The organism is Sporosarcina sp. G11-34, from assembly GCF_026931025.1.
Window position 1 is genome coordinate 1 of record NZ_JAHNZW010000009.1, and the last position, 57,671, is coordinate 57,671.

Genomic DNA, 57,671 nt, shown 5'->3' on the forward strand with positions numbered 1-57,671 from the left:
CCCATAATTTTGAGCTAACAGCTCATATCCTAGAGGTCCTTCAAGATATTCTTTAACTATCATTAATTTAAATTCATCACTATATTTCGCCATATAAAAACACCCCAAGAGTTAGATTTTTAGCTCTAACTTTTGGGGTGCAGCACCTAGCACCGATGCTTTCTATTTTTAAAACAAATTGAAATTTTTAGCGCTACTTTGCTGCTCTCCCACTATACAATATCAGTATAATTGTATTTAATATAATCGTAACAATGAGAAGCATCGCTGAGGCAAACGCCACACCTCCCATTGTGTCCATAAGAGCAGACCAATCCTCAATCTTTACCAAATGATAGTGATAGAAGATCTGGAAAATTAGCGAAATCGCACAAGCACTGAAGCTCATAAAGGTAAGGACGACCAATTTCCTTTGATCCTGCCTAACATATCTCATGAGACTAATAATAGGAAGTATCCAAGCAATTAGCCCAAGTGCGAGACTACCAAGATTTAGCCAACCACTCATATTTAATCCCCTTTGTGTTTATTTCAGTTCATCCAATCAAACTATTAATCGTATGAAACGTCGGTTGTTGTTTATCAAACGTAGCGATGTGTTTAAAGCCGATAGACTGTAGTAGTTCAAGTGATTCACGGAACTGGAAAGCTATTTCAGTAACGCGGTGTGCGTCCGAGCCAAGCGTAATAATTTCCCCGCCACATGCCTTATAAAGTTTTAACACGTCGTTACTAGGGAGGCCTGAAGGTAATCCATAGCGAACGCCAGATGTATTGAGTTCGATGCCTTTACCAGCCGGAATGATTTCATTGAAAATCGCTTTGAATTCATCATGGAAATTATATGCAGGCTGTACTTTTGAATAGCGTTTAACGAGATCAACATGGCCAAGCACATTAAATTGCTTAAAGTTTTTCACGCAGTATAACAACTCATCATAATAAGCTTTATGTGCTTCTTCAATTGTTTTACCAATAAATAGGTCCCCGTAATGCAAGCCCTTCAACTCGGTCGTATGCATGGAACAAATAATGAAATCAAAGTCTTGTTCATTTATCAATTCGTCATATCGCGCCAATAAATGTGGCTGAACACCAATCTCGATTCCTTTTTTAAGTAAAATTTGTCCTTCGTACTTTTTCTGTAATTGTTTTATTGTTTTATCGTATTCGTTTAAATCAAAGTCAAAAACAATCGTTTCATCAGGATAGTCATAATCAATATGTTCGGTAAAACAAATTTCTTTCATTCCTTTATTAATTGAACCAACAATCATATCTTCCATAGAAACAGAACAATCTGCCGAAAAGTGACTATGCATATGGTAATCGAACATACAACTCTCTCCTTAGTTATCTAGTATTCAGACGATTTTATCTATTCTCGTTGACAACTACATTCTCATCCCCTATAGTAATAAATAACTTCACCCTAGTAAAGCGATAAAGTTTTTAATCGGAAGGCGGGAAAATTAATAGTGTATACTGATTATAGAGTCAGCGACAAGAATGTCAAAGACTATCAAAAATATGAGCGAACGGTAAAAACGATTCAAAAAAGGTTTAAAACGTATGGATATGAAAGAATCAAAACTTCCACGTTTGAACAATATGATTTGTACTCAAAAGTAACGAGTTCAATCAATCAAAAAGAAATGCTTAAACTTATAGATCGTTCAGGAGACGTATTGGTATTACGCCCGGACGTAACAATTCCAATTACAAAAGAACTAGCCGATAATTTAACCAAATTACCAAATGAACTCCGCTACTATTATGTACAAGACGTCTTTAGACAAACTCCATTGGATGAAGAGGGGATTGAAAGTACACAAGCTGGTGTTGAATACTTTTGTGAAAGTTCGGCTAGGGCCGATGCAGAAGTAATAGCTCTTGCTTGTCACACATTGAAAGATTTAGGTTTCGATGACGTTAAAATAGAGGTTGGGCATGCGGGATTTTTTAAAGAATTGATTCAACTAATAAGTTTGAAGAATCGTGATATAGACAGATTGAAGACTTTGATTCAAGCAAAAAACATCGTTGAGATAGAAGAGTTCCTTCGCGATATTGGAATCGAAGAGGAAATCAGGGAAGCCATTGCAAAACTTCCATTTTTATACGGTGATCCTACTCAGGTAAGTGAAAGAGCTAGGGGAATCGTGCAGACGTCAAAAATGGATGAAACGCTTAACTATCTAACAGAGGTTTATGAAATCCTGAAATTATATGGATTAGAAAATAATATCGTAATGGATTTGGGACTCATTAATCATATGGGCTATTATTCAGACATCATTTTTCAAGGATTTGTAGGGAAGTTTGGAAAGCCTGTTTTAATGGGGGGCCGATACAATGAGTTAGGAAATGAGTTTGGTGCAGAGTTGCCTGCCATTGGGTTTGCATGCGAGGTTGAATCACTCATCAAAGCTGCAAATGGTGACGCTGTATCTAAAAGAGTTCCTATTGATATCAAAATCCAATATGAAAAGGCCTATCTAGCAGAAGCAATAGGCGTCGCAAATGAATTGAGAGAGCGTAATTACACCGTACTTTCTTATCCGATAGCCGAAGAGCAATTAAATGTGCAAACAAGCATTTATCAAATCAAAGTCGCCAATGAAAAGACCTTTAACTATAGAGATGAAAGCACTCCTTTCTCTTCTATTCAAGAGTTACTTAAGTTGATGATCGGATCGAAAGGGGTTAGGTAAGTGGAATATTTAACATTAGCTATTGCAACAGGTCGCACATCAAAAAAAGCGATGGCACTTTTAGAGGAAAGTGGCATTTCCTTTCCAGACTATCATAAAAAAACGAGAAAGTTAGTTATTTACGACGAAACAAAAACGGTTAAATTAATCTTTGTGAAAACAGCAGATTTAACTACCTATGTGGAAAAGGGTGCAGCAGACATTGGTATTATTGGGAAAGATACGATTATGGAAGAGCAACCAGACGTCTATGAACTACTGGATCTTAACCTAGGGAAATGCCAACTAGTAGTAGCAGGTTTCCCGAATCAGAAAATGCAAAGCGAAGCCCCATTAATCGTAGCAACCAAGTATCCCTTAATTACAAAGTCCTTCTTCGATGAAAAAGGAATCCGAATTGAAACGATAAAACTTAACGGATCAATTGAATTAGCCCCGCTTATCGGATTGTCTAATGTAATTGTCGACATCGTTGAAACAGGAACAACATTAAATGAAAATGGCTTAGTCCAGTTAGATAAAATCATTGATATTAGTGCAAGGCTTATTGTCAATAAAGCAAGTTTTGCTACCAAAACGGAACAAATCGGTCAATTTATTACGAAGTTAAAAGCTATATTGGAGTGATATAGGATGAGGATTCTTACTGGTGAACAGTATAAAGAGGAAATTCGTAGTAAGGTGACGAATGAGCAAACGGCCCAAAAACTTGATCAAGATGTGTTGAAAATTATTGAACAGGTTCGGGAAAGAGGCGACGAAGCACTTGTCGAATATACCGAGAAGTTCGATAAGCTAACACTTGAAAGTATTCGTGTATCAGAAGTGGAGTTTGCTGAAGCAAAAACATTGGTAGCACCGGATTTTATCAGAGCGATTCAGAAAGCGCATCAAAACATTAAAGAATTTCATGAACAACAAAATGAAAAATCCTGGTTTACAACGAAAGAGAACGGCATATTACTTGGACAGAAAGTGACGCCACTCGATAGTGTAGGCATTTATGTACCAGGTGGTAAAGCGGCCTACCCATCAACGGTCTTGATGAATGCGATACCTGCGAAAATTGCCGGCGTAAGAAACATAGCGATGACAACACCGCCACAACAAGACGGCAAGGTTAATCCGCATGTTCTTGTTGCGGCAGCTGAAGTTGGCGTCGATGTGGTTTATAAGGTTGGAGGCGCTCAAGCGATTGCTGCGCTTGCGTACGGAACAGAATCCATACAGAAGGTAGTAAAAATCGTAGGGCCAGGTAACGCTTATGTGGCGCGTGCGAAAAAGTGGGTTTTCGGAGACGTGGCAATTGATATGATTGCAGGACCTAGTGAAATTTGTGTTGTTGCCGACGAAAGTGCTGTTGCGGGCTATGTCGCATCAGATTTACTTTCCCAAGCGGAACATGATGAACAGGCGACAGCAATCTGTATTACGACGAGTAGTGCATTTGCTGAGGCTTTACAGGATGAGGTCAAGATACAAATGGATGTATTGGACCGGAAATTGATTATTGAAAAGTCAATTACAGATAATGGCCGTATTATACTGGTGGATACCTTAGCTGAAGCGTTTGATCTTGTAAATGAACATGCGCCTGAGCATCTGCAGTTGATGATTGAAAATCCAATGGAAAAGATGCAGTACATTCAAAATGCTGGGGCGATATTCTTAGGCAATCACTCACCAGAGGCTTTAGGGGATTATATTGCGGGTCCAAATCATACATTGCCAACAAGCGGCACATCAACATTTTCTTCACCATTAGGTGTTTATGATTTCTTGAAGAAAACGAGCATCATTCACTATTCTAAAGAAGCGTTGCAAGACGTTGCAGATGACATTATTACATTAGCGAATGCGGAAGGCTTATCGGCTCATGCAAATTCAATCGCAATTAGAAAGGCGGACAATTAATAATGCGTAATAAACAAATCTCGAGGGCAACTGCTGAAACCTCGATAAACTTAGATTTTTCAATTGATGGTAGTGGAGAGACGGATATTCAGACTGGTGTTGGATTTTTTGACCATATGCTTACGTTGTTTACGAAACATGGACTATTCGACTTAAGTGTTAAGTGTGAAGGCGATATTGAAGTGGACCAACATCATACGGTTGAAGATATCGGGATTGTTCTTGGACAGGCATTTTATGAAAGCATCGGGACGAAAGAAGGAATTGACCGCTATGCGACAGTATCGATTCCAATGGACGAAGCGTTATCGACGGTGTCGATTGACATAAGTGGCCGACCGTTTTTTGTTTATAATGTGGATGGTCTAAAAGACAAAGTTGGCGAGTTTGATACTGAATTGGTAGAAGAATTCTTCCAGGCATTTGTTAGCCATGCGAAAGTAACGTTACATATTAATTTGCAATACGGGAAAAACAGTCACCATATCATCGAATCGATTTTTAAAGCGTTCGGACGTTCTTTACGTGCAGCAAGCAAGATTAATCCAGAGGTTAAAGGAATTCCATCGACAAAAGGAATGTTGTAAGTATAGTAGATAGTTTAAGATGCCCTAATTTATATATATGTTGGAAATTGGTTGTTCACTAAATACGAAAATCGTTGAAACGGCTCGCTTTCCGCGGGCATCGCGATAGTGCGGAAAGATAAAGTTCAATCTTTCCCACCTCCTCGCTACGCTGTGGGGTCTTCGGCTGATGCTATTCCCGCAGGAGTGTCGCCTTATTCAACGATTTTCAATGGTATTGAAGTTCGATGCACTTTTTAAACTGGGAGCACTGAATAACTAGCTTTTTATAGTGAAACCTAGTTGATTGAAGTGGAGGGTGGCGACTCCTGCGGGAAAAGCGAGAAAGTCGAGACCCCACAGGAACGTAGTGACGAGGAGACTCGGCCTCGCCCGCGGAAAGCGTCCGCCCGGAACGGAAATCAACGGAAGTGGCACAGTACTTGATAAAGTTATAATTTTTTGGCTTATTCACTAGTTCAAGCTAATTTAAAACAGTTTTTAATATTAATAGAAAGAGGCGAGAAATAGATGATTCTTTTTCCGGCAATTGATATTCGAGATGGGAAATGTGTTCGACTTATACAAGGCGATTATAATAAGGAAATAGTGTACGGTGATTCACCGACTGAAATGGCGCTTTTATGGGAAAAGCAAGGCGCTGAATATATACATATTGTCGATCTTGATGGAGCGAAGACGGGCGATTCTTCCAACCGATTAGCAATCCAGGCGGTTGCCAAAGCTGTTTCAATTCCTATACAAGTTGGTGGTGGGATCCGCTCTATGGAGATTATCGACGAACACATTGCGAGTGGTGTTAGCCGAATCATTATTGGAACTGCCGCCATTACAAATCGTGCTTTTTTGGAAGAGGCAGTTGCGAAGTATGGTGATAAAATTGCCGTATCGATAGATGCTCGTAACGGATTAGTTGCGACGGATGGTTGGACAGAGATGAGCGATATTAAAGCGATAGATCTCCTACAAGAATTAGAGAACATTGGCGTGAAAACGGTCGTCTATACCGATATATTTAAAGACGGGATGATGCAAGGACCCAATTTCGAAGAGTTATTAGCTGTGAACAATGCAACATCTATAGATGTTATTGCGTCAGGTGGCGTTTCTACAAAAGAAAATATCGAACAACTAGGGAAAATGGATTTGTACGGTGCGATTATTGGCAAAGCACTTTATGATGGCGCGTTATCTTTAGAAGAATTAATGGGGGGCAACAACCGTGGAGAATAAAAGAATTATACCATGCTTAGATGTCGACAAAGGTCGAGTTGTGAAGGGCCGAAAGTTTGAAAATGTAGAAGACGTTGCAGATCCACTTGAACTCGCCAAAAAGTATGTTCTAGATGGTGCAGATGAACTTGTTTTTTATGACATAACTGCATCAACTGAAAACCGAACCGTTTTCACAGGGATCATTGAACAAATTGCTAAGGAAGTACCGATTCCATTCACGGTAGGTGGAGGAATCCGAACCCTAGAAGACATTCAAAATATACTCGACGCAGGTGCAGATAAAGTATCGATTAACAGCGCTGCAATTACAAACAGGTCCTTTATTGAAGAGGCGGCAAAACGATTTGGATCTGAACGAATTATCTTATCCATCGATGTGAAACAGGTTGGTCCTTCAAAATGGTCGATTTTTGAAAGAGGCGGCCAAAAGGATACTGGGATTGATGCAATTGAATGGGCGATTAAAGGTGAAGCGCAAGGCGCGGGAGAACTTGTTGTCAACAGCATTGATGGTGACGGTGAGAAAGATGGCTATAGCCTTGAGTTGACGCGAAGAATCGCTGAAGCCGTAAGTATACCTGTAATCGCGAGTGGCGGTGCCGGGACGATGGCGCATTTTGAGACGATATTAACAGAAGGGAAAGCTGACGCAGCCCTTGCTGCATCCGTTTTTCATTATGAAGAAATTAATATTGTTGAGCTAAAAGACTATTTACAAGCACGAAAAATATAGCACCGGGGAATGATATAAATGACGTTAGAAATCGATAAGATTAAATTTGATGACAAAGGCTTAATTCCGGCGATTGTTCAGGATAATCAAACGGGTAACGTATTAATGTTGGCCTACATGAACGAAGATTCATTACAAAAAACATTGGAAACAAAAGAAACATGGTTTTTCAGCCGCTCTAGGCAAGAATTATGGAATAAAGGGGCAACATCTGGAAATCGCCAAATCCTGAAGGGGCTATCACTAGACTGCGACAATGATACATTATTAATTCAGGTTGAACCGCAAGGACCGGCCTGTCATACGGGCAAGGAAACTTGTTTTAACAATGTGACCTTTGAAGCCGAAGAACCAAACCGTCAAATCGTCCATGAAATTGTGGCGGAAATTAAAAAGCGCCGAAAAAATCCTGTGGAAGGATCCTACACGTCATATCTTTTCCGTGAAGGAATTGATAAGGTCCTGAAAAAGATAGGCGAAGAGTCGAGTGAAGTAATTATTGGAGCGAAAAATGAGGATAAGCAAGAGTTGACAAGTGAGTTGGCAGATCTAATTTATCATTCTCTAGTGTTAATGGAGATTTCAGAAGTTAGTCTATCGGATGTCAAAAATGAGTTACTGAAAAGACGCACGAGTTCGGAAGTATAATTAAAACAGTGAAAGAAATAGGACATATATGCATTATTCCCTTCAAAACTGGAAGCTTGAAGGGATAGTCATATATGTCCTTATTTTGCGTAGCTAAATAATTTGCACCACTAATATATGAAGGAAAGAGATAAATCGTTGAAGTTATTCCAGTATTTTGTTTTTTAAGTTAATTCGGGATTTTCTATGTTACAATTAATGGAGACTTGCTATATAAAACTATCTTGTCACCATTCCTATACTTGAATATCCCAAAAATCACGAACGGGGAACTTTCGGCTCTGATGAACAAACTGAGTATCAAAGTTCAAACGAGGAGCCTTCTGCTACTAGCTTCAACGTAGTTACTATTTGTTAGGCTCGAGGAATAAGGATAGAAAAGAACAAAGGGGATGATCACATGTTGCAAAATGATGAGAACAGACATGTATTCATGGCAATTGCGATTGTTATACTGGTGACTTCACCTGTATTTATTTTACTGTTTCCACCTTTCATAGCAAATACGTTGTATCATACAGGCGCAGATTGGCACATATTGGTTCCAGGAGTTGCTTATCTTTTTTATGGAATTGCTTTTCTATTTTTAGCTTTAACGCCAGGGATTATTTTTATATTGGATATGACGAAAAAATCAATTGTACTCGGTGTGATTTTCCTACTTTTAAGCGGTATTTCCTTTTTTATTGCATCCGTACCATATATATCATTAACAAATGACGGGATTTCTTACCGAACAATATTCTCAACGGAAAAACATACCCATCTATGGGATGATATAGATAAAGCGAATTATTATGAAGTCCCTTCGGAAGAAGGATTCTCTAAATATGAATTTTTCTTTAAGGACGGCACAAGTATAGAGTTACCTGAAAATGGTCATATATCATTACTTCGCGGACAGATTCGTTTAAAGGTCCCAGTAAAATAAGGAACAGTTAACTGAAATTAATCCAAACTAAAATGCATTTCACTAGTTTAAAAGTGAAATGCATTTTGAATTCAATGAACCAATCTCCGGAATAGAGGGGGGGTGGAATCATTAATTTAATAATAGCAGGTCTATTTTAATTCAGTTGCAAACGCCTTCAAAATGAAGTCGTTTCATGTTTATGAGAAGAGCTGTCGTTAAATTCTATGTGAATGCCTTTAGCTGCCAACTCAGATAGGAACGGATTGAAGAAATCATCGATAATAATTTCTTCGGGTGTGACGACGCCAATTTGATTTACTTTACCTTCGGCTATCCACCCTGCAAGAATAACCGCTGGCATTGATGTTGTTTTGGCCATGGAAGTTATATCTTTTTCATGATCATAATGGTCCATCATACTCCATTCTAATTTCTTATTCTGGCCATCTTTTATTCCCGTAACAGTCACCCTTGCGACAGTTATATCTTCGTTTGTTGCGCCTTTTAATTGGGGTTCTAAAACGGCCATAGTGAGGCTGCGAGGACTAACTTCAATCCCGTCGACTGTGACAGGTTCATCATTCAAAAAACCTAATTCTTGTAGGACAGCCATTTTTTCGAAATGTCCTTTATATCGAACTGTCTTTTCGTAAATGCGATTGACCTTATCTTTTAGTGTATAAGCAACGCTATGGGCATCTGAATACACCGCTTCACATTGCCCAACTGGATCTGGAAAAGTAATTGCTTCTAAACCAGATAGGGCAGGGTAATTTACAATAACCCCACTTTCTGCTGCATGTGCTGGCCTCGTATAAAGGCCCATCACACTCTCTAGTCTAAAAACAACCTGATACCAAAGGGGAAGTAGGGGGTACCGCGGAATCCCGCCACTGAAGATAATGGCCTCATCGGCTTCATCAAGTAAATCAATGCCTCTTGCAGCCAGGATATTTACAATCCCTGGTGCGACACCCATTCCAGGGACGATTAAAACCCCGTTTTCTATCGCCTTTTCATGCAACTTCATTTTCTCGGGGTAGTCCGATCCTACTAAATCGATTAAATGACACCGGGCCTCTATGGCCGCATGTATAACAGGCAAGCTTAGGAAGTGTGGCAGGCATGCAATTGCAATATCGGATTCTTTAAGAATAGCAACAACCGCATTATGATTTGTTAGCTCCACAGCAGATCCCGAGGCCTTTGTGCCATTCAGACTCGAAAGGCACCTGTCTATATTGCTTTGGTTCGCATCAATCAATGTAAGTGCTGTTATATTGGGGCTGTTCAATAATTCATTAGCTACTGTGCTTCCAATCATCCCTAAACCTAGGATTGTAACTTTCATTTACCTTCCCCCTTGAGTTGTATTGGCATTAACATTCTATTAATATAAAAAACAAACTATGTTCAAGTAGTTTGGAATTAGTTAGTTAAAGGAAATTGGCTACAATTGATGATAGTGAAGGAGATAAACTGGTATACTTATGTGAGTTAAGGAGGTTTTATTAATGCGCTCTAAGTATTTTGATTACGCGATGGCGATATTTATGGCTATTTTTGCGTATACACGTTTTGCAAATGAACAATATGGATTCGGCACATTGTTTGCAGTATTATTTTTGTTGAATATATTAACTATTGTAATGAAACATAAAAATGAGAAGAATAATACCGAACCAACTAAAAAATAAAAAAGTGCATGCCGCGAATGTTTGACCGCTGGCATGCGCTTTTTTTATGACCTATTTGAACTTCCTAATAAGCGTGACGATGAACTGCACAATAAGGGAAATTCCAAGTCCGAATGACGAAATGATGAACAGAGATAGAATCCCAAGTAGATCCCCTTGTCCATTTATATCCAGTATGTAGCTTCTAAACATATCGAAAAAAGCAATTATCAACGCTACGCAAAAAATAGGAAATGCGATATTTAACTTGTAAAATAGCATTGCTGCACAGGCAATCCCGATAATGAGGGCGAATACCGCAAAAGCTACGAAAGTAAGTATTTTAATATCGACTCCTAGAACATTACGTAGTCCAACAACGAGAAGGGCAAAAGTTGACAGTCCAGTAATTGCGCCAACCTTACCATAATGATTTTCCATGAAGTGCACCCGCTTTCCCCTTTAATAATACCGAATTAGTGGGTACATATGCTAACTATTGAACCAAGAAATGAAAATAATAATGACATAAATACCCCACTCGTGGTTAGAGTGGGGTTGTTCTATGTTATATGGGACGTTGTAGCAACCCAAGTTCAACTTACTTCTTGGCGATTAGCACAAGTTTTCCATGATCAAGCTCTTCCTCAGCGCTTGCAGCTTCTTCTTTGGTTAGACCCGCTGCCTCCATCTTGGTGCGTAATTCGTCGCCCCTAGATGTGAACATGTTTTTCATACTATCAAGAAAACCTTGTTCTTTAATGCCGATTTTTTCAGTATCTAACGCCTGGGTAATGTCATTGCTTCTTTTTTTATAATGAGCGAAGACGTAAATATCATCTCTTGAATAGCCTTGTGTTTCTAATTTCTCAATTTCATCTTTTGCTTGAACCGCATTTTCTACCGTTAATTTTATAGTCATCCTAAATTACCTCCAATTCAATCACTTTTTATGATTGCCATAATAAATGACTATTAAACAAAATACTGAAACATTATGTAGTAATTAATTCAATATCATCATAGGATAAACGAAATGATTTTTGAAAAGTCTATTTTGTACAAGTACTAAAAGAGTTATGGAAAACTGGGTAATGCTGAAAAACCGTTGTAATTTACTAGTTTACTCTAAGACTAGCCACATCCTATTAAAAAAAGTAGTAACGAATCTATTGTCTAGCGGAGAACTGAACCACGAAAGTAGAAAGCAATTATGAAGGAGGAGTAAAAGATGAAGAAGATGAAATTTAATTATCTGTTTGTCCTTATGATTGGATTGTTGCTTGTACTCTCGGCATGTGGCGGAGGTAAGAAGGGCGTTGCCATTGGACCACCTGCTAGTGAAACAAATAACGTGTCTCAACTTATTATGAAAGCATATGGAATAGAAGACAGTGATTACAAAGCCTATCAGGAAGGTTTTGGCGATGCGGCGGACGGTGTTCAGGATGGGAATATCGATATTTCGATAGGTGTGCTGGGACTTCCAGCGGGTAGTATTGAAAGTTTACAAGCTTCAGCAGGAGACGTAAGGATGATTGGCCTTTCTGATGAAGCGATTGCTTATATCGAAGAAAATTCGGGTTATAAGCGTTTGACTATACCAAAAGAAACGTATGATTTCATGACCGAGGACATTGAAACAGTTACCGCTTATGCAATCCTTATGGGCAACACAGATACGATTGATGAAGAACTCGGTTATGAACTGGCGAAGAGCATGATCGAAAATGCGAGTGAAAACACGCATGACCAAGCTAAACAAATGACACTTGAAAATGCGCTTCGCGGGGCAGAGGGTCTTTTAATGCATCCGGGTGCAAAGAAATATTACGAGGAGCAAGGCTTAACAGTTGATAATGAAGTAGCTAAATTGACAGCTACTGAGGCGGATAGAAAATCAGAATTGATTCTAGGAACAGGTAGTCAGGGGGGGACGTATTATCCGCTTGGTGGAGAAATGGCAGGCCTTTGGAATAAACATATTGACGGTGTGAACGTGACGAACACTGAAACAGGTGCGTCGGTTGAAAACCTAGCGAGTATACGCGATGGACATATGGATCTTGGAATGTCGGTTCATGTACCAGCACTTCAGGCACTAAACGGGGAAGCTGATTTTGCAGATAATGGTGTCCCAAATGCGGCGTTCATCGGTCATATTTATCCTGAAGTTATTCAAATCGTAACAAGAGAAAAAACAAAGATTAAAAGCTTTGAAGATTTGAAGTAACTTAGAATAATTCGATATGAAAGAAGGGAGAGGCATATCGCATGAGAGATGAGCAAGAAGTGGATGCGCAGGCTCTTTTAGAGAAATATGATAAAGAGAACCAATTCAGAGTTCAAATTGGCAAGTGGGCATGGGTTGTCACATTTCTAGGCGTTACCTTAACCCTCTTCCATTTATATACGGGTTATTTTGGCACACTTCCAACACAGAAGCAGGGTGCGATTCATCTTGGGACAGCGCTTGGGATTGTATTTCTCCTGTATCCGGCGAAAAAAGAATGGATGAGGACTCAGAAAACAGTCCCGTGGTATGATCTTATACTTTCAGCGACTGCGATGTATGTAACCTATCATAAAATACTTTTCTTTGACTCTATTCTACAAAGCCGTATTTCTGGCTACAGCCCAATCGATGTAGCAATTTCAATAATTGGGATTCTACTCGTTCTTGAAGCAACAAGGAGAACGGTAGGTGTGCCTATTGTAATTGTCGCGAGTATCGCAATTCTTTATGCGGTTGTCGGAAAATATATTCCAACGCAAATACTTTCGCATCCAGGGTTTTCGATTGATCGAATAAGTCCCAATTTATGGTTCCAGGAAAGCGGAGTGTTTGGGACGCCGATTCAGATTTCGGCGAAATTTATTTATCTGTTCTTATTTTTTGGCGTAATACTTGTCCATACCCCAATTGGGAAGTTCTTCAATGATATTGCCTTTGCGTTAACCGGTCGTTTTACGGGTGGAACTGCAAAGGCTGCGGTGGTCGCAAGTGCGCTTCAAGGAACGGTTTCAGGTAGTTCAGTTGGGAACACTGTATCCTCAGGTTCATTTACAATTCCGATGATGAAGAAAGCGGGATTTACCCCTGAGTTTGCCGGTGCAACTGAGGCTGCGGCATCTACGGGCGGTCAGATTATGCCGCCGATGATGGGGGCGGCAGCATTTATTATGATGGAGTATCTGGGCGTATCGTATGCAACAATTATGTTGGCAGCACTTGTGCCCGCAATGCTGTATTTTACGGGTATTTTTATCGGAACGCATTTTGAAGCGAAAAGATTGAAGATTTTTGGATTACCAAAAGATAAACTGCCGATTTTTAAGGATTTAATGTTTAGAAATGGGTATATGCTTATCCCATTATTTGTTATTATCGGAACAATCATGATTGGCTTTACGCCACAGCGGGCAGCGTTATTTGGGATTCTTTCTGCATTTGCTGTTTCCTACGTACGCAAAGAATCTCGTATGAATTTTCGTGAGGTTGTTAATGTTTTAGAGCAGGGTGCAAGAGTCGCACTTCCTGTAATTTCTGCAGTGGCAACTGCAGGGATTATTGCGGGCGTTGTGAGTATAACGGGGCTTGGCGCAAAATTTGCTGCCGGAATCATAGCGCTGTCAAATGGTCATCTCATACTCGCATTATTCTTTACGATGATAGCCTGTATCGTTCTAGGAATGGGCCTGCCAACAACTGCGAACTATGTAGTCACAGCAACAATTGCGGCACCAGCATTGATTAATGAATTCATGGTAGCGCCACTTGCGGCACATATGTTTGTGTTCTATTTTGGTATCGTTGCAGACATCACACCGCCTGTTTGTTTAGCAGCCTATGCAGGAGCAGGGATAGCTAAAGGTAATCCGTTCAAGACGGGTGTGACTGCGGTTAAATTAGCCATTGCGGCGTTTATTATTCCTTATGTATTTATCTATAATCCTATACTCGTATTAGTCGATGTAACCCCTATGGCATTATTACTTGCGATTTCTACGGCAATATTAGGGATGGTTGGGGTGAGTAGTGCAGTTATCGGATACTTTGTAAGAAACTCAAGAATGTGGGAACGTATTGTGCTGTTTGGAGCAGGTTTAATGCTAATTGTACCCGAGTTACTAACTAGCGGAATTGGACTCGTGTTACTTGTAGCGATCTGGTATATTCAATCGAAAAGACCGCGTGAAGATAAAGATCATAATATGGTTGTAGTTTAAAACGTCGAAAAGGGCTAATCTATTTAATAATCGATTGGCTTTTTTTTGATTAATATTAGGAAAATAGAATTGGAGGTGCAATAAAATGTTAAGTAGAATGGATGAGTACTTTAACAAGATGCCTAAATAACTAGCGTTTTGTAAAGTTTAAAAGAAGGTTATAAAGGGGGATACGATCAATTGCTACTCAGTGTGGAACCTTCAAGAAATCCGACAGCCACCCCGGACTTAAAAGGCATATATCCTAACAAACTAAAGAGTATGGTCGTAATAATTTGTAATGATTTAGCCGTAACACTTGCAAATTTAACGGGGGATTATTAAACGACACCAAGTAAGTCTTTAACTGCATTCATGAATTTGTTTGGATTTGTATCAATTAGAAACGTAAATACACCTTGAACTGTATGCAAATATAATAGTCCGTTATTTCCTGAAAATGGTTTATATGAAATGTCCCAAATGTGTTTAAGTTCAAATGTATGGGTTTCTGTTTCGATTTTATAATAAAATAGAGAAAGGGTATAGTTGTGACGTCTGTTTTTTTGTTCGAAGTTTTCAATGTATTTTTCAGTTCGTGAATATGAAATCGTTGAGACAGCGCTAATTTGGGAATTCTCCATACCGATACCTCCGTTTAATTTATTGCTCCCCTCACTATAACTTAAAATGCTATAAGAATCGAGTCTCAAAGTTAGACATGGGGCCTAAATTTGAGTATGCTCTTTCAGTAGATTATAGCTCAAGTTGTTCGTTTTATAGGGGGATTTTGTGTGGTAGAAAAACAAACTAAATTGGGTATAAATCCTACGATTGGCATATTAATTATAGGAATTCTTCTTCTTGCTTCGAATTTGCGGGCACCGATAACCTCGGTGGGTCCACTAATCGCTGCAATACGGGATGATTTACTTATATCCAATACTGTTGCGGGGGCATTGACGACACTACCGTTACTTGCTTTCGCATTTATATCGCCATTTGCACCGAAATTGGCGCGCCGTTTTGGCATTGAGTTAACATTGCTCATTTCATTAATTGTGCTTACATTTGGTATTTTCTTACGTTCTTTAGGATCTATCGAGGTCCTATTTATCGGGACATTGTTTATTGGATTGGCGATTGCAATTGGGAACGTTTTATTACCAGGCCTTGTCAAACAAAACTTTGCCCATCGTGTTGGGTTAATGACAGGAGTATATGCAGTATCTATGAACTTATCCGCCGCGATTGCATCTGGCGTCAGTGTGCCACTGGCTTCTATAGAGTCGTTGGGGTGGAGAGGTTCTCTCGGGGTGTGGGGGCTGCTCGCGTTTGTAGCCATCCTTTTTTGGATACCCCAAATGCGTCATCAACAAAATTCGGTCAAAGGTATGGCACAAGACGAACGGAAGGGAAGCCATAAACTATGGCGTTCGCCGCTCGCTTGGAAAATAACAGTATTTATGGGCTTACAATCGTTAATTTTTTACTCTATTGTCGCTTGGGTTCCTGAAATCCTTCAAACGAAGGGACTAACATCCTCTAATGCTGGTTGGATGAGTTCACTTATGTTGTTTGCTATAATACCCGTTACATTTATCGTCCCAATATTGGCTGGACGAAAAGAAAGTCAGCGTGGGTTTGTTGCAATTACGGCTTCACTGTTTACGATAGGGATAGGTGGAATATTAATAGGAAGCGCATCATTAACGCCATTATGGATGATCTTACTAGGTGCGGGATGTGGTTTTGCTTTCAGTCTATCAATGATGTTCTTCAGCCTACGTACGACAAGTGTCCAGCAAGCATCAGAACTTTCCGGAATGGCTCAGTCTGTAGGATACCTTCTCGCCGCAATCGGTCCACTTTTCTTTGGCTTCATGCGAGATGTAACAAATAGTTGGACAATGCCATTACTAGTCCTAAATGCAGCAGCTGGCATCATCTTTATAGTTGGAATGGGCGCGGGAAAAAAAGGAACTATAAAAGTACCGAATTAAAATAGTTGTTCCTATTTACTTATTCCAGTAGTATACTTAGTGAATTGTATTTTTTGAAATGAGGAAAGTAAATGAAAAAATCTATCTACGGATTAACACCCGAGCAATTATCCGAATGGTTAATGGAACATGGACAAAAAAGATTCCGAGCAGACCAAATATGGGACTGGCTTTATATAAAACGTGTTACTAATTTTTCCGATATGAAAAACATTAATAAAGAGTGTATTGAATTATTAGAAGAGCACTTTGATATTCAAACGTTAGAGCAGTCTGTTAAGCAAGAGTCTGAAGACGGTACAATCAAGTTTTTATTTAAAATGCAAGATGGCAATCTCATCGAAACAGTATTGATGAAATTCCCATATGGTTATTCAGTCTGTGTAACAACACAAGTAGGCTGTAACATAGGCTGTAGCTTTTGTGCGAGTGGCTTATTGAAAAAAAGCCGAGACTTAACTGGTGGGGAAATTGTCGAGCAAATTATGAAGGTTCAACAGCATCTTGATGCTAAAGAGCTTGAAGAACGTGTTAGCCATATTGTCGTTATGGGAATTGGCGAGCCGTTTGATAACTATACGAATTTAATGGACTTCCTCCGGGTTGTGAATGCACAAAAAGGTCTTGGTATTGGTGCACGTCATATTACAGTTTCAACAAGTGGAAACCCACAAAGAATTCGTGACTTTGCGAATGAAAACATCCAAATCAACTTGGCTGTATCACTGCATGCGCCGAACAATGAGCTTCGAACACGAGTTATGAAAATAAACAAAGCGTTCCCGATTGAAAAATTGATGGATTCCATTGATTACTATTTGGAAACGACGAACCGAAGAATTACTTTTGAATATATTTTATTGCATGATGTTAACGATCATGTTGAAGAAGCGCAACAGCTTGCGAAGTTACTTGCAAACAAGCGTCACTTATCTTATGTGAACCTCATTCCGTATAATCCGGTAGATGAACACGGACAGTATAGCCGAAGTGAACCTGAGGCAATTCAAGCATTTTACGAAACATTAAAACGTAAAGGCATTAATTGTGGTGTACGTCATGAACAAGGAACAGATATCGACGCAGCATGTGGTCAGTTAAGAAGTAAACAAATGAAGAAAACGAAAGCTGTTTAAGAATTGAATAAATAAAAACAGTACCCAATACAGCAGGTTGTAAGATAACTTGTAGTATTGGGTATTTTTTGTAATAAATAACAATAAATTGAACAATTCGAGTAGGTTTAAATATGATTATTTGTTAGTATAAGGGTATGTAGGTAAAAGGTTTGAACTGATAGATTCCTTTTTATATAGCAAAAACAACCAGATTTAAGGAAAAAGGGGGAAGTTTTTTGAAAAAGTGGCGATTTATAACTGTAGCTCTAATTTTGTTAGTGGCACTATCGGCTTGTTCGAAAATAAAACAAGATACACCAGAGGATCGACTTACGGAGTATATAGATTTATGGTCCAAATCTGAATTCGAAAAAATGTATGATGGTTATGTAGGTGATGCTTCTAAACAAGCATTTGGTAAAGAAGAATATGTGGATCGTACAAAAAAGTTTTATGATGATTTAAAGATTAAGGATGTAAAAGTTACATTTACGAAACCTACAGAAGAAAAAAAATATAAACCCGAAGAGCAAGCAGAGTTTCCTGTTCAAATAAAGATGGAAACAATTGCAGGTCCAATAGAATTCAAGAAAAATGTTGCTTTAACCTATGAAGAGCGAGAAGAGGAAGAGAACAGCTGGTATGTTGAGTGGGATCCTTCATTCATATTACCGGATTTAACAATGCAAGACAAAGTAGGAATTTCAGTAATCCCATCAAAGCGGGGCGAAATTTATGATCGAAATGAATTGCCACTTGCCATAAACGGGAATGGGTATGAAATTGGCGTTGTTCCGGAATTATTTGATGAGACAGCGGATGCTGAAAGACTTGGGGAAATACTTGGTGTCTCGTCAGATTATATTAATAAACAGCTCAATCAAAAGTGGGTTGAACCCGATCGTTTCGTTCCTTTAAAAAAGATTGCTTTAACACAAAATGAAATCACTGAAACCGTGTTTGAAATAAGTGGGGTAACGTCGAGAGAAGTGAACATGCGCGAATATCCCTCTGGACAATCGCTGGCCCATCTAGTTGGTTATATTGGTCGCGTTAATGCCGAGGAACTCGAGAAGTATGAAGATAAAGGGTATGTTGAATCAGACTTTATCGGGAAACGTGGACTGGAGCAGCTATTGGAAGAACAGCTGCGCGGTAAGGATGGCATTCAAATCTATATTGAAAAAGTTGACCATAAATCAGAGAAAATAACTATTGCTGAAAAACCGGCTCAAGACGGTGAATCGATTGCTTTAACAATTGATGCTGCCTTCCAGAAAAAAACTTTTGAATCAATGAAAGGTGAACCCGGAACTGCCGCGGTCATTGACCCGAAAACTGGAGAAACGCTAGTCTTGACTAGTTCACCTGCATTCGATCCGAATGAGTTTATGATTGGTGTCAGTTCGTCTCGTTATGCCGAATTAACAGAGGATCCAAATCAACCATTGCTCAATCGATTTGCAGCGTCATATGCGCCTGGTTCATCCATTAAGCCTATTACGTCGGTAATTGGTTTAGAAGTAGGAACGCTTAAACCGAAAAATGGGCATAATATTGAAGGGAAAACATGGCAGAAAAATAAATCATGGGGAGATTTTGTTGTAACGAGGTTATATAGTGCACCGAACCCGATTGATTTGCAAAAAGGACTTGTTTACTCAGATAACATTTACTTTGCCATGGAGGCATTGGCTATGGGAAGTGAATCATTGACTAAAGGCTTAACTCAATTTGGTTTTGGAGAAGCTATTCCTTATAGCTATCCACTAACTGCCTCACAAATATCGAATGATGGAAAGATATCTTCAGAAGGTCAACTTGTAGATACATCCTTCGGGCAAGGGGAAATGCTGATGAACATTGTCCATTTAGCTTCGAGTTATGCACCAATCGTAAATGAGGGAACGATGATTAAACCTGTACTATTTAAAGAGGATCCAACTGGAGAAGTTTGGAAGGAAGGACTTGTCTCTTCCGAAAACGCGAAGATTCTCCAGACAGATTTAAGAAAAGTTATTACAGATGGCCCAGCTAAATCCGCGAATATCCCGTCAATTAAGATCTCTGGTAAGACTGGTACGGCGGAACTTAAATCGGACAAGGATAAGCGAGGCAAAGAAAACGGATTCTTTGTAGCTTATCCTACTGAAAATCCTTCATATATTATTGCCATGATGATTGAAGGAGTAGAAGACAAAGGCGGAAGTGGACACGTCGCTGAAAAAGTAGCAGAGGTAATGAAAAAGTAATATTGAGTGTAGCGATTGTTTAATCGTTCAAAACTATACTAATTAAAAGTAGTGAATGCCCTTTTATTTATGGGAATCATTACTTTTTTTCGTATATTTAATGTGTTAAAACTCAATAAAAGGGCATACCAAATATAACGGGAGGTAGATAAGATGAAGAAAATATTTCTTTTCATCGCATTAATGGCACTTACCTTGGTCGTAGTTGCATGTGGAACGACTAAGGATGATGCAAACAAAGTGGAAAAAGATACAGTTGTTGAAACCGAAGGCAACACTGGTTCGAATCCAGATCAAACGGAAAACACTGGAGATCAAGAAGATATGGAAAGCAAAATGGATGAGCTAGATTATACTGAATTCAATTTAGGCGTAGATTATGCGAAACAGAAGGAGTATGAAGTAGAGCTCGAGAAAAATAGCGATAACTCGATTGAAGCGGAAATAGATGATTCAATTAATAACGTCAAGAAAAAAGGGGCGGAGGCTTTTCATGAGCTTTACCCGTTAGTGAAGCAGTTAACAATTGTTCAGGAGACAACTAAAGAAGAAGCAATAAATGAAGTTCTAAAGGTATTTAACCTGGAGGACAATTACAGTGAATTAGATTTGGATATCACATTTAAAGATGGAACTAAAATCGAGTTCGAAGATAAAAAATAAGCAAAACCTGCTCGTCACTTAACTAAAAAAGTGGCGGGCGGGTTTTTATTTTAACGAATGAAATGGAATAATTATAGCTAACTCAAGCAAAGGGAATAAATATGCAGTTAATTAAGTAAATATACAACCAGTACTTTCTTTTTTGATGAACTTATAGTAAAGTATATGTATGTACTCTCAACTGAGGAAGAGTTAATACTAAAAGGGACAAACTAATTTATTAACTACATAGGAGTAATGATAAATGGCGAAAAAACGTATTGTTGTTAAAATAGGAAGTAGCTCGTTGACGAATGATCAAGGAGAAATTGATCAGGAAAAACTTGATGATCATGTAGGGGCGCTTGCAAAGCTTCGTGAAGCAGGTCATGAGGTTGTATTAGTCTCTTCAGGAGCAGTTGCTGCAGGATTTGGAAGGCTTGGCTATAGCTCTAGACCTGTAACGCTGAAAGGAAGACAAGCTGCGGCTGCAGTGGGGCAGAGTTTACTGATCCAATCGTATATCGATAAGTTCAGTGAATTTTCAATTGTGCCGGCTCAAATACTTTTGACGAGAGATGATTTTACGAATCATGAACGTTATAGAAATGCGTATGCAACACTTATGGAGTTGTTGGAACGACGTATTTTGCCGATTATAAATGAAAATGATACAGTCTCTGTTAAGGAATTGACTTTCGGTGATAATGATATGCTATCGGCGTTAGTAAGCGGTTTTATACGAGCAGACCAACTGATTATTTTAACGGATATTAATGGTCTTTATGATTCAAATCCACATGTTAATCCAAAAGCGAAAAAAATAGGTCACCTAGACGAAATTACCGAGGAAATGCTGGCGTTTGCAGAGGATTCCACTTCAAGTGTAGGAACTGGTGGAATGAAATCTAAACTGTTATCAGCAAAAGCAGCCTTATCAGTCGGCGTACCTGTATTTATCGGGCAAGGAAAAGGATCCGATAAGTTACTAGAGATTATTAATGGCGAAGGTAATGGCACTTATATTTCAAATAAAGAACGAAATCAAATTAATATTAACCAACAATGGATTGCGATGCACTCCGAATCATCGGGAATAGTGTATGTCGATAAAGGTGCAGAAGAGGCACTTCTCTACTACAGTAAGAATCTACTACCAGCTGGTATTTTCAAGGTAAAGGGCAACTTTCAAAAAGGAGATGTCGTTGAAGTCTATGGACTAAACGGTGTCATTGGAAAGGGAGAAGTCGCTTATTCTTCTGATGACTTAGTAAAAGTGATTGGTACTAGAAGTGCGGAACCTACGAAGCGTGGAAGTGGAGTTCCGATTGAAGTCATACATCGTGAAAAATGGGTAAAAATTTAACTTGGGAGGTTATTTTTAATGAGTGGAACAGCTACGGTTAGTGAAGTTCAGGTGAAGGGTAAGAAAGCTAAAGAAGTTAGTGCGTTTTTGGTGGGTGTTTCAACTGAAGAAAAAAATGAAGCATTAAGTTTAATCGCGGAGCAGTTAATCATTGATAAAGCCTCTTTGTTAGTTGAAAACAACAAGGATATAAAAGCTGGTCGAGACAATGGGTTAACTGAAGAAGTCTTAGACCGTATTATGTTGAATGAAGAGCGAATTATTGCGATGTCAGACGCGATTAAGCTGTTGATAGAATTGGAAGATCCTGTCGGCGAAGTAATTGAGTCGATTACGAAGGATAATGGGTTATTCATTAATAAAAAACGGGTCCCTATTGGTGTGGTCGGTATGATTTACGAGGCCCGTCCTAACGTAACGATTGATGCGGCAACGCTCTCACTAAAAACTGGGAATGCAGCAATCTTAAGAGGGAGCTCTTCGGCGAAGTATTCAAATATGGCGCTCATTAGTTCGATTCATAAGGGACTTGAAAAGAGTTCGATTCCAGTGGATGCAGTCCAACTAATCGAAGATACAAGCCGAGAGACAGCCAAGGAATTGTTTACGCTGAATGCGTACTTAGATGTATTAATTCCAAGGGGCGGAAAGAACTTAATTGAAACAGTTATCCGTGAATCGACGGTGCCGGTATTAGAAACTGGTGCAGGAAATTGTCATTTATTTATAGACGAAACGGCAAAACCTGAAATGGCAATTGCAATTGCGCTGAATGCAAAAGTCCAACGACCATCTGTTTGTAATGCCATTGAAACGATTGTTATTCACGAAAAATGGTTTGCTGCACATGGTGAGGAAATCCTTGCAGAACTACAGAAGAATAACGTAGTCATATACGGGGATGAGGTTGTAAGTAAGGCTGCTGATTACGTTAAAGACGCCACCGAGGAAGATTGGTACACAGAATACTTGGGACTTGCGGTTAGTGTGAAAGTTGTTAGTCATGTAAACCAGGCAATTGACCATATTAATAAATATGGAACTGGGCATTCTGAGTCGATCATTACAAATGATAATATTAACGCAACTAAATTTTTAAATAACGTAGATGCGGCGGCAGTGTACCATAATGCGTCAACGCGTTTTACTGATGGATTTGAATTTGGTTACGGTGCTGAAATCGGCATCAGTACTCAAAAACTCCACGCTAGAGGACCTATGGGATTACAAGCATTAACTTCTAGCAAGTTTGTTATTCAAGGAAATGGGCAAATTCGAGAGTAGATGGGTTACGAATTAATAAGTTGCTGAATAATATAATATAGGAAACAAATAAACGTTAAACCGCCTCTGTGTGGTTTAACGTTTATTTGTCTTATCAGTTTATGAAAGATTATGAAGATAATTATTATGGTTTGCAAATTCTTTACGGAGAACGATAACCTATTAATTACGTTACCTCTGTAATAATAAGGTAGCGGCATTCTTAATTCAGTAAGGACTCAATGTCTTTAATCATATCGTCAACGTAAGTAGTGTCGATATAGTTATATTCGTTAATCAAAACGCCTTGCTGGTCAATTAAATAAAAGTTAGTGCCATGAATAACTTGAGTTGAGGTAGTGGGCTTTTGAACAATGGTTTGAAATTGGTCGCGCGCGAAAACTTCTATTTCATCTTGCGAATAGCCAGTGAGAAAACTCCAGTTAGACAAGTCATTGGAAAAGTTTTCGGCATATGATTTTAACACTTTAGGTGAATCAACAGTAGGGTCAACGGTAAATGATACGAACTCAACGTCAATGCCTTCATCTTTAAACTTTTGCTGTAAAAAAGCCATTTCGGCTGTCATTGGCTGGCAAACTGTATCACACTTCGTGAAAATAAAGTCTGCAATCCAAATAGCTCCAGTTAAATCTTTCATCCCAAACGGTTGTCCTTCATGATTCGAGAAGGTAAAAGGAGAGACCTTCTTTTCAATCTGGTTGTTCGTGCTGCACGCTGAAAGAAGAAAAAGGGCAAGGGCTAATAAAAATATACTTGTTGTTTTTTTCATCTCACACCTCTTCTTTTAACCCGGGTAATTGAACCGTCACAGTCGTACCTTCGGATGAAAGACTTTTGATATCAAAAGTTCCACCGTGTAATCGTGTAATTTCTTTTACGATAGAGAGGCCTAAACCAGTCCCACCGGTTGTTCGATTACGTGCTTTATCCGTTCTGAAAAAACGTTCGCCAATTCGTTCAATATCATCTTGTTTAATAAGGATTCCATAATTAGTAACTTTGAATTGTATGGAATCTTTGATGTTGATTAAATCAATTGTAATGGAGCCTTTTGAATTCGAATATTTAATGGCATTGTCAAGTACGTTATAAAATACTTGTTGAATCCGCTGTGGATCACCCATAATAATTAAGTCTTCTTGAATATTAAGTTTTAGAACTAATTCTTTTTCGGTACTTTTAATCGTGAACAATTCAATTGTGTCAGTTAATAATTGTGCAAGAGCGATTGGCTGTATGTCGAGTTTGTAAAAATCTTCTTGTAAGTGATTCAACTCAATCAGGTCGTTAATTAGTTTGTTTAGGCGTTTCGTTTCTTTTTCAATCGTCGATAAATAGCTTTGTGCTTCTTCAGGGGACGTGTATATTTTCTGTTTCAGCGCTTCCGTGTATCCACCAATATAAGTAAGCGGAGTACGAAGCTCATGCACAACATTCGACGTAAATTCCTTTTTACGTTCTTCTTGCTGTTCTAAAGAATCACTCATTGTATTAAAGGCTTTTGTTAGTTGACCGATTTCATCGTTATTATTTATCTCAAGTCGATTCGAATAATTCCCCCGCGAAACTTCATTTGCATGATGTTGGAGTTTATTGAGCGGGTGAAATAAAGACTTCCAGAAGCGATTAACAATCAAAAATAGAATGAGGAAAAATAAAGTGCCGAAAATAATAAGGATGGGTATGCTTTCACGAAACACGTCTTGAATTGCGGCAAGCGGAACATATATGTAAATAAAACCAATAAGTCCCTGTTCACCTTTAATCGGAAAAATAGCCCCGATAATTTCACGGTTCAATTCTTCGACAAATCCTTCTTTCAGTACGTATTGTCCGCTATCCAAGGAATCGCGATCTTTTTCATCTACAAGCGTCGCATAATTTACTTGATAGGGAAAATATGAAGAAAGCTCATCTAAATCATCGACAACAATGACTTCATATTCGGAGACGATATTATACCATTGTATTTTCTCAATGATTTCATCACTTAATTCGCCGTAGTGATAATGGGAAGCCGTTCTTTGTCCTTGATAAATGACCGATTCTTCAATGCTTGATAAATATAAATTCGAATAGAGATAATGAAGAAAGAAGAAAGAGAAAAGGATTGTAATACCAATGCTCGAAAATAGCAGTAAAACTATTTTTTTGCTGAACGTAAACTTTAACCATTTCATAAATAACACCTCGAATTTATGGCGCAACTAAGCCTTCAAACAGTTCCTGGTGGAAATACACCGACTGATTGAAGGTTAGCTTTATAGCCTACTCCCCAAACTGTTTCAATCAATTTTGCGTAATCGCCTAATTTTAGTCGCAAGGTTTTTATATGCGTGTCTACGGTACGATCGGTACTATAATGATTTTCTCCCCAAACAATTTCTAAAATCTGTTCTCTCGTGTATACGCGATCTTGATTTTTAATAAATAAATGAAGTAGACCAAATTCTTTCAGTGTAAGTGACAGTGGGGCTCCATCAACTTTCACAGAATGCGCGTCAGTATCAATAACTAGGGGGCCTGCTTTTAATAAGTTATCTTGTTGTGCATGTTGATAGGTCCGTCTTAGGACAGATTCAACTCTCGCTAACAGTTCAGCCGACAGAAATGGCTTGACGATGTAATCATCCCCGCCTAGTTTAAGCCCTTTAACTTTATCCCATTCATCGCCTTTAGCTGATAAGAAAATAATTGGTGTTGTATAGTTACGCTTTACTTCTTCGGCGAATTGAAACCCATTCATAAACGGCATCATGACATCAACAATAAATAAATCTGGAGATGTTGTCTCAATTAATGAAAGCGCGTGAACCCCGTCTGTCGCTTCAATAACCTTATAGTTTTCAATTTCTAAAAACTTCCGAACGAGATTTCTCATTTGACTTTCGTCGTCAATTATCATTATTGTATAAGTATTCACTATCAATACCTCATTTCGTGTAAACATTTAAATCAATATCTTTTAATTATCCAGTAAACATATGAAGTTGACGTGAAATAATACTTATTCACATAACTTCACACAAACTTCGATATCTGTCTATACAATTATACTTGAGTAGCTGGTTTTGAGTTAGTAAAAAGACTAGGGAGGATTATTAGTGAAAAGAAAAGTAGGATTATTTATATTCATAGTTATACTAGGAACGATGGTTGCATGTTCGAAGGAAGATGACATAACAACGGAAGTTGCGCCACCAGAGCCACTAAAGGTTGAATTAACTGTAACGGAATCTGTAGATGTTGGAGAAACGGTTAATATGGAAGCACTTGTTACACAAGGTGATGAAAAAGTTGAGGATGCGAGTGAAGTTGTTTATGAAATTTGGGAAGAAGGAAAACAGGACGAAAGTGAAATGATTGATTCGGTAAATGAGAAACAGGGAATTTATTCGGCCGAGAGCACTTTTGATCACGATGGTACTTTCCATATTCAAGTCCATGTTACGGCTAGAGGGTTGCATACAATGCCGAAAGCAACAGTCATAGTTGGTGATGGTGGCCATTACGAAGAAGATGCCGCTAAAGAGGACCATCACGAGACGGAAGGTTTTTCTATGAATTTTATGAAACCTGAAGGAATTGAAGCAGATTCTGAACAATTACTTCACGTACAACTAGAATTGGATGCAGAACCACTTGAAGATGCGAATGTTCGCTATGAAATATGGCGCGAAGGAAATCCGGAAAAACATGAGTGGGTAGATGCTGAAGAATCAACATCAGGAGAGTATAGTGCGTCCTATACATTCTTGGAATCAGACACATATACTGTGGTTATTCACGTTGAAGATGATGAAGAGTTACATGAGCATAGTGAATATGAAATTAAAGTAGGAAAATAGAAAGCCCAAAGGAGCCTCCTTGACAAAAGTCAAAGAGGCTCCTTTTTTATTATGAAAATAAAAATTGAATTGCTATATGATTATTTCATAAATGCCAATAATAATAAGCAGTAGTCCGGAAAAGATCGTCGAATAGCGTCCAATGAGTGTGTTTCCGATACTGCTACCAAGTAGTACACCGAAAAAAATGAAGATTATTGAAAAAGTGCCGATTGAAATGGAAGCTAAAAGTGGTGAAACCCCGGTAAAACCTGCACCAAAGCCAATCGCCAAACAGTTAATGCCTAGTACGAATCCTAAGAAAATAGTCTCTTTCCAAGATGTATTTTTTGTTTTATCTAATTTAGGCAATCGTGTCAGCCAAGCGGTTTTTTGGAAGTGTGCATTATTTTTAACCAGTGAAATTGAAGAAAAAATAATCCATAAACCAAGACCGAGAATTAGTGAACCGCCTGCAATATTGGCGATTGATTGTGAAAAGTAATTAGAAAAAAGACTTCCAGCTGCCATAGAAATATAAGCCAATAACATGGAAATAATACCAATCAGTAAATTCTGTAGAAAAGGAATTCGTTTTAATTTTAGGCCAAACGAGAAACCAATCCCTAAGTTGTCGATGTTAGCCGCAATACCTATTAACAATATAGTTAACCATTGCATGTCTGTTTCCTCCCACAAGTGTCCCTTGCTTATGTATATGAAGAGCATGATCATTGCGTTCTAGGTGCTATTTTTGTAGAAGAATTTAGTGTGAAAGACGGAACCGTTTAAACAAGAATAGTGGAAACTATTGGATAAATGTGGTCTGATGCTATTATTACGCCTAATGCTTAGTGTACCAGTAGGAATACTATGGTGTTATAAGGGGGAGCTAAATTGAGTCGTGAGTTTGTTGATATCTTTGACGATTGGATTCATTCATACGAGGCATCCGTTACTGGAGAAGATCCGGAATACCGTGATGTATTTGAAGGGTACGATAATATTTTAAATGAAGTGGCAAGTAGGGCCACAGGAACTGTTCTCGAATTTGGTACAGGGACGGGGAACTTAACCGCGAAGTTGGTAGAAAAAGGACACAATATTATAGGCTTTGAACCAAATGCAGCCATGCGAGATATAACTAAGAACCGCTTTCCTTCGGTTGAAATTAAAGACGGTGACTTACTATTGTTTGAAACGGATAGTGTGCCAATCGATACGATTGTAAGCACCTACGTCTTTCATCATTTAACGGATGTTGCCAAGGGGGAAGCATTGAAAAAGTATTCTGAGTTACTCTCTACAACTGGCAAAATTGTTTTTGCAGATACGGTTTTTGAAACTGAAGAAGCAAAACGGGCACAAATTGCTAAAGAACGTTCAAGGGGTTTTCATAAGGTGGCGGATGATTTGGAACGCGAATATTATACAACATTGCCTGTTATTATGGGTTTGTTTATTGGGGCTGGATTTGAGGTTGCGTGTAAGCAACTGAATGATTATGTTTGGCTCATAGATGCGACTAAAAAATAGGGGGATTAGATCATGAAGAAAATGAATGTTGAAAGTTTTAATTTAGACCATACAAAAGTGGCGGCACCGTATGTTCGATTAGCTGGTAGACAAACAGGCGCACAGGGAGATGAAATATATAAATATGATCTCCGTTTTATGCAACCTAATAAAGAATTTATGAAAATGGATGCACTTCATTCAATTGAGCATTTAATGGCGGAAAACATTCGAAACCATACGGGTCAAGTAGTTGACTTGAGTCCAATGGGTTGCCAAACCGGTTTCTATTTAACCCTAATTAATCATGACAACTACGATGATGTTCTAACGATTTTAGAAAGGACGTTACAGGATGTTCTTGTGGCGACAGAAGTTCCCGCGTGTAATGTCATGCAATGTGGATGGGCGGAGAACCATAGTTTAGAAGGTGCAAAAGAGCTGGCAAAAAATATGCTTGCGAAGAAAGACGAATGGCGACAAGTATACAAAGAGGAATTGTAATGAATGTGTATGGAAACGTGCATGAGTTAATTGGAAATACACCGGTTATTGAAATAAAACAATTACCTATTCCAAATAACTGTCGGATATTTGCAAAACTCGAGTATTTAAATCCGGGCGGTAGTGTGAAAGATCGGCTTGGATTATCGCTAATTGAAGATGCTGAGAAAACGGGAAATTTGTTGCCTGGTGGGACAATAATTGAGCCGACAGCAGGAAACACGGGCATTGGTCTCGCCCTTGCCGCAATCGGTAAAGGATATAAAGTGACCTTTGTTGTACCTGAAAAATTTAGTGTCGAAAAACAGGTTCTTATGCGTGCGCTTGGAGCTGAAGTAGTAAATACGGAAACGAGACTAGGCATGCAGGGGGCTATCGACAAGGCGCGTGAACTTGTGTTGGAAATACCGGGCGCCTATTCGCCATCACAGTTCTCCAATCCTGCAAATCCGGAAACATACGAGAAAACTCTTGGACCTGAATTATGGCGCGACTTAGACGGTCAAATTGATACTTTTGTTGCGGGGGCTGGAACAGGCGGTACATTTATGGGAACATCAAAATATTTAAAGGCTCAGAATCCATCTGTGAAAACGGTTGTTGTGGAACCTGAGGGCTCGATTTTAAACGGAGGTATTGCGGGGGCGCATGTTACCGAGGGAATCGGTATGGAGTTTCTCCCGAATTATATGGATCCTGTGTTTTTTGATGCAATCCATACGATTAGCGATAAGGATGCTTTTACTCAATTGCACGCATTGGCAAAGTATGAGGGATTACTCGTTGGTAGTTCTTCAGGTGCTGCATTTCACGGTGCTTTACGCGAAGCGGAAACTGCGAGAGAAGGCAGCCATATCGTCACGATTTTTCCAGATTCTAGCGAACGTTATTTAAGTCAACATATTTATGATTTATTTAGGGAAGGTGACTGATGTATGCGAGCAAAGACGAAGTTAATTCACGGCGGGATTGTAGGGGACGCCACAACGGGTGCGGTGTCGACACCAATTTATCAAGTGAGTACGTATAAGCAACAAGCCGTCGGGAAGTTTAACGGCTATGAATATTCACGGACAGGCAATCCAACACGGCATGCATTGGAAGTATTAATTAGCGATTTAGAAGGTGGTCAAGCAGGTTTTGCTTTTGGTTCTGGAATGGCTGCGATTAGTTCGGTTATGATGTTATTTGGAAAAGGCGATCATGTCGTGTTAACTGATGACGTGTACGGAGGGACCTATCGTGTCATGACGAAAGTATTGAGTCGCTTTGGTATTTCGTCGACATTCGTCGATTCAAGTAATATTTCGGAAGTAGAAGCGGCGATTGAGGACAACACGAAAGCAATATTTTTAGAATCGCCAACGAACCCATTGCTTAAAGTGACAGACATTGAAGCTGTTGCTAAGCTGGCAAAGAAAAAAGGCTTGCTAACGATTGTCGATAATACGTTTATGACACCTTATTTCCAGCAACCTATTGCGCAAGGGGCAGATATTGTTCTGCATAGTGCAACGAAATACATTGGCGGACACAGTGACGTAGTCGCGGGGCTTGTCGTGGTGGCCACAGAAGAGTTAGCGGAAGAACTGCACTTCATCCAAAACTCTGTCGGGGCTATACTTGGGCCGCAAGATTCTTGGTTACTCATTCGGGGAGTAAAAACACTCGGACTTCGCATGGAAGAACATAATATAAATGCACAGAAAATCGCGAAGTTCCTAGTCGGGCATAAGGCCGTTGGCAATGTATATTACCCAGGGCTTGAAACTCATCTAGGTTATGAATTAATGAAAAAACAGGCGTCAGGGTTTGGCGGTATGATTTCGTTTGATGTTGGAAGTGAACAAAAAGCGGATGAACTGCTTGCGAAGTTACGATACTTTACACTTGCTGAAAGTTTAGGTGCTGTAGAGAGCTTGATTTCCATTCCTGCAAGAATGACACATGCTTCGATTCCAGGAGAACGTAGATTGGAGCTTGGCATCACAGGTGGTCTTGTACGTATCTCTGTCGGCATCGAAGACGTAGAAGACTTGTTGGAAGATTTGGCGCAAGCGTTGGGATAACGGTGGAAGGTGCTATTCACTATAATGTGGGTAGCTTTTTTCATTGTTTGCTATAATTTTCATATAGACTATTTTTGGGGGGATTATGATGGCAGAACATTATTTTCATTTGAAAGCAGATTGGCCTGGATTGCGGAATGATGTAGGAACGATTGATGCTGGTAATTTGAGAACGAAAATTTCAATACCACCAGAGATGGACGGACCTGGTGTTGGAACGAATCCGGATGAGATGTTATTGGGGGCGGCTGCAACTTGTTATATCATAACGTTGGCGGCGATGATGGAACGAAGTGGGTTAGTGAAGGAAGCACTGACGATGGATTCGGTAGGCATTGTTGATGTGACAAAAGGCGTGATTACATATAAGAGAATTATTCATAAACCACATATTGTATTGGCTAGTGAAGCAACGAAAAAAGACGAGGCGCTCGCGCAAAGACTCGCTGAAAAAGCAGAAACGACTTGTATGATAAGCCGAGCTATTCGGGGGAATGTTGAAGTAGAGTTGGAAACAATGATTACCAAGGGGGAATGAGTGGTGACCCATTATGCTTATTTCGCCTCCCACGCACCGCTTTCGGTGGAGCCAATGGGGGACAATCCAATTAAGAGGAATACCTACGAAACGGCACTCGATTTTACAGGATTGTACTTTGAGGAGAATATCGACGAAGAGACGGGAAAGCGTTTCAGCTATTCAAAACATGTGAAACTTCGCTATCAAACCTGCCGTACCTCAAATTATTTACCTATAGATGAAGGGTATAATCGAAATAATTCATATGCAAAGAAAATCTCAAAACTGGTTTTTAACTACTTAATGAAAGCATTGGAAGATAGCCCTGAGGTTGTTTATTATATTTCATTGAACAGTTATGAGAATGAAGACTTTAAAACAGTTCGCAAAGTTCATATTTCAGAAATTAAATCAGATGAAGATTTACACATTGGAGACCGTGAATGTATTCGGATTTACCGGGATGACCCGATGTTAGAATTACTAAATGATGATACTGGTTTTCACGTGCTAGAAAACCCGAACTATTATGGATTGTAAAAAGCTTACGTACACTTGTTAGAAGTGTACGTAAGCTTTTTACTCTAGTTCAATTTGATCGACCCGGCCCGCATACCAAGTATAAAAAGCGTCCGCCATTTCAACAGGAATGTTCTCAACGCTCGCATGATGGAATGGTTTCGCGTGGTTAATGGTTCCAATTGAAGCGAGTCCGAGCAGTTGTTGGAACTTACTGCGGGAAACTTTGACTTCAACTATCTTCGTACGCTTAGAAATGAATACCGAGGTTTCAAAACTACCTGTTTTAAATTGGATGAATTCCCCGTTCAAAATGTAACGTGTGTTGAAATACTCAAGTATTCTCGAAGTAGCAATGAGAAGCAATAAACCTGCTGATACCATCCACCAAGCTTGATCGATGTTGAAAATCGGTGGTTTAAAATAAAACAGTGTAACGGTCACAATGATCCAAAACCAACTAGGCTTCATTATTCTAATCCAAAATGATGTTCTTGGGAGGCGAGTCATGGTATCGATTACTTCATAAGTAGGTAAAACTTCCTGAATCATTTCATATGCACGTTTCACCGGAAGGAATGGATAGAGTGAATTTGTTTCTAAGGCCTCCTCACCAAAGCTTACCCCACCGGCACTAATCAATTTAACTTCGGCAAGACCAAGCATCCGTTTCATGGGTGATTGAATGATTTCAATTGCTTGGACTCGATTTTTTAAAATCGAAAAAGTAGATTCATCTAAAACGCCTTTCGCAATGTAAACTCTGGAATCGTCAGAAGAGATTTCATATTTTCCATATCTCATAAATGTTCTTACGATACCTATTAAGACAGAGGCCAGAACGAGTACGATAACGATAAGCGCAACAATCCACCAAGTGCTCATTAAGGAAGAAAAAATGCCTTCGACTTTGTCCTCTACTTTAAATATTTCTGTTACTTTAAAGTAAATAGATAGAAGTATTGGGATAAGGACTAAGAAACTGAGAGAAGTGAATGATGCTTTTAAGTCATCTTTTTTTGTAGGTGTAAAATGAATGGTGCGTTCCAAGCTCGGTGCTACTTGATCTTCTTCAGCAGTTATTATCTCAACGTCGTCGGTTTGTAAATATGTAGAATTGGACGCCCATTCTTCTATTTGATCTGCTTCATTTCGTGATAGCACTTCGAATTTCACGGAAGTATCGGCTTGACTAATACCCGTTTCAAAGGTAATTGAAGTAACGCCTAATAGTCGATGAAGTAGGGAAGTTCTTCGCTGTACGTTTTGAATTTTGGAAAATGGAATAGTTTGCTCAGATTTGTTAAAAAGGCCCTTATAAATATGGAATGAAACATCATCTAGTTTGTACTTGTGTGTAAACCATTTCAAAATGATTGATATAATAGTAAGTCCAAAAAAGATGAAGAAAGCGATTCTACCATATTTGATAAATGTTGAGTCGGATCCGTATCTGAGTACAAAAAGAAATAAGACGAAGAAGAAAGAGTTCTTAATTAGACTCCACAAATCAAAAATGATGATGAGGGGATTGTATCGTTTCGTCTGATTCATTCCTCCACTTCCTTAATTTTTGCGAAATGCGCAATGCGGTTTCTTAATTCAATCGCTACATCTTCGGGTAGGGCGGGAATTACATGTGAGGAGCCCATTGTCTCAATAGATAACGAATACAGTTCGTATTTTCTAAGAAAAGGTCCTTGGTTTGTAGAGACGGCTTGTATTTTTGTCATTGGGACAAGTTGGTGTTCTTCATTAAATGCACCAGACTTTAGTTGTAAAAATTCTTCGTCTGCATGATAACGCCAGTTTTTATAAAGAAAGAAGGGTTTCATGAAAATAGACCATATGGCGGATAGGATTGTTAGGCTAGTGATACCGATTAGAATCCAGCCAATCCATTCTTTCCAAGAGAAGTGACTGTCAAGATAGAATAAAACGGTAAGGATGATTACGAAAACAAGATGGCCCACTGTTTCCGTGATTATCCAAACTTTTACCGCGCTTTTTGACAATCGACCTTCTGGTGAGGGAATTTGCGAATACATATAAACCACTCCTAGGAATCAATTAATAGCATACTGGGTATACGTTAAATTTATTATAAAGTTTCAAAAAAACCAGTCATCAAGGATAACTGGTTTTTTTGTCTGCAGATTTAATTGGAATATCGCTGGATTATTTCTTAATGGGAACCAAATCAAAGATATCATGATTCTCAAAAGCGTCGATGAGGCGATCTAGCCACTCATAATAATCACGAATGTAAATGAGCTTTTCCAAATCGGATTTTGCTTCATCTAAAAGCTCCTCACTTAAGATGTCCTCAGAGATTAGCTGCTCTATCTCCCTGATTGACCTTCTGATAGCACTAGAATGTGTTGTGACAGATTTTCTCCATCTAATAGAAAACATATCAATGAAGTTTTGATACCAATCATCCTTCGCTTTATACAAATCTTTTCGAACGCCGCGTTCCCACACACGCTCTACTAACTTTGATTCAGACAATGCCCTTACGGATGTACTCATACTCGTTTTACTCATGCCAAGTTTTTCTGACATGTCATCTAGTGTTAACGGACGGTCTTGGAAAAACATCACACCATATTGTCTTCCGGCAGAAGTTGGAAGGCCGTACAAGTGTATGTTCTGAGCTATGGATTCAACGATTCGTTTACGAGCAATTTCCAGTCTTTCGTTTCCTTTCATTTACGCAACTCCTTGTAGCTAAGGGCTTTATGCAAGCTTAAACTACTTAATTTACTATAGCGTAGTACATTTATTTTAGAAAAGCAACTTTTACAAATCAAAGTTCGTACAGTTTAAACTGTATATCCAATGAAATTAGGGGAAACTGTTGTATTGCAAATAGATTACAGCTATACTAATAGACATTCGGAAATTTAGAGATTGTAGGGAGTGTAAGTATGACTGAACAAGTTACCAAGAAAAAGATCGAAGTGAAAGATGCTTCGAAAATTTTCGGTAGAAACACTAAACGAGCGGCACAACTGCTTGGAGAAGGTAAGTCGAAAGAAGAAGTACTAAAAGCTACCGGCGCGACAGTCGGTGTAAAGAACGCATCATTTGACGTATATGATGGTGAAATATTTGTAATAATGGGGTTATCTGGAAGTGGTAAGTCGACGCTCGTTAGACTACTGAATAGATTAATAGACCCAACGTCTGGCCATATTTTGCTTGATGGTGAAGACATCGTTCGCATGAACAAGGAGCAACTTCGAGAAGTTCGCCGCAAGAAGATTGGGATGGTTTTTCAAAACTTCGCACTGTTCCCTCATAAGAGTATCCTCTCCAATACGGAATACGGCTTAGAGATTCAAGGCATTCCTAAAGAAGAGCGACAGGCAAAAGCAGTGGAGTCCTTAAAGTTAGTTGGACTTGCAGGGTATGAAGATCAGTTACCATCGCAATTGAGTGGTGGAATGCAACAGCGTGTGGGATTAGCAAGAGCACTTGCTAATGATCCAGATATATTGTTAATGGATGAAGCATTTAGCGCACTTGACCCACTTATTAGAAAAGATATGCAAGATGAGTTACTACAGTTACATGATGATATGAGAAAAACAATTATCTTTATAACGCATGATTTAGATGAAGCATTAAGAATTGGCGACAGAATCGCGTTAATGAAGGACGGGGAAATCGTTCAAATTGGTACCCCGGAAGAAATACTAATGAATCCGTCCAATGAATATGTTGAAAAGTTTGTTGAAGACGTCGACTTATCTAAAGTGTTAACAGCAGCACACATTATGAAGAGAGCCGATACGGTGCAAATTGACCGTGGTCCTAGAGTTGCGCTTAGACTTATGAAGACGCTTCGTATTTCATCTATTTATGTTGTGGATAAACGTGGCCGCTTGCTTGGAGCCGTTAAAGCCCAAGATGCAGTTACTGCAACTGAAAAAAATCTGAAGCTAGAAGATGTACTTATTACTGATGTGCTTACAATTCCAGAAGATAGTATACTTACGGATTTGTTTGATATGGTTTCAACTGCAACAATACCAGTTGCAGTCGTGGATGTAAAAAATCGACTGCAAGGGATTATTATCCGCGGGGCGCTCATTGGTGCACTAGCTGGTAATAATCAGTTTATTAACGAAAATGGGATTGTCGATTCTATGGATGAAATGACTTCGGAGGTGAAGATAGATGGATAAACTTTTACCTCGAATTCCATTTGCTGATTGGATTGATAATGGTGTAGATTGGCTTGTTACTACGTTTAGTACAGTTTTTGATGGAATTGCAGTATTACTAGAAACAATTGTTGAAGGATCTGTAAATGGCATGGCGGTCATTCCTTCAATATTGCTTGCAATTATTTTTGCCTTGCTTGCATGGTGGATATCTAGTAGAAATATCGGGATTTTCACATTGGTCGGGTTCCTCTTCATTGATTATTTAGGCTATTGGTATCCAATGTTACAAATGCTTGCACTTGTACTGACCTCAGTTGTTTTCGCCATAGCAATAGGCGTTCCGATTGGGATTTGGGCTTCACAACAAGCAGCAGCAAGAAAAGTTATTAACCCGATATTGGATCTCATGCAGACAATGCCAGCATTCGTCTACTTGATTCCAGCAATATTCTTCTTCAATATTGGAGTTGTTCCAGGGGTTGTTGCATCGGTTATTTTCTCAATGCCGCCAACAATTCGACTAACAATGTTAGGGATTCAACAAGTACCTGAAGACTTAATTGAAGCGACAGAAGCATTTGGGTCAACAACTTGGCAGCGGTTAAGCAAAATTCAAATACCGCTTGCGAAACCAACGATTATGGCAGGTGTCAACCAAAGTATTATGCTGTCATTGTCAATGGTTGTAATAGCTTCAATGGTAGGTGCACCAGGACTAGGTGCAGAAGTTTACAGAGCAGTAACACAATTGAAAACAGGTGTCGGCGTTGAAACAGGTGTAGCCATCGTAATCGTAGCGATTATCTTGGACAGAATTACACAACATGCCGGAGCTAGAAAACAAGGAGGAAAAACAAAATGAGTATTAAGAAAAAAGTATTAGGTCTTGGCGCAGTAGCTTTACTAGCTGTAGGACTTGCTGCATGTGGTAGCGATAATGAGAAAGACGAAGGTGCTGTAGATACACCAGATACACCAACTAAAGAAGCGGTTGGTGAGGCACTTGACTACAAAATTACAGGAGTCGATCCAGGCGCAGGGATTATGGAAGCGACTGATCGAGCTATTGTAGATTACGAGTTAGATGAATGGTCAGTTACAACAGGTTCTGGTGCAGCGATGACAGCATCTTTGAAAAAAGCATATGAAAATGAAGAACCGATTATCGTTACTGGTTGGACACCACACTGGAAATTCGCAAAATTTGATTTGAAATACCTTGAAGATCCAAAGGGTTCGTATGGTGGAGAAGAAGAAATCCATACAATTGGACGTGTAGGATTAGCAGATGATTTACCAGAAGCACACACGATTTTATCTAACTTCAACTGGTCTGAAGATGATATGGGTGAAGTAATGATTGCTATTCAAGACGGTGAAAAAGAAGAAGTTGCAGCGCAAACTTGGGTTGATGCAAATGAAGATAAAGTTGCAGAGTGGACTGATGGTGTAGCTGAAGTAGATGGCGACGAAATCAAACTAGCATATGTTGCATGGGATAGTGAAATTGCGAGCCATAATGTTATGAAGCTTGTTCTTGAGCAAGTTGGTTATAAGGTTACATTGGTACAAGTTGAAGCAGGTCCATTATTTACAGCAATTGCTGATGGCAGTGCAGACGCATCACTTGCTGCGTGGTTACCAATTACACACAAAACGTATGTTGATAAATTTGAAGGTGATATCGAAGATTTAGGAACTAATATGACAGGTGTTAAAATCGGTTTAGTCGTTCCAAGTTATATGGACATTGACTCGATTGAAGACTTGAAAGAATAATAGAGTATGTGGAAAGACGCAGTTCCGTTTTAATGGACTGCGTCTTTTTTTGATTATAATTTTTAAGTGTGGTAAGTTTAACAGAGTACGTTGAATACAAACTCTTCGGGGCAAGGTGAAACTCCTTACCGACGGTGATCGAGCATGGCTCGTAAGTCCGTGACCCGCCCTTCCTTTTAGGAAGGCGGTGGAGCTAGTGTAAATCTAGCACCGACAGTTAAAGTCTGGATGGGAGAAGTTGTTTGGATAGACGTGCTATGCTTGTAGGCTCTGCCCTTTTCTTATATGAAAAGGGAGAATTTTTATGGAACCTAAAAACGATATGAAACTCTCTCTCAATCTTGCACGTAGCGAAGAAGGTCAAACTTCACCAAATCCTTTTGTCGGCGCTATTTGTGTAAAAGAAGGTCGAATTATCAGGACAGGTGCGCACTTAAAGGCTAGGACAGCCCATGCTGAAGTGCATGCACTGAGAACGGCGGGAACGGAAACTAAGGGTGCTGACCTTTACGTAACACTTGAACCATGTGTGCATAAAAGAGAAACCAATCATTGCACAGTATTAATTATTTCAAGTGAAATCCGCCGTGTAATCATCTCGTCCATCGATCGGTTTCCTTCCGTTAACGGGAAGGGAATTGAACTTCTAAAAGTTGCCGGAACAGAAATAATCACCGGTATATTACAAGAAGAGGCAGAGCAGTTAAGTCGAGCATTTTTTCAAACTGTCAAACACGGGAAACCATACGTTACCTTGAAAGCTGCCGCAACTCATAACGGTAGTCTATCAACGCAAACTGGGGACAGCAAATGGATTACATCGACAGCATTAAGAATCGATGTCCATCACCTCCGCCATACCCACGATGCTATTTTGGTCAGCGTACAAACCGTGCTTCATGATAATCCTTTCCTCACCACCCGATTGCCCCATGGTGGAAAGAATCCAATACGAATTAGTAAGACAGGCATCTCAGGGCGCCTTAAACAGCAGCTGTCATTATTGATGGAGCTGTGGAACCAATCATTTTTACACGCGATTCTATGATAATAGAACCGGCTTTTTTAGCTTATCCACTTGTTATAGTAAAGTTGATTTCTGGAGAAGTAGATTTTTAAGAAGAACATTTAACACGTCTTGCGAATAAAGGGATTTTGACGTTAATTGTCGAGAACGGTCGTTGTGTTCAAACAAGTTTCATCAATGCAAAACTTGCAGATGAGCTTTATTTATTCATGGCGCCACAGCTGATAGACAAGCTAACTTCTTTATTTATGGACGAAACAAGGCACTTAATGGCAGAAAGCGAATTGCTTAGATTCATCGATGTACATAAAATCGGAGAGTATATTCGACTTTACGTAAAGTTTCTCAAGGAGGAATGACACATTTTGTTTACAGGAATTGTAGAAGAAATTGGGACAGTTTCGGCCGTTACGCAAGGTGCAACTTCGCTACAACTTGCGATTAGCTGTACAAAAGTGCTTAGTGATGTGAGTAAGGGGGACAGCATTTCGGTTAATGGTGTTTGTCTCACTGTAGCTGACTTTTCAGCCCGTCATTTTACTGCAGATGTTATGCCAGAAACTGTTAAAGCGACAACACTTCATGCGCTCCGTTCAGGCAGTACAGTTAACTTAGAGCGAGCAATGGCTGCGAATGGTCGTTTTGGTGGTCATTTTGTCAGTGGCCATGTCGATGGTACAGGTGAAATTATTTCAGTTCAACAAAAAGAAAATGCGATTTATATGGATATAAAGATTGCGCCTGAACTACTTAAGTACTTCATCCTAAAGGGGTCCGTCACAGTAGACGGGACATCGCTTACAGTGTTTGGTGTAACAGATTATGGGTTTACGATTTCATTAATTCCCGTGACACAAGACGATTCGGTCATCGGTCGTAAACGAACTGGCGACAAAGTAAATGTAGAATGCGATATGCTCGCGAAATATATCGAACGGCTATTAACAACGGAGAAAGTGAATCCGATGGGCGGGCTATCTATGGATACACTAGCCGCAAGCGGGTTCCTAGACTGAGGAGGCGAATGGGTTTGTACACAACAGCGGGAAAAGCGATAGAAGAACTAAAAAAGGGAAAAGTAATTATCGTCGTAGATGACGAGGACCGTGAAAATGAAGGCGATTTTGTCGCCCTTGGTGAATTTGCAACCCCAGAAGTGATCAATTTCATGGCGACAGAAGGACGCGGACTTATTTGCGTACCGATTGACGAGCAAAAAGCAGCCCAGTTAGATTTGAAATTAATGACAGATGATAATACAGATTCCTTTGGTACAGCTTTCACAATTAGCATTGATCATGCGGATGCTCATACGGGGATTTCTGCATTTGAACGCTCAGAAACTGTATTAAAAATGCTTGGGAACGATGCGGAAGCAACTGATTTTATTAGACCTGGCCATATATTCCCGTTAATAGCGAAGGCCGGTGGTGTTTTGAAACGTACAGGGCATACAGAGGCTGCTGTCGACCTTGCTATGCTTGCAGGAGCGGAACCAGTCGGCGTTATATGTGAAATTATGAATGACGATGGAACGATGGCTAGAGGTAGTCAGCTAAAGGAAATTGCGGAAAGATTTGACCTCGTCATTTTAACGATCGAAGAACTAATTGCTTATCGTCGACAAAATGATAAAATAGTTCAGCGAATCGTCGATGTTCAGCTACCGACTGATTTTGGTCTATTCAAGGCAGTCACCTATGTAGAAAAGTTAACAGGACAAGAACATATCGCTTTAGTAAAAGGTGAAATTGAAGGTGCTGAAAACGTATTAGTTCGTGTGCATTCAGAATGTTTAACGGGCGATGTTTTCAGTTCGAGCCGCTGTGATTGTGGTCCGCAGCTACAGGCCGCACTCGCTCAAATTGAAGAAGCCGGAACAGGCGTCCTTCTGTATATGCGTCAAGAAGGACGCGGCATAGGTCTTGTTAATAAAATGAAAGCTTACAAGTTACAGGAAGAAGGATACGACACAGTTGAAGCAAATGAAAAACTAGGGTTTGCGGATGATCTACGTGATTATGGGATTGGTGCACAGATTTTACGGGACCTTGGGTTAAGTTCTATTCACCTTCTGACAAATAATCCGCGTAAAATTGCAGGATTAGCAGGATACGGTTTGGAAGTAACTGAAAGAATTCAAATTGAAATGCCCGTAAAAGTTGAAAATAAAACCTATATGGACACAAAGAAAAATAAACTGGGGCATTTATTGCACAGTTGAGGGGGAAATTAAATGAGCAAGGTTTATGAAGGACATTTAGTTGGAACGGATTTGAAAATAGGAATTGTAGTAGCAAGATTTAATGAATTTATTACTGGTAAGTTATTGAGCGGTGCAGAAGATGCATTACGACGCCACGGTGTTAGTGCAACTAATGTCGAAATTGCTTGGGTACCAGGAGCTTATGAAATTCCGCTCGTTGCAAAGAAGATGGCGGCTTCGGGGAAATATGATGCTGTGATTACGCTTGGAACTGTCATTCGAGGGGCTACACCCCATTTCGACTATGTATGTAGTGAAGTGGCCAAGGGTGTTTCAGCGATTAATATGCAAGAAGGCATACCCGTTATTTTCGGTGTTCTTACAACGGACACAATCGAACAGGCAATTGAGCGTGCGGGTACGAAAGCTGGAAACAAAGGCTGGGATGCAGGCGCAGCGGCAATTGAAATGGCGAATTTATTAAAGCAGTTTTAATTATCAGGGCTACACACGAAATATTGGCGTGTGTAGTCTCTTTTTTTTATTCTAAATAAATCGGAGTTCTAGCGAAAACAGTTAAAGATAGTTATAATAGGAAGTAGAGCAAATATTTGAAGTGAGGGATAATAATGAACAACCAAACAAATGCAGAATATCCAGAGAAAACGTGTTCAATTGAACGTCTAGTTACGATTAAAGAAGATGTTGCAAAGGTGTTAAAGAGTGAGAAAACTTCAACACGAAGAAACGGAGTATACGCTTATCCGGGAGAAGTTGTGGTAATTGAAGGACAAGAAGTTAGAGTAGATGCACTATACAAACAAACACTTGGAGAAATGACCGATGAGCACGCGAAGCAAGAAGGATTCGATACTTTAGAGGAATATAAACAATCGATTTTATCAATACATCCCAATATGCCATGGTTACCGACAATGAGTGTGTGGGTACACGAGTTTAGCCTGGCCCAGAAATGATTATCTAAATGATGCCAGATTTCTATGGTACGATGGTTTTTATACATGTCGTCAGTGCAATGCTGTCAATTGGTCCATTATTTATATTAATGCCGATCATTAAGCGGTTGCGTGGCGTTGGAAGAGACATTGAAGGGGCATACTTGTCTGTAATCAACGTTATCATTCGGCTTGTTATGCATGCAGGTCATGTTCTGGTCATCTCAGGAATTATTTTACTATTAGTTGGCCCTTGGCCGTGGTATACGTCTTGGGTTGTGATGACCGTAATCGTAATGGGTGTGTCAGCGGTTTTCCTAGCAACTGGTTTTACAAGGGTTCTCCGTGTCTTTAATAGTCCGGGGACGAGTAAACGTAAGATGCTGAATCGATTGAACAAGACCTCATGGATATACATTGGTCTTATGCTAATTATGCTTTGGCTTATGGTTCTCAAACCGAATTTTTGGTAACGCCCATGTTGAAAATAATCTTACATAGTAAAAGATGTGCATTTTAATAATGCACATCTTTTTTTGCATTCCTGGAATATAAACTAATAATGATTTTTTGAACGAAATAAATATTAGTGTTTTAAATTATGATAATGATCAGCTATAAACTTCCAATCCTCTAAGAATAAAGATTGTAGGTTTGGACGACGGCGAATTGCAAGGGGGTGGTAAGCGACGGCTGTCTGGATTCCCCCAACTTCGTGCCATGAGCCGCGCAAGGACTTCACATCAACATCGGGATTTTGAAAATAGGATTGGACGGCTACATTTCCTAGGCAAACGATGAGGGAAGGTTTTTTTGTCGCAATCTGTTTATGTAAATGGTTCATACAGATTTCGCGTACTTGCTCTTTTTCATAAGCGCGCACAGGTTTTCTTTTTAGGATAAAAGTGACGTACAAATCGGCCATTTTTAAGCCTACATCATGGGTCGTTTGATGTAAGGTTTGCCGCGTTCCACAAACAAATGGATTCCCTTCTCGGTCCTCACGAGCGCCGGGATTATCTAGAATAATCATAATTGGCGCTTCGGAACAGCCTTCGCCCCATACCATCGGTGTTCCATGTTTATATAGTCCACATTCCTTACAATCTTTAACATCCTCTGGTGTCAGATCCTCGGGCCAAATGTCTGTACAAAAATTGAGCATGGTCATCATCTCCCTGAATTTATTAGGCATTCTTATTGTTTCCATTTAAACTGAATATATGATTTATTAAAGCTGAATTATATAGTGTAAGAAAGCATTAAGTAGGGAGTGAAGTAAATGGCTATTAATGTTTATTTGAATTTTAATGGAAATTGTCTTAATGCTGTCGGGTTTTATGCGCATGTTTTCGAAACGTAAAAACCCGAAATATTGACTTTGGGGGATGCGTTGCCAAATCCGGAATATGCGCTTCCAGAAGATGCAAAGGATTTGGTTATGCACACGCGTTTAAATATTAGTGGAAGCAATGTCATGTTTTCGGATGTATTTCCAGGCTGGCCATTTGTTCAAGGGAATAACATAAGACTTACGGTAGTTAGTGATGATGTTGATAAAATAAAATCTGTATTTAGCAAATTAAAAGAAGGCGGTACTGTAGGTGTGGATCTTCAAGAAACTTTTTGGAGTAAATGCTGTGGTAGCCTAACGGACAAGTTTGGAATTGAGTGGCAACTAAGTCATGAAGATTTGAAAACGGATAAATAATTAATATATAAAGAACGTGGAATTTTCTATTGGAAAATCCCATGTTCTTTTTTTATGTTCATTTTTATTACTACTGCGTTAGTTAGAAGTAGTGGAGCAAAAATTATAGGCTTAAGGTAGTTCGGAATATTATGAGTACTATAGAAGTAAGTTGAAGAGGGAGATAAAAAACGCGTAATTAGTAAGTGCGTTTAAAATAGTGGGGCTCTGTCATGTGAAAGATTACCAATACTTTATCAGGAGGAATTTATTTGCCATTAAATTGTACACAAAAGTTAATTGGAAATCATCTTGTATTCGGTGGAATGATTCCTGGGTCAGAAATTGCATTAAAAATTGACCAAACGCTAACACAAGATGCCACTGGAACAATGGTGATGTTGGAACTTGAAGCGATGGGATTAGATGTTGCGAAAACAGAAGCATCGGCGCAGTACGTAGACCATAACCTCGTCCAAACTGACAGTAAAAATGCGGACGACCATCTGTTTTTACAAAGTGCATCCCAGAGATTCGGATTATATTATAGTAAACCAGGTAATGGTGTGAGCCATCCTGTTCATATGCAACGCTTGGCGAAGCCAGGGAAAACACTTCTTGGATCCGATAGTCATACGTGTGCAAATGGCAGTATGGGGATGCTAGCCATGGGCGCGGGCGGACTTGATGTCGCTTTAGCGATTGCGGGCGAACCGTTTTATTTACGCATGCCTGAAGTATGGGGCATTAAGTTAACGGGTGAGCTTCAAGAGTGGGTAAGCGCAAAAGACGTTATATTAGAACTGCTACGTAGGCATGATGTTACAGGCGGAGTCGGAAGAGTTATCGAATATTATGGACCGGGCCTTAAAAACTTAAGTGCTATGGACCGTCATGTCATTGCAAATATGGGTGCTGAGTTAGGCGCAACAAGTACGGTATTTCCAGCTGATGGGGAAATTAAACGCTATTTAAAAGAACAAGGGCGAGTAAATGATTGGACCGAATTAAAAGCAGATAAAGGTGCAACGTATGATGTTAATGAAGAAATCAACTTATCAGAAGTTGTGCCGCTCGTTGCGAAACCAACAAGTCCGGGTAATGTCGTACCGGTTTCAGAAATTGCGGGGACGCCAATTTATCAATCGTATATTGGTTCATCGGCAAATCCAGGTTATCATGACTTTGCAATTGCTGCAGAAATTGTGAAAGGGAAACAAATTGCGGAGGGGGTGTCTTTTGATATTAATCCAACTTCGCGTCAAATGTTAACGGATTTATTACAAGAAGGACATATCGCAAGTTTTATCCAAGCTGGCGGACGATTGCATCAAGCTGGGTGTAACGGCTGCATCGGTATGGGCCAAGCGCCTGCGACAGGTCGAAATAGCTTACGAACTACGCCTCGAAACTTCCCTGGACGTTCAGGAACAATCGAAGATAGTGTATTCCTAAGTGGTACAGAGACAGCTGCAGCGTCAGTATTAACTGGCGTGATAACAGATCCAAGAACACTTGGACCAAAAGCGCCGCGAGTGAAGGAAATAAAAAATCCTACAATCGATTTAAACTTATTGGATGCACCACTTCCAGCTGAAGAAGCGAGGAGAGTCGTCATTCAAAAAGGACCAAATATCGCATCAATCCCTGTTATGGACGAAATGCCTGATCATCTGCAAGTGCCAATCCTATTGAAAATGGGAGATAACATCTCAACAGACGAAATATTAGCCGGCGGATCACGGGTTCTTCCGTATCGGAGTAATCTACCTGAAATTAGTAAGTTTGCATTTGAAATTATTGACAAGACTTATTATGATCGTGGCATGAAGAGTGTCGCACAAGGTGGCCATGCGATTGTTGCAGGCACCAATTACGGTCAAGGATCTAGCCGTGAACATGCAGCACTTGCACCAAGATACCTTGGATTACGTGTTGCACTTGTAAAAGACTTTGCACGAATTCATTGGCAAAATCTTGTTAACTTTGGAATTCTACCAATTACGTTTATCAATGTTGAGGATTACGATAAGTTACAAGAAGGTGCTATTCTTGAGTTTGCGAATTTGAGAAGAAAAATTAAAGAAGTTAACGAATTTGAAATAAGTGTACAAGGTACGAATGATTCTATTAAGGTTCAACATGCACTTACAGACCGTCAAGTTGACGTTGTTTTAAAAGGCGGCATGATCAACTGGGTTAGAGACCAGCAGCAACCTGTGAATTAAAGGCTGTTGTCGATGAAAATAATCGGTTGTTAGATTAAAACAGGTGAAGTCGCATGTATATTTAACCCGTTCAGTTGAGTGGTGGAAAAGTTGGGGTGAAAATCCAATTGAAATTGAATAAGTATATTAACTAGCATCGTACTTAGGGTGCTAGTTATTTTTAAAGGTTTATTTGCATGTGTCTAGTATAGTGAAATTGAAGAAGTTCCTATTTCTGAGAGTTTGAAAGCAAAACTTACTGAGTGGGCACAGACATACGAAGATTGGATGGATTGGGAGAAAGATGTGTTACTTCTTAATGGAGTTCAAATGGAAGATGAGCATAATAAAATTGGGCAATTACTTACAGCAGAAGCGAAAAAAGAACTTGGTACAGAATATAGTATAAGATTTTCTCCTTCATCATCTGCAAGAATGTATTCTAACTTTGATTCTTAATTTCAACCAACGGGTGCGATTGTTAAATAATTAGTAACACAAATGGACCTTAATAGGGTCATTTTTTTATGGCATTAGAAATTATGTTTATAAACAAAATTGAATTCTAAATATCTATTATTCAATAAAAAAATGCCGAATGGGTGCTTTTATTGCACTTCAATAACATTGGTGAAAGAAAATCCCCTACTCAAAAAGTTGAGTAGGGGATGGATAATTATTGATTGCCTGTTCTCTAAACCAACATACCTGCAATCGCTGCACTCATCAGATTCGCTAAAGTAGCGGCGACAATAGCGCGGAATCCAAGCTCAGCAATATCTTGTCTTCTTGACGGTGCCATTGCTCCTAATCCACCGATTAGCATCGCCATAGCTGCAATGTTTGCAAATCCGCAAAGTGCAAACGTAATCATCGCTACACTTTTAGGGGATAGGGTTGCGATGACATCGGTAAATGAAATGTAGGCAACAAATTCGTTAAGTACAATTTTTTGTCCAATGAACGAGGCTGCTTGCAGTGCTTCATCCCAAGGTATACCCATGAGAACAGCAAGTGGGAAGAATAGGTAACCTAGTATCTGTTCTAACGATAAAGATTCAAATCCGAAGACTCCACCAACTGATCCGATAATCGTATTCATTAAGAAGATAAGCGATATAAACGCTAGTAATAACGTTCCTACTCCTACTGCTATTTTCAGTCCATCCATCGCTCCGCGTGATGCCGCGTCGACGATGTTTCTTGATTCTTCATCTTTCACCATAACAACACTATTTTGGAAATCTATATTCTCGGTTTGTGGAACAATTATTTTTGCAAATAATAATCCCGCTGGAGCACCCATAAACGCTGCAGCTAACAAATAATTTAACGGAACGCCAAGCGTCGCATATCCGCCTAAAACAGCACCGGATACACAGGCCATTCCACCAACCATGACGGCAAATAATTCGGATTTTGTCATTTTCTCAATATATGGTTTGACAACTAATGGTGCTTCAGTTGGACCGAGGAAAATATTTGCGGCAGCTGACATGGATTCTGTATTACTTGTTTTAAGTGCTTTAGCTAAAAGTCCACCGATGACCCTTGTAGCAAACTGCATGATTCCAAGATAATAAAGAATGGAAATTAATGATGCGAAGAAAATAATGATTGGTAATACTTGAAATGCAAAAGTGAAACCCACACCTTCAACGTTTAGAAGACCTCCGAATAAAAATTGAATGCCAGCATTGGAAGAGTCAATGACTTTTTGAACAACTCCCGAAAGGTACTGGATGATTGTTCTACCAAATTCCCATTTCAACACGATAAATGCAAAAATAAGTTGGATTGCTAAAGCTCCGAAAACAGTTCTTGGATTAATCGATTTACGTGCGGTTGATAATGTAAATGCAATGGCTAAAATTCCGATAATACCTATAATTCCCGTAACATATTGCATAGTACCTCTCCAGTCCTTGTAAATAAAATAACTGCACAAATTGATATCATTAAAGTGAAAATTAAAAGGGAGGCTAAGCTCCCTCTTGATTTAATCAACGCAACATAATTATTGAGAATTTTCACCAGGTACTCGTTTAGCCAAATCTGTCATGTAATCGAAGAAAGCATCACGATCCACATCATACACAAGATTTACTGGTCTACCATCAGGTGTTTCAACTGTACGTCCTTGGCTTGGTCCGTCTGTAATGACAATGCTATTAACTGTTTCTACTTTTACAAGATCGCTTTTGCCGATTGTAGCCGTCGTTAATACGTCCCATAAGAAGTAGGTTGAGTTTGTTGTGAAATGTACAAGTGGCGGTACCATTGCATAACATTGACCGAGGAAATCTACACCGATATACTGACGCTCTTTTGCCCAACGTTCACGTACATCTATTGTTAGTGGAACTTGGTTAGTGCTTTCAAGCGCAACGAGATCGATTTCTATATTGGTTTCCCATACGCGACCTGCAGCTTCTGGGTCCCAGAATACGTTCCATTCAGCTGTTCCATCATGTTCAGGTTCGTGAACATTTCCGGCTTCTCTAAATGTACCACCCATCCAAATGAGTTTTTCAATTTTCTCTTCAATATCTGGCGCTATATCTAATGCGCGTGCAAGATCAGACAGAGGTCCAGTGAACAATAAAGTTGTTTTTTCTTCTCTACTGCGAATAGCATCAATCATATGAAGGTGTGCTGGTTTTTCTGCTACTGGCGTAATAATTTCACCGGATTCGTTTAAAATCGGTAACGCATCTACTAAGAAAGCATGCATACGCCAATCTTTTGGAAATGGATTTTTCCCTCGTGAAGTTGACTCCGCTACATCGAGGCCGCCGTTTCCGAAACGATCGATAATTTTACGGCTTGCAAATACTGCTGGTTCTAAATAACAATCTGCTGGAATAACGGAAACACCAGTCAATTCGATATTGTCCATTTTTAATAGTAGAAACAATGAAATAAGATCATCGACCCCACCATCGTGATTAAAATAAATTGGTTTTTTTGTCATGCTACTTCGCATCCTTTTCTGTAAGAACTTTTTGTTGGAAATAAAAAAGGAACCTGGGTATATTCTATACCCAGGTTCCTTTTACATTTAGAAATAGCGTAATATATTTAGTGAAAAACACTAAATTATTCCATTCATTCTTCATGTAGTCCGGTTTTTTCGGTTACCAGGTAGAAACGCTTAGACCCTAATTCTAAGCATATACATTTAAGAAATAACTATTCAATTTGTTCGACTTAAATAAAATAGCATGTGAATAAAAGTAAGTCAACGGGGAAGGAATATGTTGTTTTATTGCGATTATTTAAGTAGTATACCTCTTTTAAATACCCTTATGAAACCTCATTTAAACATACACTTAGACTGTATAAAACATGATAATTGTTATAGATTGAATAACGTTTTGTCGATGGGGTATTGATTTATTATACAAAGTGGTGGATTGTCAGAATTGTTTAGGCCGACATGGATAGCTAACAGGGTTAATTGAAGATTATATTAAAGCAACAACTAGGGTAGATTAAAGATGGATGGGGTGTTGTGAAAAATGGGCGTCACGAACTTAACAATTGAACTTATAGTTGGATTTGTTTTCCTTTTCCTCATAATTAAGTTTGTAGGAAAAAAAATCATTAATCAAATTTCCCCTTTTACCTTTATTGCGGCTATAGTATTAGGCGAACTATTAGGAAATGCTTTATATGATGAGAAAATAGGCGTATTTTATATTGTTTACGCGATGGCAGTATGGGGTGGGTTACTTTTTACTTTTGAATATCTAAGTCAAAAATTCCTTGCGTTTAGGGGCGTGGCCGAAGGGAAACCTTCGACACTTATTAAAAATGGAATCGTAGATCGAGAATCGTTAAAGAAAAATAGGCTGAATATTAATCAGTTACAAAGTCTACTTCGACAAAGTGAAACCTTTTCTATTCGTGAGGTCGCCTATTGCTATTTAGAGGCGAACGGGTCGATTAGTATTTTAAAGAAATCTAAGTACCAAAAAACTACTCAGGAAGATTTCAATATGCCTTCAAAAGAAGTTTTTGTTCCAGTCACTTTAATAAGAGATGGTGAAGTTTTATGGGATGAACTTATTGATTTGGGTTTTAATGAATCTTGGTTAAAATCACAATTAAATACTCAAAATATTACTGACTACCAAGATGTTTTTATAGCCGAATGGCTTCAAGGAGACGGTCTTTTTGTACAAACTTTTAAGAATTAAATGGTGCAATGTTCGTTCGTTTTTGATGGACAATGGATTATATTTTGAAGGTGGAGCGAATAAAATCGTTTTCTTTTTTGTTTTCGTTTAAACGTTGATGAATAAGCATTTAAAAGACCACTAATTCATATAAGCGAATTAGCGGTCTTTTTCGTGTTTAATTTTGTATCTGTGAACTGAACGGGCACATGTATGTTGTGGCTTTACCTTTTTTGATTTGACGATTATGCTTGGAAAATCCCAAGTTTTTCTATGCGTGCGACAGCCTCTTTTAGGCGGTCCTCTTCGTCTAAAAGCCCAACGCGTATATAACCTTCTCCCGCTTCACCAAAAGCATGTCCAGGTGCAACAGCGATATCAGCCTTGTCGAGTAGTAAGTTGGTGAAAGATTCACTTGTATATCCTTCTGGAACAGGTAGCCATGCGAAGAAAGAAGCGGTCGGAGCAACGACGTGCCAACCAATACGATTGCATTCGGCTATAAAGACATCTCGACGACCTTCGTAAAGAGAGATGAGATTATCTACACAGTCTTGGCTACCCGATAAGGCAGCAGCGGCGGCGCGTTGAACTGCTGGGAACGGATTGATAAATAAATGATCTTGCAGTAAATTGATGGCCTCAATAATATCAGCGTTTCCGAGCGCAAAACCGATTCGCCATCCAGCCATGTTATATGTTTTTGACATCGTGTACATTTCAATACCAACGTCTTTTGCACCATCGGCTTGTAAAAAGCTAATTGGTTTTTGGCCATCAAAACCAATACCGCCATAGGCAAAGTCGTGCATAATTGCAATATCGTTATTTTTAGCAAACGCTACAGTTTCTTCGAAAAATGGTAGACTGGCAGTAGCGCTTGTAGGATTACTAGGGTAGTTCAAATACATTAATTTAGCTTGCTTGATTTGTTCATCTGATAGCGCATTATAATCGGGTAAAAAATCATTTTCCGCAAGTAATGGCATCGTGTCATATTTTATATCAGCAAGGCTTACGCCTGATAAATAGTCAGGGTATCCTGGGTCTGGTAGTAATAGTAATTCGCCTTCATTCATAATTGCGAGTGGTAATTCAACCAATCCTGTTTTTGTGCCAAATAAAATCGCTACTTCGGTTTCAGGGTCAATCTCAACATTGTATTCACGTTTATAAAAGTCTGCGGCGGCTTGTTTTAATTCAGTAGTGCCCCTAAAAGGTGCGTAGCCATGTGTGGCTGGATCCTCAACTGCCTCCTGGAGAGCTTTAACGATATGCGGAGGTGTTGGTTGATCGGGATTACCCCGCCCCAAGTTAATGACATCTCTACCTTCAGCAACGGCAGATTCAACGTTTTTAACAAGTGATGCGAAAAAGTGCGGTGGTAAATATTTTAATCGGTTTGAGAGCTTCATTCGATTACCTCGTTTCAAAATAGTTTTGATAGACATAGTAAACCATATAACCTATTGTGCAATAAGTCTAGTTGTTTTGACAAAAGAAAACGTGTTCCGGTAAAGATTGACAGCCGAAAACGTACCTACTACTATTTAGTTAATAACTACATAATGAAACATTATCAAAAGATTGTCGATATATTAATTTTAGAAAGAGGAGAATTTGAATGGAAAATGTCATTGTAAGAGGGGCCCCAAATCAATATCAGTGCAAAGAAGGGGTGCTTGATGAACTCGAAGAAAAGCTCGTACATAGTGGGATTAAGCGAATCCTGATTGTAACTGGAGAAAACTCATGGGAAGCAGCAAGTCCTTATTTCCCGGCATTAACAGAAGTAGATGCGTCAATTGAATTTTACAACGGTGAGTGTTCACCAGAAGAAATTACCCGAATTTCCAAATTGGCTACGAACTTAGAGGTAGATGCCATTGTCGCTGTTGGTGGTGGAAAAGTAATTGATATTGTAAAGGCATCAAGTGATGAAAGTCGTAAGAAATCGGTCATCATTCCGACGCTTGCATCGAACTGCGCACCGTGGACGCCGCTCAGCGTTATTTATACTGAGGAAGGGATCATGACTCACTATGATATATATCCGACAGGGATTGAGTTGCTTTTAATTGAACCAAGAATCATAATTGAAGCGCCACTGGACTTGTTCATTGCTGGTATTGGCGATACTTTAGCCAAGTGGTATGAAGCTGACGTACAAATTGGGCAACTTGAAGAAAGATCTGTTCCGGTCGATATTGCGTATTTTGCGGCGCAACAGTGTAAAGAAGTACTTTTGACACACAGTGAGCGTGCAATCGAAGCGGTACATGAAGAAATTGGAAATGCGAGCTTTATAAAAGTCGTAGAAGCTGTAATTGTTTTGGGTGGAATGGTAGGTGGTTACGGCGATGCGTATGGCCGAATTGCTGGTGCGCATTCAATTCATAATGGGATGACGGTCATAGAAGAAACGCATACAAAACTGCATGGGGATAAAGTGGCTTACGGGATTTTAGTTCAGTTGTTGTTGGAAGATAAATTAGCTGAAATGAAAATTGTTACTGAATTCTATGAAAAGCTTGGTCTACCGACAAGTCTTGCTGATTTAGGTATTGAAAATATTACAGAAGAAGTCGCGTTTCAAATTGCGGAAAAGGCCACACAGGCAGGCGAATCAATTCACGTAATGCGGCAAGAAGGCATTACAGCAAGTGAGGTTGCAAAAGCGATTTTAACGTTGGAAAAACAACATATTTTATTAACTTAAACTATAAACCATCTATGAATTAATTTTCATAGGTGGTTTTTTAGTTCTAAAGAATAAGGAATGGGGGGAATCGGTGGTGGATATGTATTTACTGTAAAGTCACCACGCGCACAAAATGTTGCAGCGGCGCATAAGAACATATTCCGACGCATAAAAGCATTAAACGGCGCATAAGCCACCGGACGCGGCGCATAAAAAGCCACCGCGCGCATAAAACCTCGCAGCGGCGCATAAGAAAGTATTCCGACGCATAAAAGTATTTAACAGCGCATAAGCCACCGGACGTCGCGCATAAAAAGAGACCACGAGCAATAAAAAAAAGACGAACTATGAAAGTTCGTCTTTTTTGCAGAAAGGAGATTAAATTTTCACGGATTCGATTTCTTCCGTTAACACAACTAGCTGCTCGATTAAATCACCGATGTAAGCGATAGTGTCACGTAGCGGTTTGTCAGTTGTAATATCGACACCGGCCATTTTTGAAAGTTCAGCCGGTGATTTTGTTCCGCCTGCTTTCAATACTTCTAGCCATTCATCAACAGCTGGTTGACCTTCTTCCAAGACACGCTTGGAAACCTGTGTGGAAATTGTAAGTCCTGCACTGTATGTGTAAGGGTACAAGCCTATATAGTAGTGTGGTTGACGCATCCATGTCAGTTCGGCACCTTCATTAATCTCAACGTCGTCTCCCCAGAATTCCTCAAGGACGCCGCGTTTCAATTCATTCAACACATTTGCATTTACGCTACCGCCTGCATCGATACGGTCATAAACTTTTCGTTGGTAGGCTGCTTCAAGCAAGTGTGTCACAAAGTTATGGTAATAAGTGCGTGAAACGATTGAAGAAATAACCCAACGCTTAAACTTCGGATCATCCGAGTTTTTCAATAAGTGATTGGCGACAAGCATTTCATTCATTGTTGATGGTGCTTCAATGAAATACATTGACGGACGTGCATTGAACACGTTTTGTGCACGGTTGGCATTATAGAAATGTCCCGCATGTCCAAGTTCATGAGCTAAAACGAATACGTCTTCCATACTGCCTGTCCAAGAAATAAGGATATACGGATGATATCCGTGTGGACTTGAACAGAATGCACCAGTCGTTTTCCCTTTGTTTTGCGCGAAATCAATCCAGCGTTCTTCATATGAACGATTGACCATATCTAAGTAATCATCACCCATAATTGCAAGTGCGTCATCGATATATTTTTTCGATTCTTCGATTGTAATTTCCGGTTCGTACGTCGGATCAAGCGAAATCTTCAAGTCAGCAAAAGTCATTTTATCCAGCCCGTGAACTTTTTGAAGAAGTTTCGCATACTTGCGCATATGAGGTGCAAGTTCTTTAGTAATTAAATCGATTTGGCGGTCGTACATCGTTCTGTCAACTTCTTGATTGAACAGTAGGTAGTCGAAAACGGTATCGTAGCCACGTAAATCAGCTGTTGTTTTTTCAATTTGTAAATGCATATCATATGTTTTCGCAGTCGTATGTTGATAGTCTCTTAATTTAGCTGAGAATGCATCGAATGCTGCATGGCGTTTAGCTGTATCGGTTTCAGATTCCCAATCGCCTTCAAACGACACATAGCTTAGGGGATAATTTTTTCCGTCTACTTCAAAATCATCAAACGTCATATCGACCATTTTTGTAGTGTTATACAAGCCATAAGGTTCGCTAAATGTTGAAGAAAATGCAGCCAATGTTTTTTCGACTTCTGGATGTAGTTGATATTTTTTCTTTTTAATTAACTTTTCTAAGAAATTTTTGAAATCTGCCGAGTTTTTCATTGCTTCGTCTAATGTTGCTGCAGGTAGCTCGGATAATTCGCTGTTTACGAAAGATAGCTTGCTATTAAGTTTTGCAGCGATGGATCCGAATTTGCTTGAGCGCATTTGTGCATCGTCATCTGTTTGGTCCTGGCTGGATGCTAGGCTTGTATAAGTCCCAATAGGAACTACCTTTTCAGAGATAGATAAATAACCTGTTAGGGCTTCAATCGCTGATGCTGAATCTGTAATATTCCCTTTAAACTTGTCCGCAAAAATATCAACTTCTTTTTCAAGTTCAACAACTGCCGTGTTGTAATCTTCTTCAGTTTTAAAAAGATCCTGTAAATTCCAAGTTTCATCTATATGTACTTCTGAACGTAATGGCAAACTTTTAACCAATATTATCTCTCCCTTATGTTACGGATATCGAACTAATTATTAGTATATAGTAATATGAAAGAAATGTAAAAACGAATTGCTCTCTTTGCAACTTTCAGTCAGTCGGCATTGTTTGGTAGATTATCAAGGCGTTCAATTTCTTCTGACAGAACAAAGGCAAGGTCAAAGTTCCCGAATACTTGTAGCACGTCGAGCATGGTTTCATTTTCAATTTCCATCTCTTCGGCACCATCCATTTCTTTCAAAACCTCCTGCAAAGAAGGGTTTTTCTGTTGTTCAGGATAAGCTCGTCCATACAACTTATTTGGATCAACCCCGTGATTCATACACCACTGGACAAACAACTGAATCATAACTTTCTCATCGTGCTTATATTTTGCGATTACTTGTTCATCGATACTTAACTCATTATACTCCATCTATGAAAACTCCTTTTGTGAATCCTTACTTTAAGTATATCGGATATTGCGGGGATAAGAACGGAAAACGCCCATTAAGTCGAAGTGGATTGGGGAAGTATGGTATACAATTTAACTAACAAAAAAAGGACAAGAGTAGAATAACTTTCTTGTCCCCGCGGTGCTTAACTTATTTAGTTTTGATTGCTAACGAAAAAATTAACGAGCCAATCAACGTTAAGTGGTCCATCAACAATTTCGTAATACAACACTGAGTTCTGGATAATTAAATCCTCAGTGACAATAACGCTAATCGAGTGGCCGCTATCACTTTGTAAAATGATGGTGAATTGCTCAGTTACGCCATGGGAATCTATTTCTTTAGGTGATAGTTGACGAAAGCGATACTGCTCTAGGAAATGCAAAAGAGATTGAATTTCCTCATCGTCCTCGATTATCCACGTTTTAGCGTCAGTTCCGAATATGGGCGGTTTATTAAAAATTAGGGTATCAAATGTAATCTGTGAATCTAGCAGTTCGAAAAGGTCCTTTTCCTTATCCTCATTGCCAGATTGAAGCATCATATATGTGCCTCCAATTAAGATGGCGATTAATAGAAAGGCTCTCATTCTCATAAAAATTTCCTCCCGCGGCTTGATTATATAGTATACGCAAGGAAACCAAATATATCTTGTACTAATGAAAAAATGTTTTAGTGAGGATTCAAATAAATCAATCAAATTAATGGTATACTGACTATTGAAAGATACATAATCGAAAGGGTGATTTGAATGACTAAGGTAGTTCATGCAATTCAAGATGATTATCCAGATGATTTTGCCTGGTGTTACGGTTGTGGGCGGTTAAATGAAGCAGGAAATCATTTCCGTACAGGTTGGCAAGGGGAGGAGACGGTTACGTACTATGAACCGTCACTGGATCATATTGCAATTCCAGGATTCGTTTATGGTGGTCTGATAGCGTCACTTGTAGATTGTCATGGGACAGGATCCGCAGCGCTGGCGCTACATCGTAAAAATGGATTTGAGCCAGGAAGTGGGGAAGCATCACCAAGATTTGTCACCGCCTCACTAAATGTAAATTATTTAAAACGAACACCACATGGTCCAACTTTAAAGGCCGTGGGTAAGGTCGAAGAAATTCATCCGAAGAAGTGGAAAGTCACTGTAGAAGTATTTGCAGACGATGTCCTTTGCGCAACAGGCGAAGTTGTCGGAGTCGTCGCGCCAACATCCTTTACAAATAAATAAGAAAATATGAAACAGCTGACTACCATGTGCAGTCAGCTGTTTTAAGTTTATAGATGATAAGGTGTCCTTCCTATCGTCAGGGGACAGAGTAATTCAAGGTGAATAAAGTAGTAATTAAGTCCTGACTTGCAAGCAAATAGTGGTGTGTGCAAGCGAAATCGGTTTGAGTGCAAGGAAGCCACTCCGGGTGCAAGGAAACCTAGAATCATGCAAGCAAATCACTAAAGCGGAGTCAGCGCACTCGTTTCATCGATGTAAATAAAAGCATCGTATCGATTTCCGATTATGGACGGGACATAATTTCCGTAAGCTTCGTATTCGGGATTGTAGACGACGCCGATTGCTCTATGGCCAATCCACTTGTAAAAGGCTGCTCGATTTTCATCATCGAAAATAAGTAGCTTGTTAAAGGCTCCGGCTTCATGTAAGAAATATTCCCACGACTCTTTCTTTGCAGGCGGGACTTTCATAACTTCAAACGGATCACCCCATTGGTTTGCTGCAATAACAGTTCCACGATGTGTACCAAATCCTACCGCATAGACATCTTCTTCCTTATTTTGTTCTCTGAGAAGTTGGCCAACATTGACCATGTCATCGTCTATCATCGTCGTCGCTCTAGCATCACCAAT

The 57,671-nt window shown here is 39.4% G+C and carries 59 protein-coding genes, 2 pseudogenes and 2 riboswitches (1 of these 63 running past the window's edge); of the genes and pseudogenes, 40 read left to right on the forward strand and 21 right to left on the reverse strand.

What is annotated here, in order from left to right; all coding sequences use genetic code 11:
• Positions 1-193: 193 nt before the first annotated feature.
• Together KSU66_RS13825 and KSU66_RS13830 are read right to left on the reverse strand one after the other, a co-directional pair.
• The gene (locus KSU66_RS13825; RefSeq protein WP_269052055.1) at positions 194-508 is read right to left on the reverse strand and encodes a hypothetical protein; all 315 of its coding nucleotides are present in this window, start codon (positions 506-508) and stop codon (positions 194-196) included.
• A 28-nt stretch (positions 509-536) separates the two neighbouring features.
• Positions 537-1,337: a histidinol-phosphatase HisJ family protein gene (locus KSU66_RS13830; RefSeq protein ID WP_269052056.1), complete on the reverse strand. Its 801-nt coding sequence runs from the start codon at positions 1,335-1,337 to the stop codon at positions 537-539.
• Between the two features lie 141 nt (positions 1,338-1,478).
• Here KSU66_RS13830 and hisZ point away from each other — a divergent pair, with 141 nt between their 5' ends.
• From hisZ to KSU66_RS13870, 8 genes are all read left to right on the forward strand, one after another.
• Positions 1,479-2,714, forward strand: coding sequence for an ATP phosphoribosyltransferase regulatory subunit (gene hisZ / locus KSU66_RS13835; protein WP_269052057.1), 1,236 nt, complete (start codon positions 1,479-1,481; stop codon positions 2,712-2,714).
• Complete coding sequence (gene hisG / locus KSU66_RS13840; protein WP_269052058.1) at positions 2,715-3,341, forward strand: ATP phosphoribosyltransferase; 627 nt, start codon at positions 2,715-2,717, stop codon at positions 3,339-3,341.
• A 6-nt stretch (positions 3,342-3,347) separates the two neighbouring features.
• Positions 3,348-4,628, forward strand: a complete 1,281-nt coding sequence (gene hisD / locus KSU66_RS13845) for a histidinol dehydrogenase (RefSeq protein WP_269052059.1) — start codon at positions 3,348-3,350, stop codon at positions 4,626-4,628.
• Positions 4,629-4,630: 2 nt separating this feature from the next.
• A complete protein-coding gene (gene hisB / locus KSU66_RS13850; protein ID WP_269052060.1) occupies positions 4,631-5,215 on the forward strand; it encodes an imidazoleglycerol-phosphate dehydratase HisB in 585 nt (194 codons plus the stop codon).
• 510 nt (positions 5,216-5,725) lie between these two features.
• A complete protein-coding gene (hisA, locus tag KSU66_RS13855) occupies positions 5,726-6,448 on the forward strand; it encodes a 1-(5-phosphoribosyl)-5-[(5-phosphoribosylamino)methylideneamino]imidazole-4-carboxamide isomerase (RefSeq protein WP_269052061.1) in 723 nt (240 codons plus the stop codon).
• Positions 6,438-7,184, forward strand: coding sequence for an imidazole glycerol phosphate synthase subunit HisF (gene hisF, locus KSU66_RS13860; protein WP_269052062.1), 747 nt, complete (start codon positions 6,438-6,440; stop codon positions 7,182-7,184). Before hisA ends, hisF begins: the two co-directional genes overlap by 11 nt.
• An 18-nt stretch (positions 7,185-7,202) precedes the next feature.
• A complete protein-coding gene (gene hisIE / locus KSU66_RS13865; RefSeq protein ID WP_269052063.1) occupies positions 7,203-7,832 on the forward strand; it encodes a bifunctional phosphoribosyl-AMP cyclohydrolase/phosphoribosyl-ATP diphosphatase HisIE in 630 nt (209 codons plus the stop codon).
• Positions 7,833-8,232: 400 nt separating this feature from the next.
• A complete protein-coding gene (locus tag KSU66_RS13870) occupies positions 8,233-8,763 on the forward strand; it encodes a hypothetical protein (RefSeq protein ID WP_269052064.1) in 531 nt (176 codons plus the stop codon).
• Between the two features lie 157 nt (positions 8,764-8,920).
• Here KSU66_RS13870 and KSU66_RS13875 read toward each other — a convergent pair whose 3' ends face one another.
• Positions 8,921-10,096, reverse strand: a complete 1,176-nt coding sequence (locus tag KSU66_RS13875; RefSeq protein WP_269052065.1) for a saccharopine dehydrogenase family protein — start codon at positions 10,094-10,096, stop codon at positions 8,921-8,923.
• A 163-nt stretch (positions 10,097-10,259) separates the two neighbouring features.
• Here KSU66_RS13875 and KSU66_RS13880 point away from each other — a divergent pair, with 163 nt between their 5' ends.
• A complete protein-coding gene (locus tag KSU66_RS13880) occupies positions 10,260-10,442 on the forward strand; it encodes a hypothetical protein (RefSeq protein WP_269052066.1) in 183 nt (60 codons plus the stop codon).
• A 51-nt stretch (positions 10,443-10,493) separates the two neighbouring features.
• Here the strand turns inward: KSU66_RS13880 and KSU66_RS13885 are convergent, their stop codons facing one another.
• Both KSU66_RS13885 and KSU66_RS13890 read right to left on the reverse strand, forming a co-directional pair.
• Positions 10,494-10,862, reverse strand: a complete 369-nt coding sequence (locus tag KSU66_RS13885; RefSeq protein ID WP_269052067.1) for a hypothetical protein — start codon at positions 10,860-10,862, stop codon at positions 10,494-10,496.
• A gap of 160 nt (positions 10,863-11,022) precedes the next feature.
• The gene (locus tag KSU66_RS13890) at positions 11,023-11,343 is read right to left on the reverse strand and encodes a general stress protein (RefSeq protein ID WP_269052068.1); all 321 of its coding nucleotides are present in this window, start codon (positions 11,341-11,343) and stop codon (positions 11,023-11,025) included.
• 309 nt (positions 11,344-11,652) lie between these two features.
• Here KSU66_RS13890 and KSU66_RS13895 point away from each other — a divergent pair, with 309 nt between their 5' ends.
• Positions 11,653-12,654 carry a TAXI family TRAP transporter solute-binding subunit gene (locus tag KSU66_RS13895; protein WP_269052069.1) on the forward strand — a complete coding sequence of 334 codons (1,002 nt, stop codon included), beginning with the start codon at positions 11,653-11,655 and terminating at the stop codon, positions 12,652-12,654.
• 41 nt (positions 12,655-12,695) lie between these two features.
• Entirely contained in the window at positions 12,696-14,651 is a 1,956-nt protein-coding gene (locus KSU66_RS13900) for a TRAP transporter permease (protein ID WP_269052070.1), read from the forward strand.
• A 320-nt stretch (positions 14,652-14,971) separates the two neighbouring features.
• Here KSU66_RS13900 and KSU66_RS13905 read toward each other — a convergent pair whose 3' ends face one another.
• Positions 14,972-15,274 carry a hypothetical protein gene (locus KSU66_RS13905; RefSeq protein WP_269052071.1) on the reverse strand — a complete coding sequence of 101 codons (303 nt, stop codon included), beginning with the start codon at positions 15,272-15,274 and terminating at the stop codon, positions 14,972-14,974.
• A gap of 150 nt (positions 15,275-15,424) precedes the next feature.
• Between KSU66_RS13905 and KSU66_RS13910 the strand changes: the two genes are divergently transcribed.
• The 6 genes from KSU66_RS13910 to KSU66_RS13935 all read left to right on the forward strand — a co-directional run bounded on the left by KSU66_RS13910 (position 15,425) and on the right by KSU66_RS13935 (position 23,295).
• Positions 15,425-16,633, forward strand: a complete 1,209-nt coding sequence (locus KSU66_RS13910) for a CynX/NimT family MFS transporter (protein ID WP_269052072.1) — start codon at positions 15,425-15,427, stop codon at positions 16,631-16,633.
• 71 nt (positions 16,634-16,704) lie between these two features.
• Entirely contained in the window at positions 16,705-17,769 is a 1,065-nt protein-coding gene (gene rlmN, locus KSU66_RS13915) for a 23S rRNA (adenine(2503)-C(2))-methyltransferase RlmN (RefSeq protein WP_269052073.1), read from the forward strand.
• Between the two features lie 218 nt (positions 17,770-17,987).
• Positions 17,988-20,003, forward strand: coding sequence for a penicillin-binding transpeptidase domain-containing protein (locus KSU66_RS13920; RefSeq protein WP_269052074.1), 2,016 nt, complete (start codon positions 17,988-17,990; stop codon positions 20,001-20,003).
• A gap of 153 nt (positions 20,004-20,156) precedes the next feature.
• Positions 20,157-20,666: a YusW family protein gene (locus KSU66_RS13925; protein ID WP_269052075.1), complete on the forward strand. Its 510-nt coding sequence runs from the start codon at positions 20,157-20,159 to the stop codon at positions 20,664-20,666.
• Positions 20,667-20,910: 244 nt separating this feature from the next.
• The gene (gene proB, locus KSU66_RS13930) at positions 20,911-22,011 is read left to right on the forward strand and encodes a glutamate 5-kinase (RefSeq protein WP_269052076.1); all 1,101 of its coding nucleotides are present in this window, start codon (positions 20,911-20,913) and stop codon (positions 22,009-22,011) included.
• 18 nt (positions 22,012-22,029) lie between these two features.
• Entirely contained in the window at positions 22,030-23,295 is a 1,266-nt protein-coding gene (locus KSU66_RS13935) for a glutamate-5-semialdehyde dehydrogenase (RefSeq protein ID WP_269052077.1), read from the forward strand.
• A 202-nt stretch (positions 23,296-23,497) separates the two neighbouring features.
• On the opposite strand, the gene KSU66_RS13940 is transcribed toward KSU66_RS13935, so the two are convergent.
• From KSU66_RS13940 to KSU66_RS13950, 3 genes are read right to left on the reverse strand one after another with little or no spacing between them, the layout of a single operon-like run.
• Positions 23,498-24,067 (reverse strand): SCO family protein, encoded by a 570-nt coding sequence (locus KSU66_RS13940; RefSeq protein ID WP_269052078.1) that lies wholly within the window; start codon positions 24,065-24,067, stop codon positions 23,498-23,500.
• A gap of 1 nt (position 24,068) precedes the next feature.
• The gene (locus tag KSU66_RS13945) at positions 24,069-25,478 is read right to left on the reverse strand and encodes a sensor histidine kinase (protein WP_269052079.1); all 1,410 of its coding nucleotides are present in this window, start codon (positions 25,476-25,478) and stop codon (positions 24,069-24,071) included.
• 35 nt (positions 25,479-25,513) lie between these two features.
• Positions 25,514-26,221, reverse strand: coding sequence for a response regulator transcription factor (locus KSU66_RS13950; RefSeq protein ID WP_269052080.1), 708 nt, complete (start codon positions 26,219-26,221; stop codon positions 25,514-25,516).
• 181 nt (positions 26,222-26,402) lie between these two features.
• Here KSU66_RS13950 and KSU66_RS13955 point away from each other — a divergent pair, with 181 nt between their 5' ends.
• Positions 26,403-27,146: a FixH family protein gene (locus KSU66_RS13955; RefSeq protein WP_269052081.1), complete on the forward strand. Its 744-nt coding sequence runs from the start codon at positions 26,403-26,405 to the stop codon at positions 27,144-27,146.
• 72 nt (positions 27,147-27,218) lie between these two features.
• Here the strand turns inward: KSU66_RS13955 and KSU66_RS13960 are convergent, their stop codons facing one another.
• On the reverse strand, positions 27,219-27,860 hold the full coding sequence (locus KSU66_RS13960; RefSeq protein ID WP_329958823.1) for a manganese efflux pump MntP: 642 nt from the start codon (positions 27,858-27,860) through the stop codon (positions 27,219-27,221).
• 162 nt (positions 27,861-28,022) lie between these two features.
• On the opposite strand from KSU66_RS13960, the gene KSU66_RS13965 reads away from it, so the two are divergent.
• The 6 genes from KSU66_RS13965 (at position 28,023) to KSU66_RS13990 (ending at position 32,273) form a co-directional block, all read left to right on the forward strand.
• Complete coding sequence (locus KSU66_RS13965) at positions 28,023-28,661, forward strand: class I SAM-dependent DNA methyltransferase (protein ID WP_269052083.1); 639 nt, start codon at positions 28,023-28,025, stop codon at positions 28,659-28,661.
• A 12-nt stretch (positions 28,662-28,673) separates the two neighbouring features.
• Entirely contained in the window at positions 28,674-29,144 is a 471-nt protein-coding gene (locus tag KSU66_RS13970) for an S-ribosylhomocysteine lyase (protein WP_269052084.1), read from the forward strand.
• On the forward strand, positions 29,144-30,076 hold the full coding sequence (locus tag KSU66_RS13975; RefSeq protein ID WP_269052085.1) for a PLP-dependent cysteine synthase family protein: 933 nt from the start codon (positions 29,144-29,146) through the stop codon (positions 30,074-30,076). The genes KSU66_RS13970 and KSU66_RS13975 overlap by 1 nt, the downstream gene beginning before the upstream one ends.
• Before the next feature lie 3 nt (positions 30,077-30,079).
• Positions 30,080-31,213, forward strand: a complete 1,134-nt coding sequence (locus KSU66_RS13980) for a bifunctional cystathionine gamma-lyase/homocysteine desulfhydrase (RefSeq protein ID WP_269052086.1) — start codon at positions 30,080-30,082, stop codon at positions 31,211-31,213.
• A gap of 88 nt (positions 31,214-31,301) precedes the next feature.
• Positions 31,302-31,751, forward strand: a complete 450-nt coding sequence (locus tag KSU66_RS13985) for an OsmC family protein (RefSeq protein WP_269052087.1) — start codon at positions 31,302-31,304, stop codon at positions 31,749-31,751.
• 3 nt (positions 31,752-31,754) lie between these two features.
• The gene (locus KSU66_RS13990; protein ID WP_269052088.1) at positions 31,755-32,273 is read left to right on the forward strand and encodes a hypothetical protein; all 519 of its coding nucleotides are present in this window, start codon (positions 31,755-31,757) and stop codon (positions 32,271-32,273) included.
• A 39-nt stretch (positions 32,274-32,312) separates the two neighbouring features.
• Here KSU66_RS13990 and KSU66_RS13995 read toward each other — a convergent pair whose 3' ends face one another.
• The 3 genes from KSU66_RS13995 to KSU66_RS14005 all read right to left on the reverse strand — a co-directional run bounded on the left by KSU66_RS13995 (position 32,313) and on the right by KSU66_RS14005 (position 34,964).
• Positions 32,313-33,806, reverse strand: a complete 1,494-nt coding sequence (locus KSU66_RS13995; protein ID WP_269052089.1) for a PH domain-containing protein — start codon at positions 33,804-33,806, stop codon at positions 32,313-32,315.
• Positions 33,803-34,300, reverse strand: coding sequence for a PH domain-containing protein (locus tag KSU66_RS14000; RefSeq protein WP_269052090.1), 498 nt, complete (start codon positions 34,298-34,300; stop codon positions 33,803-33,805). The genes KSU66_RS13995 and KSU66_RS14000 overlap by 4 nt, the downstream gene beginning before the upstream one ends.
• A gap of 130 nt (positions 34,301-34,430) precedes the next feature.
• Positions 34,431-34,964 carry a GbsR/MarR family transcriptional regulator gene (locus KSU66_RS14005; protein WP_269052091.1) on the reverse strand — a complete coding sequence of 178 codons (534 nt, stop codon included), beginning with the start codon at positions 34,962-34,964 and terminating at the stop codon, positions 34,431-34,433.
• A 218-nt stretch (positions 34,965-35,182) separates the two neighbouring features.
• Between KSU66_RS14005 and KSU66_RS14010 the strand changes: the two genes are divergently transcribed.
• From KSU66_RS14010 to KSU66_RS14055, 10 genes and pseudogenes are all read left to right on the forward strand, one after another.
• On the forward strand, positions 35,183-36,445 hold the full coding sequence (locus tag KSU66_RS14010; RefSeq protein WP_269052092.1) for a quaternary amine ABC transporter ATP-binding protein: 1,263 nt from the start codon (positions 35,183-35,185) through the stop codon (positions 36,443-36,445).
• Entirely contained in the window at positions 36,438-37,289 is an 852-nt protein-coding gene (locus KSU66_RS14015) for an ABC transporter permease (RefSeq protein ID WP_269052093.1), read from the forward strand. Before KSU66_RS14010 ends, KSU66_RS14015 begins: the two co-directional genes overlap by 8 nt.
• Positions 37,286-38,206, forward strand: a complete 921-nt coding sequence (locus KSU66_RS14020) for a glycine betaine ABC transporter substrate-binding protein (RefSeq protein WP_329958825.1) — start codon at positions 37,286-37,288, stop codon at positions 38,204-38,206. The genes KSU66_RS14015 and KSU66_RS14020 overlap by 4 nt, the downstream gene beginning before the upstream one ends.
• A gap of 97 nt (positions 38,207-38,303) precedes the next feature.
• Positions 38,304-38,450, forward strand: a riboswitch (FMN riboswitch).
• A 60-nt stretch (positions 38,451-38,510) separates the two neighbouring features.
• Entirely contained in the window at positions 38,511-39,254 is a 744-nt protein-coding gene (ribD, locus tag KSU66_RS14025; protein ID WP_269052094.1) for a bifunctional diaminohydroxyphosphoribosylaminopyrimidine deaminase/5-amino-6-(5-phosphoribosylamino)uracil reductase RibD, read from the forward strand.
• 86 nt (positions 39,255-39,340) lie between these two features.
• Positions 39,341-39,592: pseudogene (locus KSU66_RS14030) on the forward strand (hypothetical protein); the annotation flags it as partial.
• A 6-nt stretch (positions 39,593-39,598) separates the two neighbouring features.
• A complete protein-coding gene (gene ribE / locus KSU66_RS14035) occupies positions 39,599-40,249 on the forward strand; it encodes a riboflavin synthase (RefSeq protein ID WP_269052096.1) in 651 nt (216 codons plus the stop codon).
• A 14-nt stretch (positions 40,250-40,263) separates the two neighbouring features.
• The gene (locus KSU66_RS14040) at positions 40,264-41,457 is read left to right on the forward strand and encodes a bifunctional 3,4-dihydroxy-2-butanone-4-phosphate synthase/GTP cyclohydrolase II (RefSeq protein WP_329958826.1); all 1,194 of its coding nucleotides are present in this window, start codon (positions 40,264-40,266) and stop codon (positions 41,455-41,457) included.
• Positions 41,458-41,469: 12 nt separating this feature from the next.
• A complete protein-coding gene (ribH, locus tag KSU66_RS14045) occupies positions 41,470-41,934 on the forward strand; it encodes a 6,7-dimethyl-8-ribityllumazine synthase (protein ID WP_269052098.1) in 465 nt (154 codons plus the stop codon).
• A 128-nt stretch (positions 41,935-42,062) separates the two neighbouring features.
• The gene (locus KSU66_RS14050) at positions 42,063-42,416 is read left to right on the forward strand and encodes an ASCH domain-containing protein (RefSeq protein ID WP_443028986.1); all 354 of its coding nucleotides are present in this window, start codon (positions 42,063-42,065) and stop codon (positions 42,414-42,416) included.
• An 11-nt stretch (positions 42,417-42,427) separates the two neighbouring features.
• On the forward strand, positions 42,428-42,868 hold the full coding sequence (locus tag KSU66_RS14055; protein WP_269052100.1) for a hypothetical protein: 441 nt from the start codon (positions 42,428-42,430) through the stop codon (positions 42,866-42,868).
• Between the two features lie 113 nt (positions 42,869-42,981).
• Here the strand turns inward: KSU66_RS14055 and KSU66_RS14060 are convergent, their stop codons facing one another.
• Complete coding sequence (locus KSU66_RS14060; RefSeq protein ID WP_269052101.1) at positions 42,982-43,560, reverse strand: uracil-DNA glycosylase; 579 nt, start codon at positions 43,558-43,560, stop codon at positions 42,982-42,984.
• A 117-nt stretch (positions 43,561-43,677) separates the two neighbouring features.
• On the opposite strand from KSU66_RS14060, the pseudogene KSU66_RS14065 reads away from it, so the two are divergent.
• The 3 genes and pseudogenes from KSU66_RS14065 (at position 43,678) to KSU66_RS14075 (ending at position 46,751) form a co-directional block, all read left to right on the forward strand.
• Positions 43,678-44,106 (forward strand): annotated as a pseudogene (locus tag KSU66_RS14065) (VOC family protein).
• A gap of 251 nt (positions 44,107-44,357) precedes the next feature.
• Positions 44,358-46,313 (forward strand): aconitate hydratase, encoded by a 1,956-nt coding sequence (locus tag KSU66_RS14070; protein WP_269052102.1) that lies wholly within the window; start codon positions 44,358-44,360, stop codon positions 46,311-46,313.
• Between the two features lie 222 nt (positions 46,314-46,535).
• On the forward strand, positions 46,536-46,751 hold the full coding sequence (locus KSU66_RS14075) for a hypothetical protein (RefSeq protein WP_269052103.1): 216 nt from the start codon (positions 46,536-46,538) through the stop codon (positions 46,749-46,751).
• Positions 46,752-46,986: 235 nt separating this feature from the next.
• On the opposite strand, the gene KSU66_RS14080 is transcribed toward KSU66_RS14075, so the two are convergent.
• Together KSU66_RS14080 and KSU66_RS14085 are read right to left on the reverse strand one after the other, a co-directional pair.
• The gene (locus KSU66_RS14080; RefSeq protein WP_269052104.1) at positions 46,987-48,201 is read right to left on the reverse strand and encodes a NupC/NupG family nucleoside CNT transporter; all 1,215 of its coding nucleotides are present in this window, start codon (positions 48,199-48,201) and stop codon (positions 46,987-46,989) included.
• Positions 48,202-48,309: 108 nt separating this feature from the next.
• Positions 48,310-49,278, reverse strand: coding sequence for a nucleoside hydrolase (locus KSU66_RS14085; RefSeq protein WP_443028977.1), 969 nt, complete (start codon positions 49,276-49,278; stop codon positions 48,310-48,312).
• Positions 49,279-49,392: 114 nt separating this feature from the next.
• Positions 49,393-49,493: riboswitch (purine riboswitch) on the reverse strand.
• Between the two features lie 320 nt (positions 49,494-49,813).
• Between KSU66_RS14085 and KSU66_RS14090 the strand changes: the two genes are divergently transcribed.
• Positions 49,814-50,494: a YetF domain-containing protein gene (locus KSU66_RS14090; protein ID WP_269052106.1), complete on the forward strand. Its 681-nt coding sequence runs from the start codon at positions 49,814-49,816 to the stop codon at positions 50,492-50,494.
• Positions 50,495-50,718: 224 nt separating this feature from the next.
• Here KSU66_RS14090 and KSU66_RS14095 read toward each other — a convergent pair whose 3' ends face one another.
• Complete coding sequence (locus KSU66_RS14095; RefSeq protein ID WP_269052107.1) at positions 50,719-51,888, reverse strand: pyridoxal phosphate-dependent aminotransferase; 1,170 nt, start codon at positions 51,886-51,888, stop codon at positions 50,719-50,721.
• Between the two features lie 209 nt (positions 51,889-52,097).
• On the opposite strand from KSU66_RS14095, the gene KSU66_RS14100 reads away from it, so the two are divergent.
• The gene (locus KSU66_RS14100) at positions 52,098-53,192 is read left to right on the forward strand and encodes an iron-containing alcohol dehydrogenase family protein (protein ID WP_269052108.1); all 1,095 of its coding nucleotides are present in this window, start codon (positions 52,098-52,100) and stop codon (positions 53,190-53,192) included.
• Positions 53,193-53,552: 360 nt separating this feature from the next.
• Here the strand turns inward: KSU66_RS14100 and pepF are convergent, their stop codons facing one another.
• From pepF to KSU66_RS14115, 3 genes are all read right to left on the reverse strand, one after another.
• Positions 53,553-55,370 carry an oligoendopeptidase F gene (gene pepF, locus KSU66_RS14105; protein WP_269052109.1) on the reverse strand — a complete coding sequence of 606 codons (1,818 nt, stop codon included), beginning with the start codon at positions 55,368-55,370 and terminating at the stop codon, positions 53,553-53,555.
• 98 nt (positions 55,371-55,468) lie between these two features.
• A complete protein-coding gene (locus KSU66_RS14110) occupies positions 55,469-55,789 on the reverse strand; it encodes a hypothetical protein (protein ID WP_269052110.1) in 321 nt (106 codons plus the stop codon).
• 173 nt (positions 55,790-55,962) lie between these two features.
• Positions 55,963-56,403: a hypothetical protein gene (locus tag KSU66_RS14115; protein WP_269052111.1), complete on the reverse strand. Its 441-nt coding sequence runs from the start codon at positions 56,401-56,403 to the stop codon at positions 55,963-55,965.
• Positions 56,404-56,559: 156 nt separating this feature from the next.
• On the opposite strand from KSU66_RS14115, the gene KSU66_RS14120 reads away from it, so the two are divergent.
• Positions 56,560-57,039, forward strand: a complete 480-nt coding sequence (locus KSU66_RS14120) for a PaaI family thioesterase (protein WP_269052112.1) — start codon at positions 56,560-56,562, stop codon at positions 57,037-57,039.
• Between the two features lie 221 nt (positions 57,040-57,260).
• On the opposite strand, the gene KSU66_RS14125 is transcribed toward KSU66_RS14120, so the two are convergent.
• On the reverse strand, positions 57,261-57,671 hold the 3' end of the coding sequence (locus KSU66_RS14125; protein ID WP_269052113.1) for an erythromycin esterase family protein. 840 nt of this gene lie beyond the right edge of the window; 411 of the gene's 1,251 nt are visible here — the last part of the coding sequence; its start codon lies beyond the right edge, outside the window; the stop codon is at positions 57,261-57,263.

What these genes read in the sequence shown, in the direction of transcription:
- hisIE (WP_269052063.1), top strand. Translation starts at nt 7,203, where the DNA reads ATGACGTTAGAAATCGATAAGATTAAATTTGATGACAAAGGCTTAATT.
- KSU66_RS13905 (WP_269052071.1), bottom strand. Translation starts at nt 15,274, where the DNA reads ATGGAGAATTCCCAAATTAGCGCTGTCTCAACGATTTCATATTCACGA.
- KSU66_RS13870 (WP_269052064.1), top strand. Translation starts at nt 8,233, where the DNA reads ATGTTGCAAAATGATGAGAACAGACATGTATTCATGGCAATTGCGATT.
- KSU66_RS13940 (WP_269052078.1), bottom strand. Translation starts at nt 24,067, where the DNA reads ATGAAAAAAACAACAAGTATATTTTTATTAGCCCTTGCCCTTTTTCTT.
- KSU66_RS13885 (WP_269052067.1), bottom strand. Translation starts at nt 10,862, where the DNA reads ATGGAAAATCATTATGGTAAGGTTGGCGCAATTACTGGACTGTCAACT.
- KSU66_RS14015 (WP_269052093.1), top strand. Translation starts at nt 36,438, where the DNA reads ATGGATAAACTTTTACCTCGAATTCCATTTGCTGATTGGATTGATAAT.
- KSU66_RS14100 (WP_269052108.1), top strand. Translation starts at nt 52,098, where the DNA reads ATGGAAAATGTCATTGTAAGAGGGGCCCCAAATCAATATCAGTGCAAA.
- KSU66_RS13825 (WP_269052055.1), bottom strand. Translation starts at nt 508, where the DNA reads ATGAGTGGTTGGCTAAATCTTGGTAGTCTCGCACTTGGGCTAATTGCT.
- rlmN (WP_269052073.1), top strand. Translation starts at nt 16,705, where the DNA reads ATGAAAAAATCTATCTACGGATTAACACCCGAGCAATTATCCGAATGG.
- KSU66_RS13900 (WP_269052070.1), top strand. Translation starts at nt 12,696, where the DNA reads ATGAGAGATGAGCAAGAAGTGGATGCGCAGGCTCTTTTAGAGAAATAT.
- KSU66_RS14110 (WP_269052110.1), bottom strand. Translation starts at nt 55,789, where the DNA reads ATGGAGTATAATGAGTTAAGTATCGATGAACAAGTAATCGCAAAATAT.
- KSU66_RS14095 (WP_269052107.1), bottom strand. Translation starts at nt 51,888, where the DNA reads ATGAAGCTCTCAAACCGATTAAAATATTTACCACCGCACTTTTTCGCA.
- KSU66_RS13995 (WP_269052089.1), bottom strand. Translation starts at nt 33,806, where the DNA reads ATGAATCAGACGAAACGATACAATCCCCTCATCATCATTTTTGATTTG.
- KSU66_RS13980 (WP_269052086.1), top strand. Translation starts at nt 30,080, where the DNA reads ATGCGAGCAAAGACGAAGTTAATTCACGGCGGGATTGTAGGGGACGCC.
- KSU66_RS14000 (WP_269052090.1), bottom strand. Translation starts at nt 34,300, where the DNA reads ATGTATTCGCAAATTCCCTCACCAGAAGGTCGATTGTCAAAAAGCGCG.
- KSU66_RS13970 (WP_269052084.1), top strand. Translation starts at nt 28,674, where the DNA reads ATGAAGAAAATGAATGTTGAAAGTTTTAATTTAGACCATACAAAAGTG.
- KSU66_RS14115 (WP_269052111.1), bottom strand. Translation starts at nt 56,403, where the DNA reads ATGAGAATGAGAGCCTTTCTATTAATCGCCATCTTAATTGGAGGCACA.
- KSU66_RS13830 (WP_269052056.1), bottom strand. Translation starts at nt 1,337, where the DNA reads ATGTTCGATTACCATATGCATAGTCACTTTTCGGCAGATTGTTCTGTT.
- hisB (WP_269052060.1), top strand. Translation starts at nt 4,631, where the DNA reads ATGCGTAATAAACAAATCTCGAGGGCAACTGCTGAAACCTCGATAAAC.
- KSU66_RS13960 (WP_329958823.1), bottom strand. Translation starts at nt 27,860, where the DNA reads ATGATCATGCTCTTCATATACATAAGCAAGGGACACTTGTGGGAGGAA.
- KSU66_RS14080 (WP_269052104.1), bottom strand. Translation starts at nt 48,201, where the DNA reads ATGCAATATGTTACGGGAATTATAGGTATTATCGGAATTTTAGCCATT.
- KSU66_RS13935 (WP_269052077.1), top strand. Translation starts at nt 22,030, where the DNA reads ATGAGTGGAACAGCTACGGTTAGTGAAGTTCAGGTGAAGGGTAAGAAA.
- KSU66_RS14090 (WP_269052106.1), top strand. Translation starts at nt 49,814, where the DNA reads ATGGGCGTCACGAACTTAACAATTGAACTTATAGTTGGATTTGTTTTC.
- KSU66_RS13880 (WP_269052066.1), top strand. Translation starts at nt 10,260, where the DNA reads ATGCGCTCTAAGTATTTTGATTACGCGATGGCGATATTTATGGCTATT.
- KSU66_RS14055 (WP_269052100.1), top strand. Translation starts at nt 42,428, where the DNA reads ATGCCAGATTTCTATGGTACGATGGTTTTTATACATGTCGTCAGTGCA.
- KSU66_RS13890 (WP_269052068.1), bottom strand. Translation starts at nt 11,343, where the DNA reads ATGACTATAAAATTAACGGTAGAAAATGCGGTTCAAGCAAAAGATGAA.
- KSU66_RS14060 (WP_269052101.1), bottom strand. Translation starts at nt 43,560, where the DNA reads ATGCTCAATTTTTGTACAGACATTTGGCCCGAGGATCTGACACCAGAG.
- KSU66_RS13975 (WP_269052085.1), top strand. Translation starts at nt 29,144, where the DNA reads ATGAATGTGTATGGAAACGTGCATGAGTTAATTGGAAATACACCGGTT.
- KSU66_RS13985 (WP_269052087.1), top strand. Translation starts at nt 31,302, where the DNA reads ATGGCAGAACATTATTTTCATTTGAAAGCAGATTGGCCTGGATTGCGG.
- KSU66_RS14010 (WP_269052092.1), top strand. Translation starts at nt 35,183, where the DNA reads ATGACTGAACAAGTTACCAAGAAAAAGATCGAAGTGAAAGATGCTTCG.
- KSU66_RS14020 (WP_329958825.1), top strand. Translation starts at nt 37,286, where the DNA reads ATGAGTATTAAGAAAAAAGTATTAGGTCTTGGCGCAGTAGCTTTACTA.
- hisD (WP_269052059.1), top strand. Translation starts at nt 3,348, where the DNA reads ATGAGGATTCTTACTGGTGAACAGTATAAAGAGGAAATTCGTAGTAAG.
- KSU66_RS13925 (WP_269052075.1), top strand. Translation starts at nt 20,157, where the DNA reads ATGAAGAAAATATTTCTTTTCATCGCATTAATGGCACTTACCTTGGTC.
- hisA (WP_269052061.1), top strand. Translation starts at nt 5,726, where the DNA reads ATGATTCTTTTTCCGGCAATTGATATTCGAGATGGGAAATGTGTTCGA.
- KSU66_RS13945 (WP_269052079.1), bottom strand. Translation starts at nt 25,478, where the DNA reads ATGAAATGGTTAAAGTTTACGTTCAGCAAAAAAATAGTTTTACTGCTA.
- KSU66_RS13895 (WP_269052069.1), top strand. Translation starts at nt 11,653, where the DNA reads ATGAAGAAGATGAAATTTAATTATCTGTTTGTCCTTATGATTGGATTG.
- proB (WP_269052076.1), top strand. Translation starts at nt 20,911, where the DNA reads ATGGCGAAAAAACGTATTGTTGTTAAAATAGGAAGTAGCTCGTTGACG.
- KSU66_RS13875 (WP_269052065.1), bottom strand. Translation starts at nt 10,096, where the DNA reads ATGAAAGTTACAATCCTAGGTTTAGGGATGATTGGAAGCACAGTAGCT.
- KSU66_RS14085 (WP_443028977.1), bottom strand. Translation starts at nt 49,278, where the DNA reads ATGCGAAGTAGCATGACAAAAAAACCAATTTATTTTAATCACGATGGT.
- KSU66_RS14005 (WP_269052091.1), bottom strand. Translation starts at nt 34,964, where the DNA reads ATGAAAGGAAACGAAAGACTGGAAATTGCTCGTAAACGAATCGTTGAA.
- ribD (WP_269052094.1), top strand. Translation starts at nt 38,511, where the DNA reads ATGGAACCTAAAAACGATATGAAACTCTCTCTCAATCTTGCACGTAGC.
- ribH (WP_269052098.1), top strand. Translation starts at nt 41,470, where the DNA reads ATGAGCAAGGTTTATGAAGGACATTTAGTTGGAACGGATTTGAAAATA.
- KSU66_RS14120 (WP_269052112.1), top strand. Translation starts at nt 56,560, where the DNA reads ATGACTAAGGTAGTTCATGCAATTCAAGATGATTATCCAGATGATTTT.